The sequence below is a fragment of the Bartonella sp. AP258QHHD genome, assembly GCF_042196145.1.
Taxonomy (GTDB): Bacteria; Pseudomonadota; Alphaproteobacteria; order Rhizobiales; family Rhizobiaceae; genus Bartonella.
This window is the reverse complement of sequence record NZ_JBHIPR010000063.1, coordinates 1-57,671: the sequence shown is the minus strand read 5'-3', so window position 1 is coordinate 57,671 and position 57,671 is coordinate 1. Positions and strand designations below refer to the sequence as shown.

At 36.0% G+C, this 57,671-nt stretch carries 43 protein-coding genes, 2 tRNA genes, 1 other RNA gene and 4 pseudogenes (1 of these 50 running past the window's edge); 19 read left to right on the top strand and 31 right to left on the bottom strand.

The window, feature by feature from the left end; all coding sequences use genetic code 11:
- The 13 genes and pseudogenes from ACFIMM_RS07585 to ettA form a co-directional block, all read right to left on the bottom strand.
- Window positions 1-191 carry the 5' portion of an FtsW/RodA/SpoVE family cell cycle protein gene (locus ACFIMM_RS07585; RefSeq protein ID WP_375621370.1) on the bottom strand. It extends 964 nt beyond the left edge of the window, so 191 of the gene's 1,155 nt are visible here — the first part of the coding sequence; the start codon lies at window positions 189-191; the stop codon falls past the left edge of the window.
- A gap of 143 nt (window positions 192-334) precedes the next feature.
- Window positions 335-1,729: pseudogene (gene murD, locus ACFIMM_RS07580) on the bottom strand (UDP-N-acetylmuramoyl-L-alanine--D-glutamate ligase).
- 4 nt (window positions 1,730-1,733) lie between these two features.
- The gene (mraY, locus tag ACFIMM_RS07575) at window positions 1,734-2,804 is read right to left on the bottom strand and encodes a phospho-N-acetylmuramoyl-pentapeptide-transferase (protein ID WP_375611992.1); all 1,071 of its coding nucleotides are present in this window, start codon (window positions 2,802-2,804) and stop codon (window positions 1,734-1,736) included.
- Window positions 2,805-2,826: 22 nt separating this feature from the next.
- A pseudogene (locus ACFIMM_RS07570) lies at window positions 2,827-4,247 on the bottom strand (UDP-N-acetylmuramoylalanyl-D-glutamyl-2,6-diaminopimelate--D-alanyl-D-alanine ligase).
- The gene (locus ACFIMM_RS07565) at window positions 4,244-5,695 is read right to left on the bottom strand and encodes a UDP-N-acetylmuramoyl-L-alanyl-D-glutamate--2,6-diaminopimelate ligase (RefSeq protein WP_375611990.1); all 1,452 of its coding nucleotides are present in this window, start codon (window positions 5,693-5,695) and stop codon (window positions 4,244-4,246) included. The pseudogene ACFIMM_RS07570 and the gene ACFIMM_RS07565 overlap by 4 nt, the downstream one beginning before the upstream one ends.
- A gap of 23 nt (window positions 5,696-5,718) precedes the next feature.
- Entirely contained in the window at window positions 5,719-7,461 is a 1,743-nt protein-coding gene (locus ACFIMM_RS07560) for a peptidoglycan D,D-transpeptidase FtsI family protein (RefSeq protein ID WP_375682751.1), read from the bottom strand.
- Window positions 7,461-7,865 (bottom strand): hypothetical protein, encoded by a 405-nt coding sequence (locus ACFIMM_RS07555; RefSeq protein WP_375638339.1) that lies wholly within the window; start codon window positions 7,863-7,865, stop codon window positions 7,461-7,463. Before ACFIMM_RS07555 ends, ACFIMM_RS07560 begins: the two co-directional genes overlap by 1 nt.
- Window positions 7,862-8,860, bottom strand: coding sequence for a 16S rRNA (cytosine(1402)-N(4))-methyltransferase RsmH (gene rsmH, locus ACFIMM_RS07550; protein WP_375621372.1), 999 nt, complete (start codon window positions 8,858-8,860; stop codon window positions 7,862-7,864). Before rsmH ends, ACFIMM_RS07555 begins: the two co-directional genes overlap by 4 nt.
- Before the next feature lie 264 nt (window positions 8,861-9,124).
- Window positions 9,125-9,515, bottom strand: an RNA gene (rnpB, locus tag ACFIMM_RS07545) — RNase P RNA component class A.
- 83 nt (window positions 9,516-9,598) lie between these two features.
- On the bottom strand, window positions 9,599-10,108 hold the full coding sequence (locus ACFIMM_RS07540; RefSeq protein WP_375613362.1) for a lytic transglycosylase domain-containing protein: 510 nt from the start codon (window positions 10,106-10,108) through the stop codon (window positions 9,599-9,601).
- Window positions 10,109-11,474: 1,366 nt separating this feature from the next.
- Window positions 11,475-11,852 (bottom strand): hypothetical protein, encoded by a 378-nt coding sequence (locus ACFIMM_RS07535; protein WP_375611985.1) that lies wholly within the window; start codon window positions 11,850-11,852, stop codon window positions 11,475-11,477.
- Window positions 11,853-14,011: 2,159 nt separating this feature from the next.
- The gene (locus tag ACFIMM_RS07530; RefSeq protein WP_375682752.1) at window positions 14,012-14,950 is read right to left on the bottom strand and encodes an ArsR/SmtB family transcription factor; all 939 of its coding nucleotides are present in this window, start codon (window positions 14,948-14,950) and stop codon (window positions 14,012-14,014) included.
- A gap of 666 nt (window positions 14,951-15,616) precedes the next feature.
- Window positions 15,617-17,266 carry an energy-dependent translational throttle protein EttA gene (ettA, locus tag ACFIMM_RS07525; RefSeq protein WP_375611983.1) on the bottom strand — a complete coding sequence of 550 codons (1,650 nt, stop codon included), beginning with the start codon at window positions 17,264-17,266 and terminating at the stop codon, window positions 15,617-15,619.
- 160 nt (window positions 17,267-17,426) lie between these two features.
- Between ettA and ACFIMM_RS07520 the strand changes: the two genes are divergently transcribed.
- Together ACFIMM_RS07520 and pncA are read left to right on the top strand one after the other, a co-directional pair.
- The gene (locus ACFIMM_RS07520; protein ID WP_375611982.1) at window positions 17,427-17,963 is read left to right on the top strand and encodes a hypothetical protein; all 537 of its coding nucleotides are present in this window, start codon (window positions 17,427-17,429) and stop codon (window positions 17,961-17,963) included.
- Between the two features lie 46 nt (window positions 17,964-18,009).
- Complete coding sequence (gene pncA / locus ACFIMM_RS07515; protein ID WP_375628806.1) at window positions 18,010-18,618, top strand: bifunctional nicotinamidase/pyrazinamidase; 609 nt, start codon at window positions 18,010-18,012, stop codon at window positions 18,616-18,618.
- A 471-nt stretch (window positions 18,619-19,089) separates the two neighbouring features.
- Here the strand turns inward: pncA and ACFIMM_RS07510 are convergent, their stop codons facing one another.
- Complete coding sequence (locus ACFIMM_RS07510; protein WP_375682753.1) at window positions 19,090-20,142, bottom strand: DUF475 domain-containing protein; 1,053 nt, start codon at window positions 20,140-20,142, stop codon at window positions 19,090-19,092.
- Between the two features lie 358 nt (window positions 20,143-20,500).
- Between ACFIMM_RS07510 and ACFIMM_RS07505 the strand changes: the two genes are divergently transcribed.
- Together ACFIMM_RS07505 and ACFIMM_RS07500 are read left to right on the top strand one after the other, a co-directional pair.
- A complete protein-coding gene (locus ACFIMM_RS07505; protein WP_375628802.1) occupies window positions 20,501-21,040 on the top strand; it encodes a helix-turn-helix domain-containing protein in 540 nt (179 codons plus the stop codon).
- Between the two features lie 389 nt (window positions 21,041-21,429).
- A complete protein-coding gene (locus tag ACFIMM_RS07500) occupies window positions 21,430-21,609 on the top strand; it encodes a DUF1508 domain-containing protein (protein WP_142416545.1) in 180 nt (59 codons plus the stop codon).
- A 530-nt stretch (window positions 21,610-22,139) separates the two neighbouring features.
- Here the strand turns inward: ACFIMM_RS07500 and ACFIMM_RS07495 are convergent.
- The 4 genes from ACFIMM_RS07495 to ACFIMM_RS07480 all read right to left on the bottom strand — a co-directional run bounded on the left by ACFIMM_RS07495 (window position 22,140) and on the right by ACFIMM_RS07480 (window position 23,388).
- Window positions 22,140-22,310, bottom strand: coding sequence for a hypothetical protein (locus ACFIMM_RS07495; protein ID WP_375613355.1), 171 nt, complete (start codon window positions 22,308-22,310; stop codon window positions 22,140-22,142).
- A gap of 52 nt (window positions 22,311-22,362) precedes the next feature.
- Window positions 22,363-22,674 carry a hypothetical protein gene (locus ACFIMM_RS07490; protein WP_375613354.1) on the bottom strand — a complete coding sequence of 104 codons (312 nt, stop codon included), beginning with the start codon at window positions 22,672-22,674 and terminating at the stop codon, window positions 22,363-22,365.
- A gap of 306 nt (window positions 22,675-22,980) precedes the next feature.
- Window positions 22,981-23,247, bottom strand: coding sequence for a hypothetical protein (locus ACFIMM_RS07485; RefSeq protein WP_375682754.1), 267 nt, complete (start codon window positions 23,245-23,247; stop codon window positions 22,981-22,983).
- Window positions 23,248-23,262: 15 nt separating this feature from the next.
- The gene (locus ACFIMM_RS07480) at window positions 23,263-23,388 is read right to left on the bottom strand and encodes a hypothetical protein (protein ID WP_375613352.1); all 126 of its coding nucleotides are present in this window, start codon (window positions 23,386-23,388) and stop codon (window positions 23,263-23,265) included.
- Window positions 23,389-23,998: 610 nt separating this feature from the next.
- Here ACFIMM_RS07480 and ACFIMM_RS07475 point away from each other — a divergent pair.
- Entirely contained in the window at window positions 23,999-24,313 is a 315-nt protein-coding gene (locus tag ACFIMM_RS07475) for a helix-turn-helix domain-containing protein (RefSeq protein ID WP_007347852.1), read from the top strand.
- Here ACFIMM_RS07475 and ACFIMM_RS07470 read toward each other — a convergent pair.
- Window positions 24,237-24,419, bottom strand: coding sequence for a hypothetical protein (locus tag ACFIMM_RS07470; protein WP_375611974.1), 183 nt, complete (start codon window positions 24,417-24,419; stop codon window positions 24,237-24,239). The two genes, ACFIMM_RS07475 and ACFIMM_RS07470, sit on opposite strands and share 77 nt — an antisense overlap.
- 1,698 nt (window positions 24,420-26,117) lie before the next feature.
- A tRNA-Ile gene (locus ACFIMM_RS07465) sits at window positions 26,118-26,194 on the bottom strand.
- Between the two features lie 169 nt (window positions 26,195-26,363).
- On the opposite strand from ACFIMM_RS07465, the gene ACFIMM_RS07460 reads away from it, so the two are divergent.
- Window positions 26,364-27,107 carry an SIMPL domain-containing protein gene (locus ACFIMM_RS07460; protein WP_375682755.1) on the top strand — a complete coding sequence of 248 codons (744 nt, stop codon included), beginning with the start codon at window positions 26,364-26,366 and terminating at the stop codon, window positions 27,105-27,107.
- 29 nt (window positions 27,108-27,136) lie between these two features.
- Here the strand turns inward: ACFIMM_RS07460 and ACFIMM_RS07455 are convergent, their stop codons facing one another.
- From ACFIMM_RS07455 to dnaG, 3 genes are all read right to left on the bottom strand, one after another.
- Window positions 27,137-27,598, bottom strand: a complete 462-nt coding sequence (locus ACFIMM_RS07455; protein WP_375628795.1) for a YcgN family cysteine cluster protein — start codon at window positions 27,596-27,598, stop codon at window positions 27,137-27,139.
- Between the two features lie 609 nt (window positions 27,599-28,207).
- Window positions 28,208-30,223: an RNA polymerase sigma factor RpoD gene (gene rpoD / locus ACFIMM_RS07450; RefSeq protein WP_375613401.1), complete on the bottom strand. Its 2,016-nt coding sequence runs from the start codon at window positions 30,221-30,223 to the stop codon at window positions 28,208-28,210.
- 389 nt (window positions 30,224-30,612) lie between these two features.
- A complete protein-coding gene (dnaG, locus tag ACFIMM_RS07445) occupies window positions 30,613-32,550 on the bottom strand; it encodes a DNA primase (protein WP_375613349.1) in 1,938 nt (645 codons plus the stop codon).
- Window positions 32,551-32,684: 134 nt separating this feature from the next.
- On the opposite strand from dnaG, the gene ACFIMM_RS07440 reads away from it, so the two are divergent.
- From ACFIMM_RS07440 to ubiC, 4 genes and pseudogenes are all read left to right on the top strand, one after another.
- Window positions 32,685-33,902 carry a mechanosensitive ion channel family protein gene (locus tag ACFIMM_RS07440; RefSeq protein WP_375638344.1) on the top strand — a complete coding sequence of 406 codons (1,218 nt, stop codon included), beginning with the start codon at window positions 32,685-32,687 and terminating at the stop codon, window positions 33,900-33,902.
- 69 nt (window positions 33,903-33,971) lie between these two features.
- Window positions 33,972-35,664: pseudogene (locus tag ACFIMM_RS07435) on the top strand (Na/Pi cotransporter family protein).
- Window positions 35,665-36,519: 855 nt separating this feature from the next.
- Window positions 36,520-36,771, top strand: coding sequence for a GlsB/YeaQ/YmgE family stress response membrane protein (locus ACFIMM_RS07430; RefSeq protein WP_375611967.1), 252 nt, complete (start codon window positions 36,520-36,522; stop codon window positions 36,769-36,771).
- 1,149 nt (window positions 36,772-37,920) lie between these two features.
- Window positions 37,921-38,427 carry a chorismate lyase gene (ubiC, locus tag ACFIMM_RS07425; RefSeq protein WP_375611966.1) on the top strand — a complete coding sequence of 169 codons (507 nt, stop codon included), beginning with the start codon at window positions 37,921-37,923 and terminating at the stop codon, window positions 38,425-38,427.
- A gap of 678 nt (window positions 38,428-39,105) precedes the next feature.
- On the opposite strand, the gene ACFIMM_RS07420 is transcribed toward ubiC, so the two are convergent.
- On the bottom strand, window positions 39,106-39,558 hold the full coding sequence (locus ACFIMM_RS07420) for a GatB/YqeY domain-containing protein (RefSeq protein ID WP_375646197.1): 453 nt from the start codon (window positions 39,556-39,558) through the stop codon (window positions 39,106-39,108).
- Window positions 39,559-39,816: 258 nt separating this feature from the next.
- Between ACFIMM_RS07420 and carA the strand changes: the two genes are divergently transcribed.
- Window positions 39,817-41,013, top strand: coding sequence for a glutamine-hydrolyzing carbamoyl-phosphate synthase small subunit (gene carA, locus ACFIMM_RS07415; RefSeq protein WP_375628787.1), 1,197 nt, complete (start codon window positions 39,817-39,819; stop codon window positions 41,011-41,013).
- Window positions 41,014-41,884: 871 nt separating this feature from the next.
- On the opposite strand, the gene ACFIMM_RS07410 is transcribed toward carA, so the two are convergent.
- On the bottom strand, window positions 41,885-43,105 hold the full coding sequence (locus tag ACFIMM_RS07410) for an MFS transporter (protein WP_375628786.1): 1,221 nt from the start codon (window positions 43,103-43,105) through the stop codon (window positions 41,885-41,887).
- Window positions 43,106-43,863: 758 nt separating this feature from the next.
- Here ACFIMM_RS07410 and ACFIMM_RS07405 point away from each other — a divergent pair.
- Complete coding sequence (locus ACFIMM_RS07405; RefSeq protein WP_375638346.1) at window positions 43,864-44,703, top strand: DUF1460 domain-containing protein; 840 nt, start codon at window positions 43,864-43,866, stop codon at window positions 44,701-44,703.
- 1,292 nt (window positions 44,704-45,995) lie between these two features.
- Here the strand turns inward: ACFIMM_RS07405 and ACFIMM_RS07400 are convergent.
- Window positions 45,996-46,904, bottom strand: coding sequence for a cation diffusion facilitator family transporter (locus ACFIMM_RS07400; RefSeq protein WP_375628783.1), 909 nt, complete (start codon window positions 46,902-46,904; stop codon window positions 45,996-45,998).
- A 765-nt stretch (window positions 46,905-47,669) separates the two neighbouring features.
- Between ACFIMM_RS07400 and ACFIMM_RS07395 the strand changes: the two genes are divergently transcribed.
- The gene (locus tag ACFIMM_RS07395; RefSeq protein WP_375628781.1) at window positions 47,670-48,479 is read left to right on the top strand and encodes a TrmH family RNA methyltransferase; all 810 of its coding nucleotides are present in this window, start codon (window positions 47,670-47,672) and stop codon (window positions 48,477-48,479) included.
- A gap of 280 nt (window positions 48,480-48,759) precedes the next feature.
- Here ACFIMM_RS07395 and mnmA read toward each other — a convergent pair whose 3' ends face one another.
- Complete coding sequence (gene mnmA / locus ACFIMM_RS07390; RefSeq protein ID WP_375628779.1) at window positions 48,760-49,983, bottom strand: tRNA 2-thiouridine(34) synthase MnmA; 1,224 nt, start codon at window positions 49,981-49,983, stop codon at window positions 48,760-48,762.
- A 390-nt stretch (window positions 49,984-50,373) separates the two neighbouring features.
- Between mnmA and ACFIMM_RS07385 the strand changes: the two genes are divergently transcribed.
- The gene (locus ACFIMM_RS07385; protein WP_273790817.1) at window positions 50,374-50,649 is read left to right on the top strand and encodes a DUF1153 domain-containing protein; all 276 of its coding nucleotides are present in this window, start codon (window positions 50,374-50,376) and stop codon (window positions 50,647-50,649) included.
- A gap of 139 nt (window positions 50,650-50,788) precedes the next feature.
- Here ACFIMM_RS07385 and ACFIMM_RS07380 read toward each other — a convergent pair whose 3' ends face one another.
- On the bottom strand, window positions 50,789-51,175 hold the full coding sequence (locus ACFIMM_RS07380; RefSeq protein ID WP_375606932.1) for a flagellar export protein FliJ: 387 nt from the start codon (window positions 51,173-51,175) through the stop codon (window positions 50,789-50,791).
- A 563-nt stretch (window positions 51,176-51,738) separates the two neighbouring features.
- Between ACFIMM_RS07380 and ctrA the strand changes: the two genes are divergently transcribed.
- Complete coding sequence (gene ctrA, locus ACFIMM_RS07375) at window positions 51,739-52,440, top strand: response regulator transcription factor CtrA (protein WP_273790819.1); 702 nt, start codon at window positions 51,739-51,741, stop codon at window positions 52,438-52,440.
- Between the two features lie 223 nt (window positions 52,441-52,663).
- Here ctrA and chpT read toward each other — a convergent pair whose 3' ends face one another.
- Window positions 52,664-53,302: a histidine phosphotransferase ChpT gene (gene chpT, locus ACFIMM_RS07370; RefSeq protein ID WP_273790820.1), complete on the bottom strand. Its 639-nt coding sequence runs from the start codon at window positions 53,300-53,302 to the stop codon at window positions 52,664-52,666.
- A gap of 214 nt (window positions 53,303-53,516) precedes the next feature.
- On the opposite strand from chpT, the pseudogene ACFIMM_RS07365 reads away from it, so the two are divergent.
- The 3 genes and pseudogenes from ACFIMM_RS07365 (at window position 53,517) to ACFIMM_RS07355 (ending at window position 54,783) form a co-directional block, all read left to right on the top strand.
- A pseudogene (locus ACFIMM_RS07365) lies at window positions 53,517-54,114 on the top strand (DUF1134 domain-containing protein).
- Complete coding sequence (locus tag ACFIMM_RS07360) at window positions 54,099-54,527, top strand: hypothetical protein (protein WP_375692689.1); 429 nt, start codon at window positions 54,099-54,101, stop codon at window positions 54,525-54,527. Before ACFIMM_RS07365 ends, ACFIMM_RS07360 begins: the two are co-directional and overlap by 16 nt.
- Window positions 54,517-54,783 carry a hypothetical protein gene (locus ACFIMM_RS07355; RefSeq protein WP_375611955.1) on the top strand — a complete coding sequence of 89 codons (267 nt, stop codon included), beginning with the start codon at window positions 54,517-54,519 and terminating at the stop codon, window positions 54,781-54,783. The genes ACFIMM_RS07360 and ACFIMM_RS07355 overlap by 11 nt, the downstream gene beginning before the upstream one ends.
- A 324-nt stretch (window positions 54,784-55,107) precedes the next feature.
- Here the strand turns inward: ACFIMM_RS07355 and ACFIMM_RS07350 are convergent, their stop codons facing one another.
- Together ACFIMM_RS07350 and ACFIMM_RS07345 are read right to left on the bottom strand one after the other, a co-directional pair.
- Entirely contained in the window at window positions 55,108-56,226 is a 1,119-nt protein-coding gene (locus tag ACFIMM_RS07350; RefSeq protein ID WP_375628772.1) for a DegT/DnrJ/EryC1/StrS family aminotransferase, read from the bottom strand.
- Between the two features lie 49 nt (window positions 56,227-56,275).
- Window positions 56,276-57,232 carry a Gfo/Idh/MocA family protein gene (locus ACFIMM_RS07345; protein WP_375612035.1) on the bottom strand — a complete coding sequence of 319 codons (957 nt, stop codon included), beginning with the start codon at window positions 57,230-57,232 and terminating at the stop codon, window positions 56,276-56,278.
- A gap of 164 nt (window positions 57,233-57,396) precedes the next feature.
- Between ACFIMM_RS07345 and ACFIMM_RS07340 the strand changes: the two genes are divergently transcribed.
- Window positions 57,397-57,473, top strand: a tRNA-Met gene (locus tag ACFIMM_RS07340).
- The last annotated feature ends 198 nt before the right edge of the window (window positions 57,474-57,671 follow it).

Genomic DNA, 57,671 nt, shown 5'->3' with positions numbered 1-57,671 from the left:
ATGCTAAAAATGATATGCCACCGAACAAAATAAAAACTATCAGCAATTCCGATTTTTTTTGCAATAATAGGGCTGGCAGCAAAAGACAGCATAATGCCAATTCCCATTAAAATTAAACAAGCTGCAAAGATAGAGCGATCAATCGTCCACCACCAATTAGCAATTGGATCTCTATCTGCACGCGTCACCATGGTATCCACCTTATCCATTTTATAAATTATCTCAAAGTAATATGGTTCCCCAGCCTGTTTAACAAACACTTTAAAAACTAAATTACACAAAAAAAGATTCTGGAGTCTTAACGCAAAAATATTTTTTTATAACTGATGCTTTTTTATTGTAACTGCATCACAAAAGAGACAAATGCTTCGCCTCGCATTTCATAATTTTTAAATTGGTCATAACTTGCACAAGCAGGTGACAAAAGAACCGTCACCTCTTTTTCCTTACAACCCATTGCGTCAACAGCTGCTTCACGCACCGCATTTTTCAAAGTTAAGCTCATAGAAAAGGGAAAAGCAGATCCAATAGTGCGAGCAAATTCTTCCGCCGCGCTCCCAATCAAATAAGCTTTACGAATTTTAGGAAAAAATTCTCTAAGAGACTCTATCCCTCCCTTTTTTGCCTGTCCTCCAACAATCCAAAAAATATCATTAAAGGTGGAAAGCGCAGGAGCTGTTGCATCTGCATTAGTAGCCTTGCTGTCATTGATAAACAAAACCGCCCCCATTTTACGCACCTGCTGCATACGATGATCCAACCCTTTATAACTTGCCAAATGCTTGTTCACAGAAGGATCGGTTATTTTTAAAGCCTGCAATGTTGCTAATGCCATAAGGGCATTTTGCGCATTATGACTCCCACGTAACCCCGCCATAGGAGCAAGATCTGCAAGCATATGACTCTGTCCTTGACGAACAGAAAAGAGCTTGGTCCCATCTGCATAAAAACCATTTTCAACAAAATGATCCTTGGAAATTGCCTCAATTTGCTTCCCATCATGAAGTAACTGTTGATATAAAACCCGACAAGCTGCATCATCAACTGAAATGAAAGCCTGAGAAGCCTGAGCAATCAGATGCCTTTTGGTTTGCACATAACAGGCAAAACTCCCATGTCGATCAATATGATCAGGTGTTAAATTCAATAAAAGTCCAATGGTCGGCTGAAGAGAGGGAGTAAGATCAATTTGAAATGATGAACATTCAATCACATAGATACGTTTTTTAACAAAGGGCTTAAGCGTCAATATTGCTTTTCCGATATTTCCCCCCATCTGCACATCATAGCCCATTTTTTCCAACAAATGCGCAAGTAAAGCCGTTGTGGTTGACTTGCCATTCGTCCCCGTAATCGCAATGAAAGGAACATCTTGGTCACACAAACCATAATGTTGTAAAAAATGCTGGCGCGCACGAACAAATAATTCAATATCACCGATAATTTCTATATTTTATTTTCGTGCTTTTTCAACAATCCAATGGGGCTGAGGATAACTTAAAGGAACTCCAGGAGCTACAATCAATGCAACAAATTCTGACCAATCTTCATAACGGAGATCTCGTGTTGGAATATTGTGCCGAAAAGCCATTTGCACGCTTGAAGAACTATCATCCCACGCCACCACTTCTGCGCCACCGCACATCAATGCTTGTGCCGTTGCTAGTCCAGACTGTCCCAATCCAAACAGAGCAACTTTTTGACCTTTATAACACGTAACAGAAATCACATTCTCACCGCAATTTAAGTGTTGAAAGACCTATGAGAGCGAGAACAATCGAAATAATCCAAAAGCGTATCACGACTTGGCTTTCAGTCCAGCCTTTTTTCTCAAAATGATGATGTATCGGTGCCATAAGAAACACGCGTTTTCTTGTTAATTTGAAATAACCAACCTGAATAACGACCGAAAAAGCTTCCACAACAAAAAGCCCACCAATAAGAACCAAAACAATTTCGTGTTTCGTAGCAACCGCAACAGTCCCTAAGAGTCCTCCAAGAGCCAATGAACCAGTATCTCCCATAAAAATAGCTGCAGGTGGTGCATTAAACCATAAAAAACCAAGCCCTGCCCCAACAACAGCTCCCAATAAAACAGCCAATTCACCTGTTCCCGATACATAATGGATTTGGAGATAATCAGCAAAATTCATATTACCAGAAAGATAAGCAATCAGAGCAAAAGATAAAGCTGCAACCATCACAGGAACAATAGCAAGCCCATCGAGTCCATCCGTTAAATTAACCGCATTACCCGTCGCAACAATGACGAAAGCAGAAAAAGGAATAAAAAACCAGCCCAAATTGATAAGATAATCTTTTAAAAAAGGCAAAGCTAATCCAGATGAGCCAATTTTCAAGATGGCAAAAGCCGCAATTGCCGCAACAAAAAACTCCAAGCTTAATCGTGCTTTCCCAGAAAATCCTTTGTCTGTTTGTTTTGTGACCTTAAGATAATCGTCATAAAATCCAATTCCCCCAAAAGAAAGCATAACCAATAGCGATACCCAAAAGTAAATATTCGATAAATTACCCCATAAAAATGCCGATACCACAATGCCGATTAAAATCATCAATCCACCCATTGTAGGTGTTCCAGCCTTTTTAAAATGTGTTTGAGGACCATCAGCACGAATCGGTTGCCCCTTACCCTGCCGCAATTTAAGAGAAGCAATGATGCTAGGTCCAAACAAAAAGACGATAAGCCCCGAAGTAAGCATAGCCGCTATCGTGCGAAAAGTAATATAACGAAATACATTCACACCTGGAAGCCAATCACTAAACGAAGAAAAAAATAGCATCATGGAATAAAAAAACCTCTTAAAACTATGAAGAAACCGCTTTATAGCGATCAAACAATGCAGTCACAATATTTGATGAACAAAGGCTATTGGATGATTTAACCATAAGCAGATCCCCAGAAGAAATTTCTGCTAAAAGAAGCGATAAAATTTTCTCAATATTTTCAGCATAATGAACCTTAACACCAGCAGACAAATCACTGACTAAAGATTTCATCGCCTCACCAAATAGAAAAACCGGATTAGCACCAGAAAGACGTATTGGTTTTATTAAATCACGATGAAGCTTTTCACTATACTCCCCTAACTCTAGCATATCTCCTAAAATAGCAATTCGCCGCCCCCCTTTCCCTACAGGCCCTGTAGCAAGAAGCTCAAGTGCAGCACGCATAGAAGCAGGATTTGCATTATAGCTTTCATCAATGAGATAAAATTCACCCCCATTTGATAAAGACAGTCGATAACGAACACCTCGCCCCTTTTGAGAAGAAAAATGGCGAAAAGAAAGCAAAACAGGCTCTAGCTCAACCCCCATAGCATCACAAGCAGCAATAACCCCTAAACTATTTTGCACAATATGGCGCCCAGGAGCACCAATTTGGACCTCCCTATCCCGCCCCCCCATACGCACAATCATAGAAGAACTATCGGTTAGAAGACGTATATCATGCGCTTGATAATCAGCATCTTTAGTCTCACCAAAGCTTAAGATCTTTTTTACACCGCATTTCTTTGCTTTTTGAACGAGATAAGAAAAAAATCACTATCCGCATTTAAAATGGCAATGCCTTCCTCATCCAATCCTTCAAAAATTTCAGCTTTTGCCTTTGCTATTTCTTCAAGATCCTTGAAAAAACCCATATGTCCTGCACAAATATGCGTAATGAGAGCAACATGCGGACAAACCAGTTTGACCAGAGGGCGAATTTCATCTCTGTGATTCATGCCAATTTCAAAGATACCATAATCACTCTCCACAGGCATCCGCGCTAAAGTGAGTGGAACCCCCCAGCAATTGTTTAAAGAAGCGAGATTCGCATGAACATTCCCAGCCGTTGCAAGTGCTTGTTTCAAAGCTTCTTTTGTCGTTGTTTTTCCCACCGATCCTGTTATCGCGATAATCTTAGCTCTTGAACGTTTGCGTGCAGCTTGTGCAAGTTGTTCTAAGGCTTTCAAAACATCAGGAACGACAATGAGTGGAGCCGATATCTTTTTCATATCCCTCAAACGGTGTTCCGCAACGATAAGAACGCCTGCACCTCGTTCATAAGCTTGCGCAGCAAAATCATGACCATCAAGATGATGCCCTTTAATGCAGAAAAAAACATCCCCTTCCGCAAGAGTACGGCTATCAATGGAAACCCCAGAAAAAGTTTCTGGCAGGCTTCCCCTTACAACACCATTAACTGCAGCAACAAGTGCTTGCTTATCCCATAAAGCTGTCATTTTTTTCGGTCCTCTAAAGCTTCTATCGCTTTCAGACGATCTGAAAAAGGATAAGTTGTCTGCCCTATAATTTGGCCATCCTCATGACCTTTTCCAGCAATGATTAATGTATCACCAACTTTCAAAAGCTCCACCGCGTAAGAAATAGCCTCTCCACGATCTGCTATCTCTATTGCTGTTGGCACCGCCTGTAAAATATCCTTGCGTATTTTTTCTGGCATTTCTGTGCGAGGATTATCATCCGTTACAATAACAATGTCCGCTTTATCCGCCGCAATTTTTCCCATCAAAGGTCTTTTCCCTTGATCACGATCTCCTCCACAACCAAAAACAACGATCAAGCGCCCTTGCGTAAAGGGACGAACAGAAAGCAAAACCTGCTCCAAAGCTTCTGGTTTATGGGCATAATCAATGTAAACAAGCGCATTATTTTCTGTCTTTCCCACAAACTCTAACCGCCCAGGTGCTCCCTGCAAAGTTTCAAGCGCAGAAAAAACCTTACGAGGTGAAACGCCCGTTGCAATTGCTAACCCCGCTGCCATAAGCGCATTGGCGACCTGAAAATCTCCAGCTAAAGGCAAATCAAATGTATAAATATTGTTTTCCACACGACACTCAATACACTGTTTTGAGCGTTGATGTTCGACACGATTAATCGTGATAAATTGCCCCTTACGACCAATTGTCAAGACACGGCGGCGCGCTTGTGTAACAACATCAATAACCTTTTGTGAATAAACATCATCAGCAAAAATCAAAGCAGGAGCAGATACAGGCAAAAGTGTATCAAACAACCTCATTTTAGCCCGCAAATAATCCTCTACCCCCGTGTGATAATCCATGTGATCTCGCCCTAAATTGGTAAAGGCACCAGCCGTTAAACGGACTCCATCAAGTCGTCCTTGGTCAAGCCCATGCGAAGAAGCTTCAAGAGCTGCATGAGTCACACCTTCATGAGAAATTTCATAAAGAAGACGGTGCAAGACGACCGGATCAGGTGTTGTGAGAGAACCATAAACATTCCGTTTAGGAGAAACAACACCAACCGTTCCTATACTCGCAGCACAAAATCCAGCATAAGTCCAAATTTGCCGAAGAAAAGAGACAACAGATGTTTTACCACTTGTACCAGTCACAGCAACGACCGTTTCAGGCTGAGAACCGTAAAAACGTGCAGCTGCCAACGCTAAACTATGACGAACATTAGAAACACGTAAAATGGGAACAGATAAATCCTCAAGAACAGCATGATAATCTGTAACGATTGCTCGTGCGCCACGCTTTATCGCATCATCTATATAGTGCCTTCCATCACTTTTTTTTCCTTGAACAGCGACAAAAACATAGCCTGGCAAAACTTGCCGAGAATCCACACTGATTCCTGTTATTTCTATTGAAGAAAGACTTTCATCTTCAACACATTCTGTAAAAACTGTTCCCAACAACATGATAACGCACCTTTATATTCATTTTACCGTTGTTTAACGAAACTTGAATTGCTCTTTTTACTTAAAAGAGGCTCATATTCTTTTTTAAAATCGGGTTTTACACCAAGAAAACTAGCTGTGCGACGAACAATATTAGCAAGCATTGGTCCAGCATTCATTCCCGCTGTTGCTGAACGCTGTCCCTCCTCTGGCTTTGGTTCATCGATAATTGTTAAAACAACATAAGCAGGATCTTCAATAGGAAAAGCAGCAAGAAAACTATTGAAATTTTTTGTTTTAGAATATTTTCCATTTTCAACTTTTTCAGCTGTTCCTGTCTTACCACCTACACGATAGCCTTCTACTTTTGCATTACGTCCAGAACCAATATCACTATTTAATTGATAAAGGTAACGCATATTTTGACTTGTTTTAGCCTGCAAAACCCGTTTTGCATGGTGCAGAGTTTGTTCTTTTGTGCGTTTTAAAAATGTCGGAGCAATTAACCAACCACCATTCATTAAAGCAGCAGCCCCGACAGCTGTTTGCAAGGGTGTTGTTGCCATACCATGCCCAAAAGAAATCGTCATAGAATGTATATCCTTCCAATGATGTGGCACAATAGGGTGGGCAACTTCAGGCAACTCTGTTGTGAGACGATCCAGTAATCCAAGTTTTTGTAAAAAACCACGATGTTTATCAATCCCTATCGCCAATGCCTCTTTAGCAGAACCAATATTAGAAGAATAAATAAAAACCTCCCATAACGTTAAGGGTCGATTTTTTCCATGAAAATCATGAATAGTATACCCACTACTTGCTTTTATTGGCTTTGAAGCATCAATAATACTGTTTAAATGAAAAATATCAGAATCAAGTGCCATGGCGGTCGTAAAACTTTTAATAATTGATCCCATTTCAAAAGCTCCTGCCGTCATCCGATTGAGACGATCACTTTTTAAAGCTTCGATAGGATTTCCAGGATCAAAATCTGGTAGTGATGCCAAAGCCAAAACTTCCCCCGTATGTATATTTAAAATAACAGCTCCTGCAGCAATTGCCTTATAACGCTTCATAGCCTGAATAAGTTCATCATGAATAATTGCCTGAACACGCACATCAATCGAAAGCTGAACTTGTTTTAACGATTCTTCCATGGCAAGACCAGCGGCACGCAAAGCACTCAACCCCGCATCATCAATATATTTTTCCATACCTGCAATGCCCTGATTATCAACATTCACCATACCGAGAATATGGGAAGTTACAGGTCCATCAGGATAAAAACGACGAATTTCAGTCCGAAAACCAATTCCTGGTATACCAAGAGCCATAATTTGCGTCTTCTGCATTGGTGTTAACCCCCGCTGTATCCAAGAAAAACTAGATTTTCTTTTTAAGCGCTTATAGGTTTCCTGCCAATTAAGATCAGGCAAAACTGTTGAGAGCAATTCAATTGTTTCATCCACATCAATAATACGTCGTGGCTCAGCAAAAAGTGAATAAGTTTTAATATCTGTTGCCAATAAACGACCATTACGATCAACGATATCAGGCCGTGCCATCAATTGAAGAACTCCAGGCCCTTTTGCTTCTTCAATCTGTCCACCTTCCAACCCATAAGAAATAAGGCAAGCCCCCATGATGCCATATAAAATTAAAAAGCAGAACAACGAAAAAAGCAAACGTGGACGACTAGAATAGGGACGACGAACAGAAACATTATGATTATTCAACGAATTCTTTAAGCGCTTTTTCTTCTGTGAGAATAAAAAAGTCGATTTCATTACTGCGCGCCTTTTTGGACAACACTATTGATCTGAGAAACCCGATTATTTGTCAAAATATCTTGATTATCTTCCAAGATATTTTGTTTAATCACTTCTTCAATTTGATCATGTACCCGTACCGGAATGTCTTTAAACTCCACGATTTGACGCGGCTGTATAACCTCTAACCCAAGTTCTTTCTGATAACGTTTCGCAAGTTTTTGCATGCGTGAAGGCCTTATCATCACAGCCCACTCAGCATGAAGCAAACTTACCGTATTTTTTGCTGCAGCAATTTCATGCTCAAGATGAAGAACTTCGTTCATTCGCTTTTGAACATCATATTTTACCTTATAAGTAAGTCCTGCCATACAAATCATAATCAACACTAAAATCATATCAAATGTACGAAAAACTGTCATTTTTTGCTGCCTTCAAAACTGGCAATCTCTGCTAAACCAAATAATTTCATATCTGCTGCAAGAGCCTCTGCTTCAGTCCGTACACCAATACGCAACCTCGCAGAACGTGAACGAGGATTTTTCTGTAACTCCTCTTTAGTTGCCGTGATCCCACCTCGAAACAAAGGAAAAAATGTCGCTGGAGCAGCCTTTATTTCTGGCAGATAGCGTGATCTCATACATTCTCCAGAACGAGCCGAAAAAAATCTTTTGACCATACGATCTTCAAGAGAATGAAAACTGACAACCCCCAAACGGCCTCCAGCTTTTAAAACGCGTTCAGCAGCAAATAAACCACATGCCAATTCACCAATTTCATCATTAACATAGATACGAAGAGCCTGAAATACACGTGTTGCCGGATGAATACGATCTCCCAGCTTACGTCCTATCAACGTTTCGATAGCATACGCCAAATCACCTGTACGCAAAAAAGGCTGCACAACACGACGCTTTTCAATCATCCGTGCAATTCGCCCCGCATAACGCTCTTCCCCTAATATCTTAAAAATACGTGCCAAATCCCTTGCTTTTAAATGATTGATAACATCGCTGGCTGTAAAACCAGTCTGAGCCATTCGCATATCCAATGGACCATCTTTTTGAAAAGAAAAACCTCTTTCTGCTTCATCAAGCTGCATTGAAGAGACACCAATATCCAAAATAACTGCATCCACCTTCTCTTCAACGACACGATCAAGCTGTGAAAACGCCATATGGACCAAACGAAGGCGTGGAAAAAATTCTTCAACAAGCGATTGTCCTGCACTGATAGCATGAGGATCACGATCAAGAGCAATCACCTGTGCCCCTGCCTTTAACAAAGCGCGCGTATAACCACCAGCACCAAAGGTGCCATCAATCACTTTTGCTCCAACCAATGGCATAAGCCCAGCCAAAACTGGCTGTAACAACACTGGAATATGGCGTTCAGCTCTTTGATCCTGCTTTATCAAAATAATCCATCTTGAAGTTATGCCGTCTTAAATCAACAGCTCTCTCATGGCAACTGATCTTAGAATAACCTGGCCTTCAACTTTCACATTAATCACAATGAACGAAAAAACTAAAGTTATACCAAAACAGATTCTAACGCATTATACTTAAAGAAATGTTATAATTTTTTAAAACACTCTTTGCTCAAGTGTCTATTTCAAACACATAGACTCCATAAAAGACCGTATATAATTGATCTTATAAAATATCGCCTATCATCATGAAATATCAGTCGGCCTATAAGCCGGGTTCTGTAGAGTAAAGCTTACACTTTACATGGCAACCATTCATCTGGGACGGATGTTACCATCCGCCTCGTGCAACCTACCCGAATGACTCGCCCGGAAATCGGCTGCAAATTAAATTTTGCACGTCATTTCTATTTGGTCTTGCTCCCGGTGGGGTTTACCTTGCCACATTCATTACTGAATGCGCGGTGGGCTCTTACTCCACCCTTTCACCCTTACCTATAAAAATAGGCGGTTTACTTTCTGTGGCACTTTCCCTAGGGTCACCCCTGCCGGGTGTTACCCGGCACCGTCTTTCCATGGAGCCCGGACTTTCCTCACCTGCCGTATTTCAGTATCAGACAAGCGCGGCTGCCCAGCCGACTGACATACTGATTTATAAAACATTTTCTGCTCCGTGAAAATAGCATCTTAAAATATTTTATGACAAACCTCTCTCAACAGATGTTTTTATTTTAATGAAGCCAGATAAGTCTTTACTTTTGCGCAATATTTCGCTGAAATGGAATTCATTTTTTTTGCAGCATGACCTGCGTTATATTTAAGGATTGTACCACACGTACTTCCACCACTGAGTTTATAGGCCCTTGCCAAATAACGCATACCATATTCAAGATTGGTCGCAGGATCGTACAAATCCTGTACAGAACCACTAAAGCCCAACCCTCGTGCCGTAGAGGGTTTAATTTGCATCAAACCTATTTCGCCAGCAGCCCCCTTTATACCTGCCTTATAATTACTTTCAACTTTTACAACAGCATGTGCTAAATTAACGGGAACATTATATTTATTCGCAAGTTTCTGAATAAGAAACTCATAAGGACGAGCAGAAATCTTAGAAGCAACAATCACTGAGGTTTCTCCTGATTCCGCAACATTTAAGACACTATGAGTCCAACTTATATCAAATACAAAAAATACAGCACATGCTGTATTTAACAAGATTTTCAAAAATTGCATTTTCTTTCTCTTCACTCAAACATTCTCAAATTCTAGCCGCAAGTAATTTGCAAATGTATTATACAAAAAAGAAAGCAAAAGAACGTCTTTAAAAAGGAAATAGTAAGACAATTTCAAGCTAAAATTATGAAATAAAAGAATATATCTTTATGCACAAGTCTCAGATTTCTCTATATCATAAAATAAAAAAATAAAAAGACTATAATTAATCTTATAGCGTATCAAATAAAATGATATAATCTATAACTTGCGGCTATCTCTGTTGTATCAATCAATTTTTATATTAAAAAAATAGCATCTGAACTAGATGTAATATTTTTTACATAAGATTATTAATTTTTTTATTGAGATCAATCCCTCAAAGAAAGAGAGACAAGAGCATCTTTTTACCGAAGATGCTCGATATCAAAAAAGGTTCACAAAAAATATAAATCGTTATCAACGCTTCTCTCTGATTAATAAACACCCACTGCACTCTTTATGTCCGATAAAACCTCAAAAAATCACAAAACAAATCCCCCCATCATTGCGCATAAAAAAATTCATAAATATACTAAAACCATCATACTCTTTACCAATTCAAAATATTGGAACAGACTTTTAGCTCTCAAGATGTCTCAAAGAAGCTTTTTAATTCCTTTTTATAAAGAGTTTTTATCCACACAAGCCTCTACTTGTGGTATACAAGAAACTGATTTTAATTTTTTCACCATGGATAAATTTAAAATGAGAGGATTTTACAATTCTTAAGATTCTCATTCAATATAAAATGATAAATTATCATTATAAAACAATATACTAAAAAAGTTATATCCGTTTTTATCCCTACAACAAAGCTTAACAATTACTTGTGTCTATTTTTTTTTGAAAAATGTTAGAAAACTCAATACCCCCAAAGCCTTTTTAAATAAAAATAGACCTCTCATCTTCATTCAAATATTTTTTCTTTGTCACAGACTATCATCTTATCAGTCTTGCACCTCATTTTCAGAAATCATACAAGTGGATAAATATCCTAAAATCCGCAGAACAAAAAAAGCTTAAATCCTTTAAAAAATTTTATTTTCTCATATCAAATAAAAAAATAACCGGCATATAAAATGCAGTTAACGTGTTTTATTATAGTCAATACTGCTTTTGTCATTGTAGCGATTGATAATGCAATTAACTTGGACCAATACCCTTGATAGACTTTCTATCACTCCTGTAATGATTGCAACATTACCCTTATACTCCAATTGCTTACCTTTTGAGAGATAAATTCTGTTAATACCTTACAAATTGATCATCTCCTCGCACTTTTCAAAATTTCAAGAGAAGCTCTTTCTCCTTAAAATAAAACCCAAAAGCGCGATTAAAAAAATAGCTAAAAATAAGCATTAGCAACGGAAGGACGAGAAATCGCTTTCGAGAGAGCCATAGCAACAGTTTCACCAGATTTTTGAGCCTGCTCACGACTCTGACCACTTTTAGAAGCAAGCGCAATTACATCACGACGCAGCTGCGCAATAAACAACTCTTGCTGTTGAGGGGTCATTTTAGAAAGATGCTTGATAATATCTGGAAAAGATACGGATAATCTCTCTAATAACTCCTCCTCTGTTACATCAAGCTGCTGAGAAGAAAAAGAAGAGCGACCGGGAAAAAACTGATAAACAACACCACTTCGAGAAGCAAAAAAGACAGCGCCAAAAATAAAAAATACGAATAAAATAAAAATAATACGATGCGAAAAAGATCCCATTATCTCTTACCTAAAGACCACAGAATACAAACATAGATTCCTTTTATGATTCCCCTTATAGCATTCAACAATGCCTCAATAAAGAAAAATCAAATTATTAAAAATGAATACGCTAACACTATCCGCCCAATAAGACTCGCCCCTCTATGTATTTAGGTACTATAGGCGAAACAATAACAAATTTTACACCTCCCCCTAATAACACCTTACATTTCCTAAAATAATTACAAAAAGCCTGACTGAGGATTTCCTCAGTCAGGCCAGACAATCTAGGGGATCCACGCGGGGGGGGGGGAGGAGGTTCCCCGATTGTCCTCTTACATCAACCACTAAGATAGCTGATGCAATATTCTTGCTATGGAATAAAATTCTTTAAACAACAAGAAATTCTTATCATCTTCTACGCAAAAAAACATAAAAGAATTATAAATTATTTAAAAATGTTTAAATTTAGGCAAAAAAAGTTCAAAATGACCCAATTTGAAGCAATTTTATTTCAAGAAGCATCAATTAGAATCTACGATCATTATAACTTTTAAATAGTTTCTTTCATAACTCTGATGATCATATTAAAAAACAGTAATTTCTACGTATCCACCCTATAAAAATCAAACTACGTAAAAGTAGAATCACTTTTCCAACAGCAATCACCACAAAAAGAAAAACGTAGATTTTTAAAATCTTACACAAATAACCGTAAAAAATGGAAAATATCTTCTTGCAAGAAAGCTATGAATTATTTAAATTAAAACAATAAATTAGAGAAAATAAAATCTTATCTACCTTTATAAAAAATTTCTGTAAATGATCATTAAAATATTGTTACATCCCTCATGTAACAATCAATGAGAAACTTAAACAGCTTAATCTTATGAGAAAATGAGAACTCTGAAGATATTTGTTTCGAATCACGCCCCATCGTCATTCCAAATAACGATAGACCATTTTACAATAACCAACAGTCTCTAACGCATTTTAACATAACAAACCGAAATCAATGCAGACATTTTCTCTTAATCTCTATCATTTAAATGATCCCGTAAAATAATACACACAGTAGTTTCTATGCTCAAAAATTTTTATAATCTGTTCTTCTAACGTAAACAATTCATTGATTTACAATCATAACTCATCATTTTACAATTTACATGAGAAACCTCAAGAACGTAAGATTCCCTTATTTTCAATCTTCGTCTATTGAATTAATGAATAGCCATACTATCGCACATCACAAACAAGAAGAAGCATATGGATAAAAAACATAAAACGATGATGCCGGCTTACAACTTTTACTTAAACTAAAGACGATGGTGCCCTATCAATTTTACGCTATACCCACGGACTGCGTCATAAGATGAGCGGCAAACATAAAAAGAAAGAAAATACTTTTGGCAAAAACAATGAACTTATTTAATAACCTTCATAACTTCTCATGATAAAGAGATACGAAACTTTAGTGTAATATCACACTTTTCTTTCCTACTTTCAGCCACAGACTATCCCTAGATCATCGCCGATCTTATTTTATGAATATAATGCATTGTCTTACCCTTTTACTTTTTCGTCTTTTTAGAGCATCTTTTTGCACCCCTCACTAAAAGTTCCAACGTACTCCTTATCTAAAAACCTGTTTTAAAGAGATATTTTAAGATCTATTGGGCACCACCATCTTTGACATTTATGAAGGTATGAGCCTTCACTATGATTATATTGTGCGGCATTATATCATATTGCAGCCGCCCTCACATTTAGAAGATGTATTTTCTTTTACAAACGGTATCATTAAGATAAATACCTTCTTTTGTAGCAGACAAACAGACTCTTTCGGATTCTGAAACAGGAAATTTGAAATGAAACAACATTCCTGTATTTAAACCTCTTATTGAGTCTAAAAAAATCAATGATCTTTTAAAATCAATATATTGGCTAATAACATAAATATGATATCAAGAACACCTTAAATAATGATCCTCATAGGCTTAACTCTATAGAAGGTGCTTCATTATACAGCCTACACACCGCTATAAAACACCAATACTTCCATATAAAAACATAATACAAATGTAAAAAACAATAGCTCATCAATGATTGAATAAAGTTTTATCTCTACGCTATTCCTTGAGAAAAATCAGAGTATAAAGCACGTTAACAAACGCGATTTATGCAAAATCTACTTGTTTATCTTTGATATCGTCAACCAATAAACGCGGATCATGAGCAAGCCAAAGCGTAGCAATCCCCTCCTCACTGTTTTCATTTTGTATAGGAGTAAGACAAACCGTTTGTTCTAGAACAAGTCCCGCATTTTTAAGCCATTGTTCTATTTGTAAAGCCGAAAATCCAAAACGCATATGCACTTGATCAGAATATGAAGACTCAATTTCATGATAACCAAAATCCACAATCAATAAACGGCCATGAGGACGCAAAACACTTGATATCTCATGAAGGAATATTTCAGGATTTTCAAGAAAATGTAAAACCCAATGAAGAATAACTAAATCAAAAGTTGTATCTCCAACAGACAAGTGAAAAACACTGCTATCAAGCACAACTTGAACCGCATGCGTATAAAGATTAGAAAACAATTTTAAGATAGAGTCTCCACCTCTTCCAATATTCAGCATCGTCTGAAATGGTTTATCGCCAATGATTTCAAGTAAAGAGTTTTCTACACGATGATCTACCATATAGGATGACCGTAATACATCCCGTTGCAACGCATTTTTTAAGAAATGCTTCTTCCTCGTTTTTTGACGCTGCTTTTTAACATCCTTCAAACGTTCTAAATCATGCGCTAACAACACATCATTCTTTGGTAAAGACGAAAGAATACCCATCACAATGTCTTTACCCCAAAAATCATGACAAAGCTTAAAATAAAGGCTATCCCCCTTCTGATAACGCTCAATCAATCGTGCTTCGTACAATAAACGTAAATATCGTGATATACACGCTTGCGACTGATCAAGAATAAAAATAAAATCAGGAATTGTTAAATCTTCATGATGTAAGAGCCTAAGAACACGTAAATGGCTTACTTCTGCGACCGCTTTCAGCAGCACAATCATTGCATCTAAACTTGCACTTTTTTTCATAATTATCCCCTAAACATTCCTATAAACATTTGTTTGTAGGAAAAAAAGTCAAGCATACAACGCATATTCTCATCTATTTTGCTCTCTCTATTTTATCATACTATGAAAAAAATAGGCTAATGTAAAAAACGAACAGATCTTATCTCCCTGCTTCTCGTTATAATGAGAATACATTGATTTATAATAATAATTCATTTTTAACTTGAATAAAAAACCAGAATACCGTAGATTTTTCTCATTTCAAATCTATTCATGATAAATCAATCCAAATCATTCTCTTACAGCTCATAAACGGAGGGGACAGATGGATAAAAATACCTTTTATGCCCACCTAAAAACAAGAACTGCATACTATTGAGAAAAAATAACATGATAATGCCAGCTTGCATTTTTATTAAGTAAAGATGATAATGCTCAATGACCAAGGCATTTGTAGAAGTAATACTATACGCTCCATCCCCTCCTTTTCATTGCAGTTTTACAAAAAATAACCGGTTATATATCATGAGTAAAATAACCCTATTTAGGTCATAATTTCATAAAGTGTCTCTTACTCTTTTCAATGAATAAAAACTCCCACAGAGTACACACACACTTTATTTATGAAATAACAAACGCAATAAAATACACTATTATTCTAACAAAGTTGCGATAAGATAAAAAATTCTAGCGTGTAAGAGGTTTATAATTTGCATGCTTAGGATTAAGAGATTCCGCCCCAAGACGACGAACTTTATCAGCCTCATATTCAGCAAAATTACCTTCAAACCATTCTACATGACCATCACCTTCAAAGGCTAAAATATGTGTTGCCAATCGATCAAGAAACATACGATCATGCGATATGATAACTGCACAACCAGCGAAATTTTCCAATGCATCTTCCAATGCACCCAATGTTTCAGTATCAAGATCATTTGTCGGTTCATCAAGAAGAAGCACATTCCCCCCCTCTTTTAGAAGTTTCGCCAAATGTACGCGATTGCGCTGCCCTCCTGATAAATTTGCCACCTTCTGCTGCTGATCTGCCCCCTTGAAATTAAATGCCCCGCAATAAGCGCGGCTATTCATCTCATATTTGCCTAATTTAATAATGTCATTTCCACCAGAAATTTCCTCCCAAACAGTTTTATCCCCCACCAAGGAATCGCGACTCTGATCCACATAACTCATGTGAACTGTTTCACCGATACGTATCTGACCTGAATCGGGCTTTTCCTGTCCCGTCAACATTTTAAACAAGGTCGACTTTCCCATACCATTGGCCCCAATAACGCCTACAATGCCACCAGCAGGAAGTTTAAAAGAAAGAGAATCAATCAATACACGTTCACCATAAGCTTTAGAGAGATTATCAACCTCAATAACAACTTGTCCTAATCTTTCTCCAATAGGAATAATGATTTGCGCCTCTCCAGGACGGCGCTCACGTGCTGATTGAACCAACTCATCATAAGCCTTAATCCGAGCTTTTGACTTTGCTTGTCGCCCTTTTGGACTAGAAGCAATCCATTCTTGCTCACGTGATAAAGCACGTTGACGCGCTGCCTCTTCACGGCCTTCCTGAGCCAAACGCTTGGCTTTAGCCCCCAAATAAGCAGAATAGTTCCCCTCATAAGGAATACCTCTACCGCGATCTAATTCTAAAATCCAACCCGTTACATTGTCGAGAAAATAACGATCATGGGTTATCAAAAGCACAGCCCCAGGATATTCACGTAGATGCCTCTCAAGCCAAGCCGTCGTTTCAGCATCTAAATGGTTTGTCGGTTCATCCAAAAGTAATAAATCAGGTTTTGACAAAAGCAATTTACAAAGTGCAACACGCCGCTTCTCACCACCCGAAAGTTTTGTTACATCCCCATCGGCTGGCGGACAGCCAAGAGCAGCCATAGCCATTTCCACTTGACTTTCTAAATCCCAAAGATTCTGACTGTCAATAATGTCCTGAAGCTGTGCGCTTTCATCAGCCGTTTCCTCGCTATAATTCATCATCAATTCGTTATAACGCTCAAGAACTTCCTGTTTATCTGCAACACCTTCCATCACATTACCACGTACATCTTTGCTCGCATCAAGCAAAGGTTCTTGTGGTAGATAACCACAGCGTGCTCCTTCAGAAATCCATGCTTCTCCGGTATATTCCTTATCTAGCCCAGCCATAATACGTAAAATAGTTGACTTCCCTGCACCATTCGGCCCTAAAATACCGATCTTCGCATCTGGATAAAAAGACAAATGAATATTTTCTAGAACTTTTTTATTGCCGTAAGACTTGTTAAGCCCAGCCATATGATAGATAAATTGACGTGCCATAAATTTCTCTTTATATTATGCGATATTAAAGATTAGGATTTTGAAAAAACTGCTTTTGCTTTTTGAAACTGTACAGTAAATAGCACTTACGTCGTATCAAAAGCTTTCGCTTTATATTGGTACATTTTTTCTAATCTCACAAGCCCCAGTATGGTCCTGAATGCAAAAAAACATCCCCCTAAAGAGCAAAAAGCAAATCTTTTTAGCTGTACCTGAAACCTGTTATCAAACATTGCCTCTCTTTTCCATACCAGATATAACATTGTATTTTTATCGTATTAAACCGACTTATCAATGTAATATGATACCACAAAGAAAAGCAATTCTCTATGCGCCTTCTTTTCTCGCTTTATGGGCTTTATATTACGCAGTAAAAAATCCTTCTCTTTTTTCATCGATTTTTTGCTACGGAAAGCAATGGACTTCACCCCTTGCCTTGATATGGCTTAAATTACGTTTACAAAACGACCGCCGCCTTATGGGATCTGACGTCCCAAGCCCAATGATCATGAAAGCTTTGCATCAACACGTAGCAACAAATGACTACAGCGCACTTCCCATTGGTACGTGGTTACAATTCGTAAAAAACTATAAAACCAATTGTAAAAACTTATCCATCCCCCTCTTTTGGCTTGATAATTATAAAAATAATATCAATATCCAGCACATCATTTCAAAACTTCAAGACGACATATAGCTTTTTAAAAATACGATAAAAGCTCATCTCGTATAGGAATATATTTATGGAAAAAAAAGCCTTAATCGTCATTGATGTTCAAAATGACTTCTTACTAGGTGGAGCACTTGCCGTACCTCAAGGTGATGCTATTTTACCCGCCGTCAATAATCTCATAAATCATTTTGACCACGTTATCTTAACCCAAGACTGGCATCCCAAAAACCATTGCAGCTTTGCTTCCTGTTATCCTGAAAAAAAGCCCTATGATACAGTCATTCTTGACTATGGTCCTCAAATACTTTGGCCTGATCATTGCATACGAGGAACACAAGGAGCAGAATTCCATCCATCTCTTAGAGTAGAAAAGGCACAACTTATCCTTAGAAAAGGCTATAATCAAAAAATGGATAGCTATTCTGCTTTTCTTGAAAATGATCAAAAAACACCAACAGGTTTACATGTTTATCTCAAAGAACATGGTTTTACCAAGCTCATTATGTGTGGCTTAGCAACTGATTTTTGTGTCGGATTCTCTGCTCTTCACGCCATACAATACGGTTTTAAAGTCAGTGTTTCATTAAATGCTTGTGCTGGTATTGATGTAAACGGATCACTAAACACTATGCTTAAAACTATGAACGAAGCAGGGATAGAACTGTTAATGCTCTCCTAAAATATTCTTTTCTCATCTACCATTATAACATTCTGATTTATAATGAATAAATTTTTTTACCTATTTAAGTAAGGAACGAAAATATCGTAAAATTCTCTCATTTCAACCCTATTTCAACACCATTCTCTTAAAACATCACAAATAGGATTGATGTATGAATAAAAATCTTGCAAAAAAAACAGCCAAAAGGCTTCTTATGAATCATTAAATGCAAGAGCAGTTATGATACTGAAAGCTGGTAAAAAGTATAGCGTAAACTTGCACCTTATATTGAAGTCAAAAAGCCTCTATACGTCAAAAGTTATCCAAAAGATTATACATTATTTCCCTCATGGAGGGGAAATCGTGCAATGATCTCCTCTTTAAAACAAAAACATCAATAAGCAATAACATGGCATTTTTTGCACAAAAGACCTCTTTCTATTCAAAGATATGCGATAAACAAAAGTGTGAAAAAGGAAGAAATCTCCATTACTTAGATACAACATGTTCATCTAATTGACGATGCTTAAAACGAATCGAAGAATATAATGCCATTCCAATAATACAGACTCCCACAAGTCCTGTTAAAACTTCAGGAACCGATATAATCGTTTGCAGATACATAATCACTGCAAGAACTAGAATTGCATAAAAAGCACCATGCTCTAAATAACGATAATGCAATAATGTTCCTGATTCAACCAACATAATTGTCATAGAACGAACGTAAAATGCTCCGATACCAAGACCTATCGCAATAATAAAAAGGTTGTGTGAAAAGGCAAAAGCACCAACCACGCCATCGAAAGAAAAACTAGCATCAAGAACTTCTAAATAAAGAAACGCCCCTACTCCCCCGTGAGCTACTGTTGTTAAAGTCTTTTGAGGAGTATCCAAGAGATGACCGACAACTTCAACACCGATAAAGGTCAAAAGTCCATAAAGTGCTGCTAATAAAAAAGTTATTTTATTTTCTGCGTCAATCTGAGCTGAAACAAATAAGATCAAAATCAAAACAATTGCAATATCAATTCCAACAAGCGCCCCAAACTTTTGAGCAGATCTCTCTATAACATTAAGCCAATGCACTTCTTTTTCAGAATCAAAAAAATATTTTAAGCCAACCATCATAAGGAAAGTTCCTCCAAAAGCAGCAATCCCCATATGCGCATCGGTTAAAACTTCAGCATATCGATGTGGTTCCCATATCGCTAATTTGACTGCCGCAATTGGATTAATCCCAACAGCAACGACAACCACCAATAATGGAAAAACAATTCTCATCCCAAATACAGCTATCAAAATACCCCATATAAGAAAACGACGACGCCACAATGGACTCATTCTACTAAGAACACGCGCATTGATAATAGAATTATCAAAAGATAAAGAAATTTCCAAAATTCCTAAAACAAAGCAAATAAAAAAATATTTAAGAAAACCAGTAATACTTTCCGTTTCAAACCAACCAATAACCCCTCCTAAAAAGACACCAATAATCGTGAAAAAAAAAGCAAACCCAAAATAGCGTAATAGGGACATGATCATTCCTCAAAGTTTATTTTCTACTTCATCTAAGCACACCCAGTACCAATCCAAAGTTTGCATCTCTTTAAAGTTGCATCTATTAATGCAGAGGTGTATAGAATATATATGGTAAAGTTACATGAAAATTCTCTCAAAAAAAGCAAGAGACAAATGTAGCAACAAGGAATTTTGTTTTGAAGTGAATATCAATTGTCAATACAATAAGTGCAAGATTGCTTTCTATCTACACAAATAAAAAAATAACAAGAAATTAAAGCTATAATATTGACATTATATCATAGAATATTAATACATAGTGTGCTTTTATTATTTAATGATTTATACCATGATGATTTACCGAGGGAGATAATTCGTGGCACGTCCTGAAACTGAATCAAAAACCATATTTGGAAAACGTTTACGTTATGTACGTCTTGCTTTAGGCGATCCATCGCGTGAAACCTTAGCTAAAAGTTTTAGCATGACAAAAAATTCCATTGCTTTTTATGAGCGTGGAGAGAGAGAACCCAATCTTAGTGTCTTACAAACATACCGCACGTTATATGGTGTCAATATTAATTGGCTTTTAACTGGACAAGGAAAAATGTTTGACACCGAATATACAAAAGGTGATTTTGACTGGAATTATTTTATTAAAAAAATCGAGGGACTGGAAGAAACACTTGCCGATAGTGATCGTAACGAAAAACTAAATCAAGAAAAAATCGACAGTTCTTATGAAAAGTTGCAGCAATATTTGTCAAGACAAGGTTTATCAAATGGTTTTAACTCTAAAACTACAACCTCTCTTATCGATATGAAAGCTAAAATGGCCAATTCTTATACCCTTAGCTTATTCATTGATTTACTCATTCGAAGCGTATCCCAAAAAGAGGTTATAGCTAATCAATAAACGTCTATTTCAAAAGAAAAAGCAAGAAATGATTAAACACCAGTATGGAAAGAAGTATTTTTTTACTTTATCCGTGCTGGTGAAGTTTTATATAATTTATAAACTTTATTTCTGTAACGACAGAAAAATATTTGCGTTGTAAATGAAAGTATAGTGTCTTTAAATTAAAAAAAATAATTTTATAGTATAAAATTCTCATTCATATCTTATTGACAATAAATTTTTTCTTGTTAAAAGAATAATAGCTCTCATAGAAATTATTTTTTAAGGTCAGAAAATTTAAGGGGAATATATTGACGACTTCCTAGAGAGACATACATTAATGTTTACAAGCGGATTAGTTAAATATTTATCCTGAAAATTATCAGCTATTTTATGAGGTGGGAAGCATGTATTTTGAGGTGTTTCAAGGAGTTCACAATCAATGGTACTGGCGTTTAATCTCAGGAGATGCACAAAAAATTGCTTTTTCTAGTAAAGGTTATCCAACAAAACAAGATATCCTAATCAATATTGAGCAAATAAAAGAAATTACACATAAGGCTCTTATTAGAGAACTACAGTCCTAACGTTCTTTACCATTAAAACAAGCGTTTATTTTGTATAATGGTATGGTAGTTACTTTTGTGATAAATGAAAAGTGATTGATTTGCCCTCAATGAGAGGAAGTTTTTGTATTATTTCTGACACTCACAAAGAACATTCATATTCTTACAGATTATATGTTTATTTTCAATCATACTCAAATCTCTATAGCCTTTATCAAAAAGAAAATCTCTTAAGTTTTGTATTTTTCATAAAAAATAAACGCACATGAAGAGAAGATAAATCATCAATGAGAAATATATTTACTCTAAAAGATATTAATATCTTTTACGTTCATATTCCTCTTCTGTATCTGATAATCATAACTGACTTACCCATTTCATCTTCATAAAAAGCAAATATCTCTTTCTTTCTATTATCATGCAATTTTTTATACCTATTAGCTGAAACTATCGTAGCATTTATACCTTACATCTAAAAAGAACGTGCAAAACTGTTTCCAGCAATAATATAAAATTGCTGGATTGTATAGACGCGCTTTTTAATAACTAGCCTACCTATAAACTGGTTTATCATCATAAACTCTTATTTTATGATCAACGACGCTCTGTCTTATAACCTTAAATGTTGTCATAAAATCAGAGTAAACTTGAATATTCTCTTCCAATACAATCTCTCCATCAGCACCATAATTGGCTTCATTAAAGTTTATCTCTCTCGTCATTCCAATCTTCCTAACACATTTCTAAACCCTTTAATGCAAAATATGAATACAATCACTCTTTATCATCTTCAGATTTAAGCATTTTTTTATATTTCTTTTCATTTTTTTCATATTGCTTAATTTGTTTTTTCAGTTTTTCAATTGCTTGGTCGCGTCTTTTAATCACCATACTTTGCTCTCTAATAGCCCTATCTCGTTCTTCAGTCATCTTCATAGAATCTCTTAAAAACTCATGCTTTATTCTTCTAGATTCCTCTTTTAAAATTTTCACTTGACTGCGATAATATAAAGAAAATCGAAATATAACCCCGCTGCACAACAAAACAACAATCATTGCTCCCAATAAAATTTCGTTTACACTCATTTGGATCTCCCTTAATTGTCGCTCAAGTGATGATCTTGACCAATTTGTTTCATCCTCAATCAAAAAAAGAATGCAATAAATTGCATGTTCCAAGTGTGAACAATCACTCTCGGCGTTCTTATTTTCTCCATTAAAGCATTGATAAATGACGCAAACAAATCTCTGAAAGCGGCTAAATCTACACTCACACCAATTATTTGCGACATATTTATTGACACAAAATACAAAAAATAAGGAACGTCAAATAAAACTAACGACGCAATCCAATCATACAAGCCTTGCCCAAATCGTTCCTATCTTCCTTTTTTACGCCATGTGGAATGCGGCTATATATGAAAGTTTTTCATTATTACAAAAATCTTCAGTGTCACAAAGCACAGCATTTCTGTAAAATTTTGCCTTCCCACAAATCTTTACATCACCACAAACTAAAGCATCATTATAAACTCGAGCCTTTCTAAAATCACGAGTATCACCACAAAATTCAATACATTGAGCATTCAAAACTTGATCAAAAAAGACCGCATTAGCATTAGCATTAGCATAAACATATGCATCTCCACTCATATTCAAATAACGGTAAAGTTCTTATTTTTCATAAACATGCGAACTCTTACGAACAACTAAACAACCATATGTTAATGCATTGTTATCAATAACAATATCATTATAAACACAGACTTCATTATAAACCGCAGCATCATAAAAACACATTCATCCCCATAAGGGCATTGATCGAATGTACAATTCTACCAAACAACCACCTTTGTGGATCAGATTACCTTCCTGTTTAATAAAATATCCAAGATCACTTTTTTGATATTTCCCATTTTTTTACGCATATATACGATATACCATCTGATAGTGATCTAATTTATTACAATAAAGAAGAAATCAGTATTCTTTATCTATGCAATTTACATTTTTTCTACAGCCATTATCCTATCTCTTAAGGCTCTAAAGCTTCGTTATATTCACACACTACCTCAACGCAGAATTTTTTTTTACAAATTCTGATGTTGGGGTATATCTTGATTTATAATGCTGCTACGTATACTATCATAGTGAAATCTCATAAACATACGAGTGTGTATCGCCCTTTCTGGTATACACATTTACTTTTTCACAACCGTGGAACTAAGCAACCATTTTTATTGATTCGAATCTGAAAGTGTATGGGGACATTTTGTTATTAGTTAAAAACAACTCTATATGCTTCCTTAGCGAAGAGCTACACATGGATATTTTCACGCTCCTTGTATCATATATTCTGGATTCGCAACGCAATATTAACGCTATAGCGTAAATATGTAAAGGTCTAAAAATGACAAAGACTGAAAAAGATTGGTTCCAACGCTTAGTTGAATTGATAAAAAGTGACGGACGAACAATGATTGAAATAAGCAGAGCTGCAGGCTGTGGACAAAATTACGTCCAACAAATGATAAATGGAGGCAAGAGACCTTCTGTAGATAAACTCATGGCTATTTTGAATACACTGGGAAATGCTAGTGCCATATATGTAATAACTGGTTTCAACATCTCCGATGAAGACTTAAAACTCATAACTTTGATTTCGTCTGGAGATAAAAAGAAGATTGAAGCCTTAAATGTTCTGTTGAATGAGCAGAATCTGTAGCATTTTCTACTTTATCCAATATCGCTTGCTTTTGAGACGTCGATAAAGACTCCCATTTCACAATAATATCAGATAAAGTTGTTTCAAATTTTTTATCATTCTTCATAGTCATACTCCATGTAGTCACACTATATAACGCTAAAGCGTTTAAAATATATCTCATACCTTAGAAAAAAATATTTGCAATAGGCAGTATGGAAGCAATTGTGTACAAACTTATTTTACAAAATCAGATGAAGTTCTATTAGTCATGTACCATGGTGAAACAGAAAGCATCACACGATCCAGACCTTCTTATGAAAATTGGTATAATCTATCAAAAACGCGAATAATGTTACGCAGATCTTGCGATTCGGACCAATAAAAACTAATGTGAAAATATCCCTGAAGACACTCCTGAACTCTATATAAGAGAACACGAAAAAGCTTTTTTGAAAAAAATACATCACAATTTATTCTACATAGCACCATCTATGTTTTTTTAACAATATTGCAAAGCGAGAATATAACAATGTTATAGGAATAAATTCTTATAAACAGAGCCACACTACCTAAAACTCTGTAACACATTTACAGGTAACCTCCCCTCTAAACGCACCTTGTAAATACTAATATAAGTCTCTATCATAAGCAAAAATGATACTATCAAAAAAATAAAACGAATCACCACGCACAATCTTTGTACGTAAATTTTATACAGATTCACAACAAGAGAGAAATTCCCTTATGCAAATGAAGAATTATATTTTAAAAGTATGGCTTTGAAGAAGAAGTATACTTTTCCAAAAAAACACCCTCCCTGCCAATAATTTTTCATAAGAGAAAAAACTCATAATAAAGATAAAACTCTCTATACGATCAATACGAGAAAAATGTTATCAATACAAAAAAGTGCTAGGGTTACCGCAATATTGCCAATTCCTTATCAGAGTAAAATCAAAAAAGACATCTGCTCTTCAATAATAATTCGGATCACATGAAAACTCTATAATTTAAACATTAAGCAAAAAATACACAAAAACAGAAAATGGCATTTTAACAAATTTTCCAATATCATAGAAAACATTTCTTACAGAATAATAAAATGCTTATTACAATAGAATCTGGATGATGCAAAGCGATAGAAACAATCACTCAATTGACTTTTCAAAGAACAATTAATAAAATTCTTTTCAAAAAACACGCCACCGTCACTATGAACAATATTTCTCAAGATATTAAATAGAATTCCTTTCTTGGGAAAAAGAAAATATCAACAAATGTTATCATCGTTGCCCCCATGATACATATGAATGCCCATAGATCACATTCTCTTATACACTAACCTTTCATCACAATGATGCTATTCGAACGTTTAAAAGACATTAACATCACTTAGAAAAAAGCAAATTTACACTAAATGTTTTTTGAGCCATTTGTTCTGAACAGGTACAATCTTTAAAATTGGTTTTATTGAGGTCTGTTTATTTGCAGAACAAGTATAAATAAACTTATCCAATGAAGCTTTTAGCCTTCTATTTTATGAAGAACACCATATAGAAAAAGTACAAAACAGTATATGAATTAAGAAAGTAAATAGCGACCCATATCAGTTAATCCAAATGCTAAAAGGTTGCAAATGAGAGAACTTCTTTGATGAGACTAAGAAAACATACCATCATATTAAAGCGACTGAGAGAAAAAACAGCAACAAACAACGACCAAAAGCTTCTAAAACAAACAGGAAAATAAATAAAAAACGAAAAAGGTAGAATCTCAAAACTTTTATATAAGCGATCCATTTTTCTATTGTACATTTCCCTATTGGTGGGCCCGGAGGGACTCGAACCCCCAACCAAGCGGTTATGAGCCGCTGGCTCTAACCAATTGAGCTACAGGCCCTAAATAGGTTGTTTCTCTCTAAACTAAAATGCCCTATGATACAAGAGCTGACAAAGATTATAACCTATCTTTTTCTCTTTTCTATTGGTTTTTTTTCAGTGCTCTAATTTCTTTACAAAAACTCTTAAAAATGAGAGAATAATTAACTGACAAATATAAAGGTATAGATATGATAGAAAAGAAAATTCAACCACTGAAGAGTTCTCTGGTTAAAACAGTTATATTAGCATTTACACTCTTAACCACATCGTTGACTGTACGTGCTTATGCTGAAGAAAATAAAATGAAAAATGCAACGATTACAGTGACAGCAATCGGAGAAAGTCAAGCAGCACCGGATATGGCCATTATTAATCTAGCCGTTGTTACCTATGACAAAACTGCCCAAAAGGCATTAGCTTCCAATAATCAATCCATCAATGATATTATAAACGCTTTTAAAAACAATGGCATCCAAGCAAATGATTTGCAAACATCAGGCTTATCCATTTATCAGTCAACCTCTGATAAACACCACGAAAAAAAGAATAATGAAAAACTCTATCATGTTTCAAATTCTTTAACCGTGCGCATTCGTGATCTTACCAATGCTGGTAAAATCTTTGATCAAGCGATGACACTAGGTGTTAATTCAGTTAACGGCATTACTTTTACCAACGCAGATACAAAGCCATTTTATCAAGAAGCACGTAAAAAAGCCATTACTGAAGCCATTGAAAAAGCGCAAACGATAGCGCAAGCAGCCGATTTAAAATTAGGAAAAATTATTGAAATCAATGAAAAGGATGATTACTATCACCCAACACCACGTCTCATGAGTAGAGCAGCAGATGTAAGCTACGCAAATACAAATTTTGCAGGTGGTGAATTAAATTATAACGTGAGCGTCACTGTAGTCTTTGCGATCGATTAAGTCACAAACAAGTTGTATAAAAAATCACATTACTGGCCTTCACGTAGAAGACCAGTAATGTGATAAAGATAATCTTCCTCAGATAATAATTCGTCTTCGTAAATCTCTATTTGTCCGCGTGCAGAAATATGCGCTGTATGTACCGTCTGACAATCCCCTGATACCAATGGATGCCACCAATGAAGATCTTTTCCCTCATAAATTAATCTATAAGCACAACTTTCTGGGAGCCAACGCGCTGTTTTAACTGTCGTAATGTCTAGCGATATACAATCTGGTACAATTGATTTACGATGAGCATAATCTCGACACCTGCAGGTTTCCCCATCTAAAAGACGACAAGCAATACTGGTTGCATAAAGGTCACCCGTATCATCGTCCTCAACTTTATGGAGACAACAACAGCCACAGCCATCACAAAGGCTCTCCCACTCAGAAATGGAAATCTCTTCTAATTTTTTTACTTTCCAAAAGGGAAGTTCTCCACTCATAAACTCAGACACACCTTTTTTAATTAAGACGATCTATAAAAAATGAAACGTTTAATTTCTATAATTTTATCTATTTCTGTCTCTTAAAAAGATTCAACTCAATGTATACTTTAAACCATGTTCTTAAAAGCTATCTGAATAAAAAGAGAATATTCAAAAATAGCGCATATAAATGAACATAACCTATTGAAACATCTCTTTGTAAACTTAACGAAGAATAAAATGCGTCACCTAAAATGATAGAAAAATTCCGCAAAGAACATACATTTTTCATCAAAAAGTCCGTATGTTGCAATATAAGTTTACTCCTAATAGATCTCATTTCTTAAAAACGAGCCGCGCTATCGCAAGGTAATGTTTTTATCGTTCATTTCTTGAAAGCCCCCTACTCTCTACTCCATAACCACCCTTTGCCCTATATCTATTCTTTTGAGAAAGAGAAGTATAAAGCCCCAAAGCTAAGAAAAACATTAAACATCGAAAACTTTCTAGATTGTTCAAATTTTTCCTATGTTTTTCTCAAAAAAGTATCCAAGTACAACATGAAGCACCTCCCCCCTTCATTAGGAAGAAAGAGGGAGTTATTAAAATGCACACGAATTCTTTTATTTAAGAATCGAGAAAACTGCGCAATTTTCGTGAACGGCTAGGATGTTTTAATTTACGAAGTGCCTTTGCTTCAATCTGACGAATACGCTCTCTTGTAACTGAGAACTGCTGTCCCACTTCTTCCAATGTGTGATCGGTATTCATCCCTATTCCAAAACGCATCCGCAAAACACGTTCTTCTCGTGGTGTTAATGAAGCAAGAACGCGTGTTGTCGTATCTCGCAGATTAGCTTGGATAGCTGCATCAATTGGTAATAACGCATTCCTATCCTCAATAAAATCACCCAAATGGGAATCATCTTCATCACCAACAGGCGTTTCGAGAGAAATAGGTTCTTTTGCAATTTTAAGAACTTTTCGTACTTTTTCTAACGGCATAGAAAGCTTGCTAGATAATTCTTCTGGTGTTGGTTCTCGTCCAATTTCATGGAGAATCTGACGCGAGGTACGAACGATTTTATTAATTGTTTCAATCATATGAACAGGAATACGAATTGTACGTGCCTGATCAGCAATTGAACGTGTAATAGCTTGACGAATCCACCATGTTGCATAAGTTGAAAATTTGTAGCCGCGCCGATATTCAAACTTATCCACAGCCTTCATCAAACCGATATTGCCCTCTTGAATAAGATCAAGAAACTGCAAACCACGATTGGTGTATTTTTTTGCAATTGAAATGACAAGACGCAAATTAGATTCTACCATCTCTTTTTTCGCAATTGTTGATTCGCGTTCACCTTTCTGCACCTGCATAACAATCCGACGAAATTCACCAATCGAAATAGCCGTTTCTTGCGCAAGATTTTGTATTTCACTTCGCAGTTTTTGGATTTCTTTTGCTTCACGCACCGAAAACTCTTTCCAACCAGGTGTAGGCAAAGCAGAAATATAATTCATCCAATCCGCGTCCAATTCACGCCCTTGGTATTCTTTTAAAAAGTCCTCATGGCCAATGCCATAGCTATTGGCAATCCGTTTCAGCTTACCTTCATTATGAATCAATCTCTTATTAATGTCATAAAGCTGTTCAACCAAAGCTTCGATACGATTTTGGTTTAAAGAAAGGGATTTTACTGCTTGAATCAACTCACCCTTTAATTGAATATATTTCTTCTTCTGAGAAGATGTAAGAGCCCCCTCTTTACGCTCTGCCAAACTGCTTTCAACATGCTGATCTTGTAATTTTCGTAATTTCACATAGGTTTGAGCAATAAAATCCAATGTTTCCATAACTTGAGGACAAAGTTCATTTTCCATTGCAGCAAGCGATAAGTTAACATCGTCCTCGTCCTCTTCATCATCGTCTTCAATGTTTCTCTCTCCTGCGCTCTCCCCCATATTACGTATACCAGAAGACATTTTTTCTTCTACTGTCTTATCAACTTCACTTCGCTCAATAACAGGAGCCTGCTTTGCTTCTGGACCAGCATAAGTCGTTTCAAGATCAATAATTTCACGAAGAAGAATACGCTGCTCTTTTAACTCGTCACGCCAGATAATAAGAGCCTGAAAAGTCAAAGGACTCTCACAAAGTCCTGCAATCATTGTCTCACGCCCTGCTTCAATACGCTTAGCAATGGCAATTTCGCCTTCCCGCGAAAGAAGCTCAACAGCTCCCATCTCACGCAAATACATACGCACCGGATCATCCGTACGATCTGTTACTTCGCGTTTATTCGTTGTCGTTGCAATTGCGTGGCTAGAGGCTTCTACTAAATCACCCCCCTCTACCGTAACTTCTTCTTCATAATTTTCAGACTCGACTTCATCCTCATCATCCACAACATTAACCCCCATCTCAGAGAACATCGCCAAGATATCTTCAATTTGTTCGGATGTAACCTCGTCAGAAGGAAGAACAGCATTGAGTTCATCCATTGTTACGTAACCATTTTTTTTGGCAAGTTTAATCATTTTCTTGATGGCATCATCAGAAAAATCAAGAAGAGGACTATCCAAACTCGCTTGGTTTGTTACTTCTGCATTATCTTTCTGTTTAACCTTTGTTGCCATACCATAACTCCACTCGATCACTTCATAGTTTCCATGTAACCATAGTTTCCATGTGACCAGTTTTTTGTTCTCACTAAAATCTACCAATAGTTACTCATATATACTTCCTGTTAAGAGATTACCATTGGAAAGAATACATTTTGTATACGCCCTGACATCCAGACAAGCTTGACATCCAGACAAAAACGCGGGAAAACTCCAGAAGTTTCCCCGACACCTCTCAGCCCTTCTGAGATAATCTCTGCACCCTATCGTAAGAACCAATTTCCCGCTTTTCCTAAAATTTACCCGCTTTTCCTAAAATTTAATTGTCATCTTTATAAAAATGTCACTCCACATAAACTTCCTCATCTAAAATTTAAGTGACTGATTCGCATTAAAAAAGCGAATCATTTTATCGTATCTTGTGTATTCCCGTCTATTTTTTCATCCAACCAACTTCCAAATCCTTCAATTAACGCTTCTGTTGCCTGCATCTGCTCCAGCTCATTTTTTACCTCACGAAGCAGATCAAAAACCTCACTCTTAGGATTTTCTACAAGTTGCTCTTCAATATCCTGTAACCTCTTATGTAGGTGGTGTTCTTGAAGATGCAAGTAGACAGCTTGTTTTAATATAGCACGCGCATCTTCTATAGGGGCTCCACCAGGAATAATACGCATACCAATATTTTGCACAAGATGTTTCATACGCTCTAACAGAGCCTTTTGCCCTCTTTTTTCTAAGAACGCAACCATCGTCTCTTTATCATGAAGCTGTTGGTCCCCAAGAATTTCCAACATAGCTTGATGAAAAATTATCAATTGAGTATTTTTTAATTCTAACTCAGAAAGAATTTCAAAATTTTCATACCACAACTCAGGATAGTAAGCTAAAGTAAGTAAAATCACTGCTTCACGCAAAGGGATAGATTGCGAAGAATTTCGTACTATTTCAGAATTTGCTAACAGAGAAAAGGTTTGATCTTTAAAGGTCCTATTTGGTGAAGATTGACCATATCGCCCTTCCCCCCTTTTTTTCGAAAAAGAGGGACGAAAAAAATCAAAAAGGCGTTTTTTTACATCTTGCAAATAATAACGACGGACATCTTCATCCTTAATCGTAAAAATTTGTTGTTTTAGTTGTTTTTCTAGCGCTGCTCGTGCCTCTGGAATTTCAAAATGCTTTCCATAGGTAGCACGCCACCATAAAAGCTCACTCAAAGGAATAGCTTTTTGCAAAAAAGAAGAAAAAAGCTGTGCTCCACCAGCACAAACAATTTCATCAGGATCTTTCCCTTGTGGCAACAAAACAAAGCGTACACAAACCCCAGCCTTTAAAAGAGGCAACACACGATCAGCAACACGAAAAGCAGCTTTTAAACCAGCATCATCACCATCAAAACACAAAATAGGCTCCTTCCCCATCTGCCATAAAAGCTCAATTTGCGCTTCCGTTAATGCTGTCCCTAAGGGCGCTACAACTCCTTCAAAACCAGCTTTAGTCAATGCAATGACATCCATATACCCCTCAACAACAAGGAGTGAATGAATTTTTTCATCGCCAACAAAGCGACTATTTTTGCGAGCTGCTGCCGCGTTATAAAGTATATTTCCTTTATGAAACAGCACTGTTTCAGGGCTATTGAGATATTTTGCTCGTGTCTCTTTCTCTAATGCACGCCCTCCGAAAGCCACCACACGTCCGCGCAAATCTTCGATAGGAAACATAATGCGATTTCTAAATCGGTCATAAGAATCTGCGCTCTCCTCATGCACTGAGAGAAGCCCACATTCTTCCATTTGCTTTATTGAAATGCCCCGTGCACTCAAAGCTTCTTTCAAAGCTGTACGCCTTACCGGTGCAAAACCAATGCGGAAACGCTCTACAAGCTCTGGTGTAACACCACGTGCATCCAGATAACGACGTGCTTGCGTACCTTCTTTATCGCGTAAATTATATTGAAAAAAATCTGTAGCAATTTTCATCACATCATAAAGGTCAGCTTTTTCCAGTTGACGTTTATGACTTTGTGAATCCAAAATAGGGAGTTTTATTCCCGCAAAATCAGCCAAACGCTCTACACTTTCTGAAAAGTGCAATCCATCAAGCTCACACAAAAAGGTAAAAATATCTCCACTTACACCACAACCAAAACAATAATAGCGCCCTTTATGATCATCACAATGAAAACTTGGCGTTTTTTCACCATGAAATGGACAACAACACCAAAAGTCTCCCCGTGAAGGCTTACTTTTTCGAGGATCAAAATCCACCCGTTGCCCAATCACTGTTGAAATTGGGAGTCTCGTACGCAATTCATTAAGGAAATCGGGCGGAAAACGCATTATCTCTCACAGAGTTTGAAAATTCTTTTTTGCATATTTAACGACTTTAGAGCATAATTCCAATACTTCCTCTTAAGCAGTTGTAAAATTTTAAACCCTCAACTGCATATATTTTTAGAAATGGAGAATAAAAAGTGATCGAATTTATTGCTCAATATCCGTGGTTAGAGGCTATTTCTTGGCTTGTTATTCTTACTATAGCTGCCCTTTTAGTGAACTTTCTAGGACGAAAATTACTTATTCACGGAGCAAAAAAACTCTCTTCTTTTCTCCCCAAAAATACAACGATCGATATTAATAATGCTATTCAATACATAGCGGATATCATTTCAGCTTTTATTCTTTCAATTGGTGTTAATTTTATCTCAACATTGCCCGATGCATTTAGCACTGTCATCAGTAATGTTGCCAACGCCTTCATTATCTTCTTTGTCGTCCTGACAATTTCTTCCTGTCTCAATGTCATTAACATCCTTTACGAACAACGACCAACAGCACGACTAAAACCAATAAAAGGTTATATTCAAATTGCTAAAATTGCACTTTTTGCTGTTGCAACAATTTTAATGGTCGCTACATTGATTGACCGTTCCCCTCTTATTCTCTTCTCCGGTCTTGGTGCAATGGCCGCGGTTCTCATGTTAATTTTTCAAGATACGCTTCTTTCTCTCGTTGCCGGTATTCAAATTTCATCCACTGATATGGTTCGTGTTGGGGATTGGATTGAAATCCCCAATCTCGGTGCCGATGGTGATGTTATTGAAATTGCCTTGCATACTGTTAAAGTTCAAAATTTCGACAACACCATCACCTCAGTTCCTATCCGTAAACTTGTGACCGACCCTTTTAAAAATTGGCGTGGAATGCAAGAATCGGGTGGCAGACGCATCAAACGCTCCCTTTTTATTGATCAATCAAGTATCCATTTTCTCACAAAAGAAGAACAAAAATATCTTTCCCGATTTAATTTATTAGAAAGTTATTTCACGCAAAAAGTAGAAGAAATCGAACAATGGAACGCTCAATTAGATAAAAATCATGATGTCTTAGCCAATACGCGCCGTTTAACCAACATTGGAACTTTTCGTGCTTATGTTTTTGCTTATCTACAACAGCATCTAAACATCAACCCTAATATGACCCTCATGGCACGGCAATTACCTCCTACAGAAAATGGTTTACCCTTAGAAATCTATTGCTTTACGAACACCACCGTTTGGATCGACTATGAACAAATTCAAGGCGATATCTTTGATCACCTTTATTCCATTCTGCCCTGTTTCGGTCTAAAGGTTTTTCAAAATCCAAGCGGTTATGATTTTAATCAAGTATTAAAAGCAAAAGTGAAATAAAAACAATAAACTTCAATTTATTAATTTGAGGCAACCACATTCACAACAACAAAGAAAGAATAAAGTATCATGAATGGTTCATTGGTACTCCTTCATCTTGCCGGCGCTATTTCTTTACTTCTCTGGGCCACACGCATGGTGCGCACAGGAGTTGAACGCGCCTATGGTGACAGACTTAAATATAAAATGTGCCACGTCGTTTCAAAACCATTGTTTGCCGTAAGTTTTGGGCTTTTTACAGCAATGATTTTACAAAGCTCTACAGCAATAACACTCCTCGTTGGCTCTTTCGTTGAATCTGGTTTTGTCTCTGGAGTAGCAGGACTTATGGCTGTACGTGGAGGAGAATTAGGATCAGCAATCGTTGTAAAAATTCTCACCTATGACCTCACTCTTGTTGTACCCTTGTGTCTTTTAATTGGCACTTGTATCTTCATGACAACAGAAAAACGTGAATGGCGTCAAATAGGACGTATTGTCATCGGTATTGGTCTTTTGATTTTATCTTTAGAGATGATAAGTACCGCGACAGAACCTTTACGTGAAAGCGAAATTTTGCCTAGCATCATTCGTTATCTTTCAACCGATCCTATTTCCACTTTTTTGTTGGCTGCTGGCTTAACCTACCTCTTACATTCATCCATTGCAGGAATCATTTTGCTGGTCAATTTTGCCAACTACGATCTTATCCATACGCAACTCTGTGTTGTCATGGTTCTTGGTGTCAACTTTGGCTCTTCTCTTATAGCACCACTTTTAACGCGCAACGCCTCTCCTAATACCCGCCTCGTTCCCTTAGGAAATTTACTCATGCGTGGGGCAGGGTCAATCCTTATACTTATCTTATTTCTCTCCTTTCACCCTCCCATCACATGGCTTGGCAATAACGCCCCTACTCAAGTAATCAACGCCCATATCATTTTTAATGTTTTCATTCTCCTTGCTGGAATACCGCTTTCAAAATGGGTTTTAAAATTAACCACTCAGATCGTGAATATAAGTGCAAAAAAAAATGCAAGCCGACAAAACGCTCAATTTATCCGATCAAACAGCTCTTGATGACAGTGTTCTTGATCGCCCAACTCTCGCCCTCTCGAATGTCATGCGTGAAGTCATTCATATTTGTGATCTTGTAGACATCATGCTAGAAAAAATTATGGGACTTTATGAAAAGCCTGATCCCAATATTATTCGTGAACTCAACCAACTCAACACCATATTGGACAAAAAACATATCGCCATCAAACTTTATCTTGCACGATTAGCGGGACAAAAATTATCTGACGAAGAAGCTCTTCAAACGCAAGAACTTCTAGGTGCCTGTATAAAATTAGACCAAGCAGGCGATATCATTATTCATAATATGTTGATGCTGGTTAAAAAGAAACAACAAAAAGGTTTACAGTTCAGCAGCGAGGGCTGGAGTGACCTCCTTCGTTTCCACGCCATTGTACTAGCCAACGCGCATATAGCATTTAACGTTCTCGTCTCACGTGATACACACACTGCACACCTATTGGTACAAAAAAAAGATCAACTACGAAACTTAGAAAAAGAGATGAGTTTAAAACATTTTAAACGTCTGCGTGAAGGGGATCTCAAAAATGTAGAATCATCCAGTCTTCATCTCGACACTGTGCGCGACCTCAAACAAATCAACTCTCTTTTGACCTCAATGATCTACCCCATTTTAGAAGAACAGGGACTTCTTCAAAGTTCTCGTCTACGCAACCCTGCTGAAGAACAAACAGAAAAAACTTAAACCTTTCAAATAACTTGAATAAAACACACATCACATCGATTATTCAATTTTGAATATGGTCAAGATATTGATTTAATCAAAATATCTTATTATTCGACAATTTAAATGAGCTTTCTGCATCGTAAGTTTCTTTCATTTAAAATCTATACATGATGAATTGCTCAAAGTCATCTGCTTGCACATTACAAACAAAGCAGCATGTAGAATAGAACTCTTGAAGAAAGACGTAAAAATGCCTAACCATCTCAAAGCCAAGACTGTTAAACACATAAAGAGTAGGTCAAGAGTATGATAGTTCCAACCTAAACCCGCCTTGTAAAAAGGGAACCGCTTCACAGTAGCAGCGAAACAGAAATACTCTATAAGAAATACAAAACCCCACAAAAATGCAACATTTATATCAAGATTGGTAGAGGTTCAACCTATACAGCCATGCTATAACGTATCAACGAAACAGTTTTCATTTCAAACATCATTGATATCAATTGGCAAGCTCCAAACTTTTAAATATCCATTTTACTTATTGCTTTAATCACAATTGTTTTTTAATGTAAGAGAGAGATTTAAAAAGCTTATAAATACACTTTATGAGTTCTTAGAACATTTCTACTAATATTTTCTTCTTTTATTCATATTTATCAATTAATTAATTTATTTATAAATTAAAATATGTTGTATATTTATACTTATTAAGTATTATTATGATATAAATGTGAATATTATTTTTATATAAAGGAAAGTAATAAGTAAAATATCTAAAAGAAATATCCTTTCCACTGGTTAAAAAAGGAATAAACCTTGATTTTTACAAAGTTTACTCTAGTTACAATTTAAATTCAGGCAAAGGAGGGTATCATGGAAAATGCAAACATCGGTTGGATTGCTGCTATTATTATCGGCGGGATTGCAGGTTGGGCAGCACAGTATATTATGAAAAGCCAAACAGGAATATTGTTAAATATTATCTTAGGAATTATTGGCGCTGCGCTAGCAAGCTTTCTTTTTAGTCTTTTAGGTGTAAGTTTTGCTGGTTGGCTTGGCTATCTTATTTCAGGTTTTATAGGAGCCTGTATTCTTATATGGATAGGACAAAAAATTCGATCATAGAGTATTTATTTTTTACACCTTTTGGAATTCAATACAAAACTAGGAAACAACTAGCAGAGTTTGAAATATTTTCTTGTAACTTGGTGTTACCAATTTTGATATGATGGTGAGATGCTTAAGCTGCGATTTTAGGCATACACCATCACCGTATTATAAAACGAAATGCAGTAAAGAACTTTATAACGCACCATTTCATACCTATATAAACTTACGCATATCAGGAGAGATATGTTGCGTTATTTTAACGAAATACGAACTGATTTATGTACCACGTGCGCAAATCCAGCATATCTCACTGTAATAACAATTCATAAGGTTACAAAAATCACTAACGATGATTAAAAATTCTACCGTATAATGCTTAACACCTATACACTCTATCAACAATACCCTTTTTACCGAAAAACTCGAAGCGCTCTTTTACATTCTTAAGAAATAAAGAGAGACGGCAAGAATAAAATGATAAATATTTTTTCTAATCTATGAAATAAAATAGTATCTAAAATAAATATGAAAATTAAATTATAATGTGTTTTTTTAAATTTATTTTTAATAATAAAAATATATAAGTAAAAATTAATAATATTAATGCAAATTTATTATAAAATTAATACACATTATGTGATGTAATATTTCAAAATTTTAATAATATAATATATTTTGCAAAAATATATGCATTACTATAAACTTCTTGATTATAAAGAATACGATCTCCTTTACATCTCAATTCAAAAGATTTGAATATCTCTTCTCTTTCTAAAGTATAAAATAAAGTTTTGTTCCTCTTAAAATTTCCTCTTTATATCATCTTGCATAGATGAATTTTTAGCTCTTCTTTATATGCGTTACAAACGAATTTTAAAGCACGAAACATTTTTCCCATTGCTCTCATGCGATAAAGAAATTTCCGTAATGCATTGTGAAAGCGCCTTGAACAAAACATAATACTTTATTTTGCTTTTTTAAATGAAAATAATCCTATAATATATACTTCCTGCATATCTTCTTTTAAAGACCTTTGCTTTCGATTTTCCCTTTGATATCTTCCTGTTAAAATCTTGCTGCTTTTATACTCCTTGTATTACAATAGAGCTATCTATTTAACCCAACATAACATATGGAATAAGACTTTAGCTGTGGAGTAAAACGATGTCTGATCTTGAAGATTCCATCTTACCACCTCTAAAGTGGTTCTCTGATCAAAATCCTCCAATACCAGAAAATGTTCGCGATTGGCTCATGGAATCGGGCTCAATGACGCTTCGATTAAAGAAATATTGTACCTGCCTCCAAGTTCAACCACAACGCGAATGTTTTATTACGCGAGATAAATTAACAGAAGAAGCAGAGCATCTCCCCGAAAATGCGCGTTATTGGCTACGCGAAGTCATATTAATGGGAGATAATAAACCTTGGCTCCTTGGACGCACTGTAATTCCACAAGAAACCCTCCTACACAATCAAGCCTTGATGCATTTGGGAACTGTACCTCTAGGACATTATTTATTTAACAATGACAAATTAACCCGCGATTACATTCATATTGGTCAACAAGGTGCGCTATGGGCACGCCGTTCCCGTTTGCGGTTAACGGGTAAGCCATTGTTGCTAACTGAACTATTTTTAACAGATTCACCACTGTATCCCCACAAATAGAGGTTACTCATTTTATTCTGCATAACTTATAGATTTCATATAGCTTATAAGGGATTTAATCAGAGAAAAGAATTTCAAAATTATCTCAAGAACACATTAAAAACAAAGATTTCTTTTCAAAATATCCTTTTATTTCATCAACTCAGCTTAAAAAATCTCTTCCCTAGAAAAAACGTTCTAAAATTCTGATTTTCTTATCATTAAAACCAGCACTTGAATTAAAAAGATACACACCATATTGATAAAACCATCTATATTTAAATTTCTTGCTGAATAATCACTACTCTAAAATACGGTAACTCTTTATCAAACAAATGCTTTGAAACAGCAAAAAAGACAATAATACACTCCCCAAAATTGGAAATCTGTATCAATTAGCTTAATCATTCTGTTTTAAAATTTTTAACAGTGCTGACAATAGATCTTTTTAAAAAAGTAAAAACTCTATAATCTTTTTGTTTTTTAATGGTCTAACAGCTTTGAAGAACAGAAAAATATAATACTTAAAAGAATGTTTATTGCTCTATAAGAGCCAAAAAAATTTCGTTGATATCAAAAAAATATTTTTTTGATAATAGTATGTATATAAAAAATAAATGATATTTATCAACATCCTACTGACTTACAAAGGCGACGCACAATAAAAAATATTTTCCAATCCCCTTGAATTAACAAGATCTATTGCAATTTTTGACGAAGACTATTGCACACTTTAGAAAAATTCATTTGCCCCGCATACCGTTCCTTAAGCCATGCCATCACCTTACCGATATCGCGTAATTTTTCTGCCTTTGTTTGTGCCAAAGCTTCACAAAGAACCTGTTCTACTTCCATCTCCTTAAGTTGATAGGGAAGAAATTCACGAATAACTTCTATTTCTGCTTGTCCTCTCTCTGCCAATTCCAAGCAACCAGACTCTTTATAGGCTCGCATCAATTCTTCACGCTGTTGAAGCATTTTAGTGAAAACAGACTGTATCTGCTGATCATCCACTTCTAGCTTCCCTTCATCATAATAAAGAATATCACGATCCCTAACTGCAGCATTCATTAAACGAAGTGTAGCAAGACGCGCACTATCTTGCGCTTTCAAAGCAGCCCTAAGAGCCCCATCAATCTGGTTACGCAACATAAATTTATCCAATTTTTGTTCAAGAAGAAGATGCCTTTTAACCAATCTTTATCCATCTTGCAATGGAGAATAAAAAATAATTAAGGACTCGATCTTCGAAAAGCTAAAACAAGACTTTACCTCTTCATGGAATGTACTTATACTGCCTACTTCAAGCGAAACGTTACCAGAATAATATACACAGCATCTGCTAAAGGTATGATTTTTGTGTAAAGTTGATCATTATACCTTTCAGAGAATAAATTGTGGATACATACTATGATACAAGCGACTTCACCCAGCCACCCTTGGAGTATCAAAAAACCGACAGCCCTCTTAGTCTTAGCAGATGGAACCGTTATTGAAGGCAAAGGAGCAGGTGCTACAGGTATAGCTGAAGCTGAAGTGTGTTTTAACACCGCCATCACAGGCTATGAAGAAATCCTCACAGACCCGTCATACACACAACAAATCGTTAATTTTACTTTTCCTCATATAGGAAATGTAGGGGCAAATAGCGAAGATATTGAAGATCTCTCTCCTCTCAATTGTCATGGTGCTGTTGGCGCTATTTTCAAAGCAGACATTACACATCCCTCAAATTATCGATCCAATGAAAATCTTCATCAATGGCTTAAAACGCGTAAAATTATTGCACTTTGTGGTATTGATACACGTGCACTCACAATTCTTATTCGTGAAAAAGGTGCACAAAATGCTGTCATTGCACACGATGCTAATGGAAACTTTGATATTCCTTCTTTAAAGAAACGTGCGCAAAAATGGCAAGGTCTCGTCAATCTTGACCTTACGAAAGACGTGACATCTCAATCATCAATGCAATGGAATGAAAAACCATGGAGTTGGAATAAAGGATACGGTACAAACAATGTGCACAATCTTCATATCATTGCAATTGACTACGGTATTAAACGTAATATTCTTCGCCTTATGGCAACACAAAAAGCACGCATTACTGTTGTGCCTGCTCACACAACTGCAAAAGAAATTCTGGCAATAAACCCTGATGGCGTTTTTCTTTCTAATGGACCAGGAGACCCCGCAGCTACGGCTCAATATGCCATTCCAACAATCAAAACATTAATTGATCATAATTTACCAATTTTTGGAATATGTCTTGGTCATCAACTTCTCGCTCTTACGGTTGGTGCAAAGACCGTGAAAATGCACCAAGGACATCATGGTGCCAACCACCCAGTTAAAGACCTTAACACTGGAAAAGTTGAGATTGTATCGATGAATCACGGTTTTGCCGTAGATTCTTCCTCTTTACCACAACATGTTCAAGAAACACATATTTCTCTCTTTGATGGTTCAAACTGTGGTATTCGAATCATTGGAAAACCTGTTTTTTCTGTTCAATATCACCCCGAAGCTTCTCCTGGACCACAAGATAGCCACTACCTCTTTCAGCATTTTAGTGATCTCATTATGAATTATAAAAAAATATCTTAAAATAAAAAGCCTCACCTTTTAACTTCTCTCCTTTAAATTATATCATCTTCCTACGCACAATTATATTATTTTTATACCTACAACTTATTGAATAAATATTCTTATTGATCATTCTAAAACTAAAAAGAGCGCTCTGAATAGCTTAAATTTTTCTCATTCCTCTCCTCTTAAGGTCGTATCCATCAAAATCATTGGTTTCTCCCCCCAAGCAAGATAAGTGGGTCGATAAAAACCATTTTTAAAAAGAGTAAAGTGCCTAATATTCAAATAAGCATTTGATTCACAATACAATTTTAAGCATTCTATTGTGCATGAGAAACATAATCCCTCCTAAAGAATAAAAAAATTAAAGTGTGAGACAGTGCAACAAATCTCTACTTTTTAAAAGATATTGCCGTAGATGGTTTTGAAAACTGTAAAGTCGAATAAAAAAGTAATCGCAAAACAGAAAACATCTTTTCAATTTTACAACGTTATATTCTTCCAAAATGAGGTTGTCTTTCGATTCCAGAAATGATGCCAACAAATATAAGCAATATTTTACTTCCAATTTGCCATATAAAATTTGGAATTGTTCATACAATACTGATACATCTAACTCAGATACGTTTTAATCTTTTTTTTTTCAATATGCTGCTACATTAGCACTGGATATTAATTTGCAAGCAATAGAAAAAATACGGTCTCCCCTATACAAACAATATCACAAAATAAAAAAATTATTTTCACTAAATGAGAAGGATATATCGATATTCTATACAACACTTTGTGAAACAAATATCACAAAAAACTTTCTGCCTATAAAATGATACATTTTGTTTATCTTGTGCATTCTCTAGCAAAATAGTACGTACCAGCCCCTCTCAACAAATTAACGTACCCGCAAGACAAAAATAACTGTCGCAACAACAAGAAGAAAAAAGCCTCCAACAAAAGGAGCACCAGAAAAATAAAACAGTGCATTTTTATCTGTAAAACATTCAAAAAGAAACACATAAAAAACAGAACCAAATGTTAAACTCAACGAAATAACAGATGTCATCGCTCCTTGCAGTTCTCCTTGTACATTTGTCGGTACCTGCGCTGAAGCAATAGCACGTATAGGTGCATGAACAAGATACTCAAGCATAGTACACACACAAACCATATAAACCATCCACCCCTGCGTCGCAAATGTATAACCCAGCATAGCAACAGAGGCAAACAAAAGCCCTACTATAACAATATGCCAATCACTCCATCGTTTAGAAAAATAAGGCAAAATGAGAGCGACTACAATAAATTGGCCTATCCCAAAAACACTATAGGAGAGTCCAATAGAAAAAGAACTCCAATCATAGCGTTCTTTTGCAATGAAAGCCCAAATGCTTAACCATACAGATTCCGCAAACCAATAAAGAAAAAAGACCAATAACACCCAAAGAACCATCGGGTATTGTTTCAGATGCCAAAAAGCACCTAAGGGATTTGCCCGCTTAATATCAAAAAAGCGCCTATTCCATAAAGAAAGGGTTTCTGGAAGCATAACCCAAGAAAAAATAAAATTAATGAGTGAAAAACCAACAGCAAAATAAAACGGAATACGCGGACCAAACTGACCTAAAAAACCACCAATAAACGATCCTAAAATAAACCCCAATGCGGATGCAATGCCTAACAGACCAAAATTGCGTGTACGGGTTTTATCATCAGATATATCCGCAAGATAAGCTGTACAAGTTGCAAAACTAGCGCCACTTATCCCTGACAAAAGACGCCCGATAAATAACATAGAATAGCTCCATGCTATAGCACATATGAGATTATCAAGAGCAAAGCAAATAATAGAGAGAAGCAAAATAGGACGACGACCATAACGATCAGAGAGATTGCCAATAACAGGAGCAAACAAAAACTGCATCACTGAATAAGCTGCAAGTAATTTTCCTCTTTCTACAAAAGATGTACTGACCTCTTTTCCAGTTAATTGAGAAAAATATTCAGGCAAAACAGGACAAATGATCGCAATACAAAGAATATCTAACAATAAAGTGATGAACACTAAAACGAGCCCACGCTGAACAAATTTCGGATTGAGCATTTGGTCTGGCATAACATACACACTATTTTACGCATACAATGACTCCCCCGCTCTCTTTTAACTCCCGTTTCCTTTTAAAAGTATTCTATACCGTATACTTTTCACATACAAAATAATAACAAAGTAAAAATTTAAGTAAGAGTCAAGATAAAACTATAAAATTACGTTTTAATTGGTATATATTTAATTGCTATCTCATTGTCAAAGAATAAAAATTTTTTTGCATTATACGAACAAAATATTTGTGCGACAAACTCATGAACAAAATTTCATGAAACACAAAGTATTTCCAATAGTTTTAGAGACATTATGATGAATTTTATCAGACATCGTTTCCCCCTCTCATCCCACCGTTTTCAGGAATCTCAATTCCATCAGATACGTTAGATATACTATAGTAATTGAAACCTTTTAAAAGATAAGCTCTTAAAAAATTTTCTTACCCTCAGAATATGCTATAAGGTTAAAGCAGCATCACCAGAATAGCTTAACAACGTAAAAAGCTCATCATATTTTTAAAAGTATTTATTTGACAATAATTTTGATTAAAAAATAAGTATATTATAGAGAAAGTTCTTTAATTCTATAATCTTAGAAAATATTCATATCGCTTGCAATTTGTGGAACTTTATTTTATCTTTATATTCATTGATACTCTTAATGATTGTATGCTACCATTAAATCTAACGATGATCATGATAAGCATTTAAAAAAATAGCACTTTTAGAAATAGTTCGTCATGAATTTTTAATTCAAAAATGGTGTATAAAATGCGAAAAATATCCCTATTAATTCTCATATTAATGTTGGTAACAGGATGTGATGTTCAGGATTCTGATTCACAAGAGAGTATTTTAGAAAATAAAATAAAAACACAACAAACAACCAACGTAAACCTAGATCCCTATACTCTAAATAAATTAAATACTCTTCTCAAAAAACGTTCAGAAACAAATTATCAGGAAAAAGGGGCACTAATTGACTTTCTTTCTGAAGCTTTTTTAGGGACACCTTACCAAGCAAATATGTTACATGGCTCAGAAAATACACCAGAAAAACTGATTATTGACTTTAGAGGCTTAGATTGCTTCACTTATCTGGATTATGTTGAAGCATTGCGCAAATCAACATCCCAAACAGAATTCATAAATAACGTCATAAAAACGCGTTATATTAACGGTAATGTTGATTTTTTAAATCGGAAACATTTTTTTACGGATTGGGCTTATAGAGAATATAAACTCGCCACTGATATTACCGCTGAAATAAGTCCCCATGCGGTAAAAATAGAAAAATATCTCAACAAAAAAGCTGATGGTGAAAGCTATCTACCTGGGTTGCCAGTTGTGAAACGCACGATAACGTATATTCCAAGTAACTTTATTAATGAGGAGGTTATAGGTCGTTTACAGTCTGGTGATTTCATTGGTATTTATACGAAACTTGCTGGATTGGATGTAACACATGTGGGCTTCTTTATCATGACAGATAAAGGGCCAATGTTAAGAAATGCTTCTTCACGAAAAGAAAACGAAAAAGTCGTTGATTCTCCTTTTATGAATTATGTTGAAAAAACACCAGGAATCATTGTTTTAAGAGCTCTTGAATAACATCATAGCGATATGAAATATCTTCTCTATTCTTAAAATATATACTGTCGTTATTCAGGTAAACATCTAACTTCGTTCAAGCTATACGGATACAATATATTTGTTTACAGTTTTAAGAGAAAAAAGTCGTTTTGATCTAACTTTGTTTATAGGTATGACAAAATCATTTTTGGAGAAATCACGGATTTGTAATCACTTTTACTGGTTGAAAGATTAAAGACAGAAAAGACTCTATTATAGTATCACGCTTTCCTTTCATATTCTCAACCAAGAGTTATCTTTAGATTACCGCTAATCTGATCTTTACGAATATAACGCAAAAAACACAAACGAACGTTTGTAAAAATAAGTAAAAGTAAAGCCAGATATGTTTGGTGTTGTTTCATAAAGTATTTTATAAAAATTCAATCTACCTCTCTAATTTATTGCATATAAATTTTTGACTGTATAGCATTGTTTTCCTTATAAAGTCTTTGCTTTTTGTTATTGTCTATCAATTAAAATAGCTCTAATGTAGAAGCATATTTATGATTAGGATGCACCAATACTGTACGAGTCCTTGTAAAATTTTGATGCCAGATTGGAATGAAAATATGAAAGCATCAATTAAAACCAGTTTCTATCTTTAGCATCATTCTTTAGTTCAGCTTTGCGATTTTCTACAGCAACGACAATAATATCCTTCAAAGAGTAGAGACATGAGCATTATTTTTTTTCATTCTTTAATGAGTCCCCATCCTTCATGCAATAAAGAACACTCTAAACAGAATCCATTGTATCGATAAAACAATACATTTATTAGCAACAATAATGATGATTAATCTATGATCACAAACTTTAAAACCCTATTCATAACTTTTATATAAAATTTATAATTAAATCTCATTAAACTTATTACGAAGGCTTCACTCCTCTTCGCCCTAAGAGACGAAACATCTACTCCTGAAAGTCTGTAAACAATCCGTTCTCTTAAGTGGATTTAAGCTGCTAACCATTTCATGAGATTCACTTACAAAAGAATACAGCGGTAAGTCCTATTTTGAATATTTACTCCATACTCTAAAAACACTTAATAGATCAATTTTATATGCCTTATCTCACCACACCTTAAATGACAGTGTTTTAACGAAATAGAATAAATCTTGCCTTAAATACTCTGTTTAACCTTGTATACTTGATTGATGCAAAAATAAAATGAACAAAAGAGCATCATCGTATTTTCGAAAGGTATGAATCGCTCCATCATAAAAAAACAGTCCTTATAACATAACAGACAATTTGAAAAAATCTTTTTATATAAAAGGGATCACCGTTGTACCAGGAGGCAATTTTGCCTCATCTTCAGGCTCGACATGAATAGAAATACGCACATTATCAAATTCTTTTTGAAGAACAGCTTCGATTTTATCACAAATTTTATGTGCTTCTCCTACCTGCATTATAGCAGGCACAACCAAATGAAACTCTATAAAAGTAACCCTCCCAGCAACACGCGTCCGTAAATCATGGACCTCAAGCGCACCCGATGCATTTGCAGAAATCAGCTCCCGAATCCGCATGCTTTCATTCAATTCAACGCCAACATCCATTAATCCCTGAACAGCACTTCTAATCACCTTCCAGCCCTGTAAGAGAATATTAACGGCAACGATTATCGCTAAAATTGGATCTAAAGCTCCCCATCCTCCGACAAAACCAGCAATCAAACCAATTAAAATTGCAAGCGACGTAAAAACATCAGTTATAAAATGTACTCCATCAGCTTTAAGAGCCGGTGAGCGATGGAGTTTTCCCTGCCCAATAAGAACCATTCCCCACATACAGTTTATGACAGTTGCAATAAGATGAATAGCAAGCCATATTCCAGGCTTCTGCAACAATTTAACGGTAGAAAGAGCTATCCATGCTTCTCTTAAAATAACAATTGCCGCAATAATAATGAGTACCCCTTCAAGAATTGCGGAAAAATATTCCGCTTTATGATGCCCAAAGGGATGATCATGATCTGCTGGCTTCATACTCACTTTAACAGCCCACCATGCTGCTAATGACGCAAGAATATTAACGATTGATTCCAATGCATCAGAATAAAGTGCAACCGAACCTGTGATGTGATATGCCCAATATTTCAAAGCAAAAACAATACACGCAATAAAAATAGAGTATAAAGTTAAGCTTTGTATATTGATTTTTACATCCATGAACCTCATCCTTTTCTTCACGAAATAGGGAATTAATATTTTCAACCATATCATGATACTTTTGGCATAACGACGATCTTTCCTCAATATTACAGAAGCTTCATCATACAATAAACGCCTCAGCTCACCATTATTATCGTAAAAACTGCTCAGTTACACGAACAGCACCAATAAATAAAGAAGAGAGAAAATAATAGAAAGAAGAGTTTTCCCAAGAGCAATCAAACACATAACCTTCATTATTAATCGTTTTCTGAATAACTTAAAGCCATCTCACTTCTCATAAACGAAAAACTTGTTTTTGCTCAAATCTATCATGATCATGCATTATTTTTCAGTCTTATGATGTGCATTATAACCCATCTATAAGCCATCTTTGCACCTTAGAAAAAATATCTTAGCACTCTACGGTAATCTTACAGGTCAATAGGATTTTAAAATATGATTTACTAAAAAATTTAGATATAAAAAGAAGAACAATGATTACCCTCAAAAAAAAGAATCTGGGCATTGGGGACCCAGATTCTTTTCCCTTAGAAATTAAGGGCATACAGAACTTGGGAAATAGCGGGGACCCAAGACACTGCACCCGATACAAGAAAAATATATGATTCCGTATCAGTATTTTTACATTATACCTATGGTTGTATATTGTCAACATAAATTCTACCATAAGTTTTAAGAAATATTTTTTTATCTCTTCTTTTTAAATAAAACAAATTCTAACATCTGGAAATCATAAGAAAAAAGCACTAAAAATCTCGCATGCATTTGAATATCATAACAATCAATGAAACAGATGATCCACGCCTAAAAGCCTATCATAATATCCGTGAAAAAGATCTTGTTGGACGGCAACATCAATTTATTGCTGAAGGCAAAGTAACATTGTCCGCATTACTACATTCGAAAGAGTTTTCTGCCATCTCACTGCTCATCGTAGCAAACCGTCTCTCTGGACTTCTACCGCTTTTAGAAAAAACACAGCCTCTATGTCCCATTTATTGCGTTCCACAAAAAGTTATGGATAATATCACCGGCTTCCATGTTCATCGTGGTGTTCTGGGTATTGGTAAACGCAAAATACTGCCACCCTTACAAAGTTTTTTACAACATCTTCCAGAAAAAGCTTTGATTCTTGTTTTATGTGGTATCTCGAATCACGATAATATGGGATCAATTTTTCGTAATGCAGCAGCCTTTGCCAGTAATGGCATTATTGTCGACAAAACCTCATGCGATCCACTTTATCGCAAATCAATAAGAGTGTCTGCCGGCGCTGCTTTAAAAGTACCCTATACGCAAAACGCTGATATAGATGACATTATAGCTGCTCTAAACGATGAAAACTTTCATCTTTATGCACTCTCCCCTTCTGCCTCACACACTCTCAAGCAAGCCAACAAAACCAAAAGAATGGCACTTATTTTTGGAACAGAAGGCGATGGCTTACCACCCCATATACTACAACAATCAAACACCTTACGTATTCCCATGACTGACGGTTTTGACAGCCTTAATGTTGCCACAGCCTCAGGTATTGCACTTGCTCATTTTACCAACTTTGACCACTAAAGATGATAACACTTCAAGTTATAAAACATACCCAATGTTGTATGTTATCTATCAGTCTCCAATAATATTGCCGTTCCCTAGCCTTTGAAAGCATTGATAAAAAACATTTTTACATTTTCTTTATCATCACTTTCCACACCCTAACCCCGCTTATGACGTGTAAAAGATATAATTTTGATGGATTCAATCATAAAACAAACTTTCAATGAGAAAATCTTCCGGAAGTCTCTCATTCAAGTTTAAGATTAAAAAATATCATTATAAATCAATTTACTATGCTTTATAAAGCTGTTGTTTTTAGTTCTGAGGAAACAGAATCTTTTGTTTCGAGATTACATAAAACGCGCTTCAACATCATTTCAGTATCGGCTGCACGTTCTGAATGTGTTACAAATCCTCCCCCAAGAATACGCGCCTCATGACCATTTCCATCATAAAGAACGCAAGCTTGCCCTGGTGCCACACCATTTTCACATTCCAATAAATCAACGGAAAAAATACCTTCTTTATAATGTAAGCGCGCAAGGTGAGGAGGACGCGTTGAACGCACCTTTACAGCCACCTCAATACCTTGAGAAGGGAAATTATCTAACGACTCATCACCAAGCCAATTCACATCACGTAAAAAAAGCTTATGCGTTTCTAACATTTCACGCGGTCCAACAATAACACGTGCATTTTCCACATCGAGATAAACCACATAAAGCGCTTCACCCGTTGATACCCCAATACCACGACGTTGACCAACCGTATAATTAACAATTCCCGAATGTTTACCTAAAATCTTTCCATCAATATGGACAATAACGCCAGGATTAGCTGCTTCTGGACGCAGTTTTGCGATAACATCTGAATATTTTCCTTGTGGAACAAAACAAATATCCTGACTATCATGCTTATTGGCAACCACAAAGCCCATTTCTGCTGCCATTTCACGAACGCGGGCTTTTGGAAGGTCACCAAGTGGAAAACGCAAATAATCAATCTGTTCTTGTGTCGTTGCAAAGAGAAAATAACTCTGATCACGATCATTATCGAGAGGACGAAAGAGTGCTCGATGCGCTCCGTGGGAACGCGAACGAATATAATGTCCCGTAGCCAAAGCATCTGCTCCCAATTCGCGTGCCGTTGTTAATAAATCAGCAAACTTAACCGTTTGATTACATGCAATACATGGTACTGGGGTCTCTCCATGAGCATAACTTTCTGCAAAAGGATCAATAACAGCTTCGCGAAAGCGCTTTTCATAATCAAGAACATAATGCGGTATTCCTAGTGTTTCTGCAACGCGGCGTGCATCCTCAATATCTTGTCCTGCGCAACACGCCCCCACCCGATGCGTTGCTTCCCCATGATCATAAAGCTGCAACGTAATGCCAATAACATTATACCCTTCCTTTTTCAAAAGACCTGCAACAACCGATGAATCAACCCCACCCGACATTGCAACAACAATGCGAGAATCCTCAGGTTGTCCTGGTAAATCAAGACTGTTTAAAAACATGTATTCATTCTCTATTTAATGCTCTGTTTAATGGCTAGCCATATGTTGACATTCTGATGCACGCTCTTTAGCACTTTTACACGATTGATTGCCTTTATATTATTTTTTTATCCTTTCCACAACCATAGGCATTACTTTCTTAAAAGCTGCTGCAAACAAAAAAAGAATGATAGAAATAAGGCATAATGGTAATCGTTTAGGAGAAAACCTTTTTTCTCTTTTGAAAAATCCGGTAAAATATTGCAAGAATCTCTTCTACACACTTCAACTTGAGCTTCTTTTTACATACCCAATCACTTTATTAATTTTTTCTTTCAGCGCTTTTAGCTCTTTTTTAAATTTCATGCTCTATAAACGAATCAAGTCCTTGACTAAAGGTAGAGGATACGAATGAGCAACTTGATAAAAACACAAATGAAATATGTTATTGGGCCAGATGGAAGTCCGCTTACAATTGCCGACCTACCGCCGCAAACAACACGGCGCTGGGTGATTCGTCGCAAAGCTGAAGTTGTTGCGGCTGTCAGAGGTGGATTGTTAAGTCTTGACGAAGCGTGCCACCGTTATACTTTGACCGTAGAAGAATTTCTTTCATGGCAAAGTTTAATCGATGAACACGGTTTAGCGGGATTACGAACGACCAAGATTCAACACTACAGGCATTAAGTTGCCATTGATTAATAACATAAAGCAATCTATAAAACAGCCAAACTTGATAAAAGTTTGGCTGTTTTATACTATATCCAAAAGATAAACCTGAAAGAATGGATTTTTCAATAATTGCTTTTATCATCCAGCCATTAAATTAGCCAACCATTGAATTAGATTGAATCAAAATATCCTTATCATCCGCAGCAATCTTCTTTTCTCGTGCTTCCAAAAGCTGTGCACGTTGCAGCTCTGTATTAGCTTCATGGAGAGCAATTTCAGCATTTGTTTTTTGAAGTTCTAAATCACGAATTGAATTGATCAGATTATCACGTCTTTGCCGCGCTGCACGCGCAAAAGCAGAATAAGCAAAATGGTGAACATCATTGTTTCCAGATTTACGTTCTTCATGAGTAATCTGTGCTTCCAACTCTAACACCATTCGTTCAAATTCTGCGATCATCATCTCAAGCTGTGCAATTTCACGGCGCTTTCCACGCACTTGAAACATCCTCAATCGCACCATATTTTCTCGTGGCTTCATACTCACTACTCCTTGATTGCGCCAACTCAAAACTCGCATTCACACCCAATAAATATCTTTTAGTTATATATCTATCCGACAAAAACAGTCTATTAACTTGAAATTATAATAATTTTTGCCTTGCATTAAAGCATCTGAAAATACAATCTGCTTTAAAGAGCAATAACTATTTCTTTAACTTTTCCCCCATTATAAACTGAAGAGGTTTAAAGCTCAGTAAATAAACACTGAAATTGTAAAAAAGTAATTTATAAAGCTCTTTTACAAATTTTTTTAAGTTAAAGTTTATAGAAAAAGCCCTCCTTTTTTATTATGTTAAAAAATATAGGATTTTTCTAAAATAATTTTGTAGCCTCTTTCAAAAATAAAAATATTTTGTTAACCACTATCATGGATAGTGGGGAATTTAGTAGTGATTGTTACGCGTACTACTGAAATGTTCATAAACGCTTTGTTATAAGTGTTTGATTTAATGAATTGTTTTTATAACAGTGGTTTTGCTAACTGATATAAAATAGAAATGCTCCTTATGATTCGTGAAGGAGCAAAGTGAGGGATCTAAAATGCGCGTATTATTAATTGAAGATGATAGAGCAGTTACTCAAAGCATTGAGTTGATGTTAAAGTCGGCTAACTTTAATGTTTATATCACTGATCTGGGTGAAGAAGGTATCGATTTAGGAAAACTCTATGATTATGATATCATTTTGCTTGATCTGAATTTGCCTGACATGTCAGGGTATGATGTCTTGCGGACTCTAAGGTTAGCAAAAATAAAAACTCCTGTCTTAATCCTTTCTGGTATGAATGCCATTGAAGACAAGGTTCGTGGTTTTGGCTTTGGAGCAGACGACTATATGACGAAGCCTTTTCATAAAGATGAGCTCATTGCACGTATCCATGCAGTTGTTCGTCGTTCAAAAGGACATGCACAATCGGTTATTGTTACCGGAGATCTCACCGTTAACCTTGACACAAAAACTGTCGAAGTTGCAGGGCGCCCTGTTCATTTAACCGGTAAAGAGTACCAAATGTTAGAGCTTCTCTCTTTACGCAAAGGTACCACCCTTACCAAGGAAATGTTTCTCAATCATCTCTATGGTGGAATGGATGAACCAGAACTAAAGATTATCGATGTTTTTATCTGTAAATTGCGGAAAAAATTGGAAGCAGTCTCTTCTAGTGTAAATTACATTGATACAGTTTGGGGACGTGGTTATGTATTACGTGATCCAGTTGAAGAGAACGTACGAAAAACCGCTTAAGCAGTGAACATGCACATTGTAAAATCTCGGAGTGTAGCGGGCCGAGATTTTTTCCCGAGATCTTTTCTCTGTTAAAAATAGAAAACTCGCACACCAAAAATCTCATATAGAAAGCGCTTAAAGCTTAAGAAGTAACCACACCAAATTTACACATATAACCTTATCGCTCATAAATTCAATCGAAGCCACTTTTCCCAACACAGCTTAAGCGCTTCTCTCTTATTCAAAGCTTTTTTATACTTTCTAAAACAATACAACCATCACTTTCATCAATATTTATTTTCATCTCTGTCATCTGAGCAAGTAACATTGTGTAATAAAATTGGATGACATGTGCATCAACAAGCTCTTCTTGAACTTCTCCACGGAATAACGCAAGAAAATGAGGGGGTATACGGAGAGTTCTACCGAAAACCTCAAATCGAAAAGAACGTTTATTTTCTTCTTGCAAAATCATAACAACAATTTCACCACCACGAGAAACTGTTGCATTTGCAATCAATAATAAATTAAGCAAAAGTTTAACTTCATCTTTTTCTAACAATAAAGAAGAAGCTTGCCATTTTAAAGTTGCTTTTTCTTCTTTCATATATTGTTGAGCAACCTGCTCTGCAGCCCGTGTATCTATTTGTCCTCCACTTGCACCAGCAAAACCAAAAGCCAATCGCGCAAATTGTAGACGTGCAGCAGCACTTGCAACGGATAAACGCACCAATTGTAAAGCATCTTCTTCAGCTCCTCCTTCATCATAAAGCTCCATTGCATTTTGAATAGCCCCCACAGGTGAAATCAAATCATGGCAAATACGACTACAAAGCAAAGCAGCAAGATCCATAGGCTTCAAAGAAATATCTAACGTCATAATGATTGAAAACTCCTAGATTCAAAAAAACAAACTTTATTTTAAAGAAAAACTCTTAACATCTGATGCATAATAGGAAATATTAACAATCATGCTAAAAAAATCAGAAATAATTTCAAGAATTTAAATAACCTTATATCTTATTTTTTATTTGAATAGAATGAAAATTCTAATATTATCTTTTTGTTTATCACTAATAAAAGGAGAAAACTCCATGGCTCTCTCTCTGCTCAAATACTGGTACAAAAATATTATATCTTTAATCTTCCTTTTATTCATCACCATAAACACTACACAAGCTCGACTAAAACCAATAGAGCAAAACGAACCTCATTATTCACTCCAAGAAATTATTGATTCTGGTCATATTTTTTTTTGGAAAAACAGCCAGTGGTCTGGCTGTTGCAATTCAAAATATTTTTTCAAAATACGGTTATCCCAATGCCTATATTTTAGGAGAAGAAGCTTCTGGTGCCTTTTTTGCTGGATTAACCTATGGCGAAGGAATGGTTTTTACCAAAAGCTATGGTCAACATAAAGTTTTTTGGCAAGGTCCCTCAGTAGGATGGGATTTTGGCGGCCAAGGCTCCCGTTTAATGATCTTAGTTTACAATCTTAATGGCATAAATAATTTATGGAGACGCTATGGTGGTATTTCAGGTTCGGCCTATTTAATTGCAGGTGTTGGTTTTCATGTCCTAAAATACCACAATACCTTGTTAATCCCAATACGTACAGGAGTCGGCGCACGCCTTGGTATCAATATAGGATATTTAAAATTAACACATAGACCGACATGGAATCCGTTTTAAACGGTTTCTTATTTGAAAAGGGGTATTATGCTTATTCAATCATTTCTTTTTTTATACTTGGAGTTGCTTTCACTTCCTGGTTACTGGTGCTTTTATCTCCTTTTATTTGGCGTAAAGCCGTTCATTTTGCGTATAAAGATGTTTGTGCGAAAATGCCATTATCACTCGCGGAAATAGAAGCAAATCACGATTTTCTTCGTGCACAACATGCTGTAGAATTAGCAAACAACCAACAAAAGTACGAATTTTTGCAAAAAAAATATGTCCAACAAAAAATACAACTGAGCCAAGTAACAGAACAATTTTATCGGCTATGCCTCCCCACAAAAGATACTCTCACCAAAGAAGCGATAGCAATCAAACAAAATATCGCCACACTATACACTTCCAAAGGAAAGACAAATGATGCGTGAAAAAGTCGCACACTATCAGCAACGCTTACAAAAAATCCAAACTCATGAGCTGGACACGACCGCCAACCACCAATTGCTAGAAGAACTCCGAGAAGAAACAAAAGAACTTGCAGCAACATTGGCAGCTCAAATAGCGCTACAAGAGGGGAATACATCACCCATCAACACATTGATTCAAAAATCCAAAAGCAAAAATGACCTAGCATCACGTATTCGCCAAAAAATAACTTTTCTCTCCAAAAGCCCTGTTAAATAAGTTATCTTTTAAAACACCTTAAATGAAGAGTAAAATCAACAAAGGTTCATTGTAACTTTCATAACCCAAATCCTTTTTACTAAACGTGACTTTTTTGCTAAGCTAAAGGACAAAGTTTCTTAGCCCATACCGTTCTGTTAAAAAATATCTTCTTGTCTAGAAGCTTCACTTTCTAATCATATCACCGCTCTAAAGGACAACATTTCATAGGTCCTAGAAAGGAAATAATACCAAAACATTGGCCACACACTCTAACAAAAAATACCTTCTAAGATGGATCACCAATAAAGCTTTGACCATAATTTTAAGGATAAAAACACGCTCTCAAGAGTGATAAAAATCTCTTATTTTTTTGATAATCATATCCTGATCCGTTTGTGTCAAGTAAGGATGCATTGGTAAACTTAAAACACACTCTCCTAAAGACTCTGAAACAGAAAGGGAATCTTTTACATAAGGGAAGTGTTTATAAGCTGGCTGTTGATGTAAAGGAGTTTTATAATAAATCATTGTAGGGATAGAATTTTTTTGTAAAAAATCTTTTAATTTATCCCGTTCTTTTACCTTAATCGTATATTGTGCATAAGCAGAACGAATATTTTCTCCTATTTCTGGAACTGTAACAATATCTCTTAAGCCATTGGAATAGCGTTGAGCAATTTCTACACGCTTTTCCATTTCATCTTCAAAAATCGCAAACTTTTCTAGTAAAATTGCAGCCTGAATGCTATCTAGGCGCGAATTCATACCAATACGTACATTGTCATATTGCGTTTCACCTTTACCATGAAACAAAATAGAGCGTAAAAGTTCTGCAAAATGATCATCATTGGTCATCATAGCGCCTCCATCACCATAACATCCTAATGGTTTTGCAGGATAAAAACTTGTAGCAGCCACATCACCAAAAGCACCACACATAGTATTATCGCTTCTCCCCCCCATAGATTGAGCAGCATCTTCAATTACAAAAAGATTTTCCTTTGCAGCCACTTGAGCAATTTGCACATAGTCAGCAGAAAGCCCAAATAAATCAACGGCAATAATAGCCTTTGGCTTTAGACGTCCCTCTTTTTTTACCATTTCGATAGCGTGAGAAAGTTTTTCAACATCAATATTGAATGTATCAGGTAAAACATCGACAAAAACAGGTTCAGCCCCCACCAAAGCAACCACTTCAGCCGTTGCTGAAAATGTAAAACTAGGACAAAAAACAGCATCCCCTAGACCAATATTTTTAGCCATAAGAGGCATCTTCAAAGCATCTGTTCCATTAGCACATGCAATCACATGTTTAACGCCAAGATATTCTGCCAATTTCTCTTCAAATTCTGTTACTTTTGGCCCCAAAATATACTTACCACTAGCGACTACATGCGCAATTGCAGAATTAATTTTATCTTCAATACGCGCACGCTGCGCCCCAAGGTCGATGAATTGCATATTAACTCCATTGATCATCACAAGAATGCAAAAGCGCTACCTATCTCTTTTATCTATCATAATTGACATCAGCAGCTGTTAAAATCCGTAAAACAGCAACAGCATCATCACCATTTGTACGAGGTGATTGACGCGTTTCAATACAATGAAGGAAATGCCGTAATTCGCAAGTAAGCGGCAAATCTTCACAAACATCAATGTAATTCAGCTCATCCATGCTAAAAGCCCACTCTTGATTTTCTTTCCAAACGGCAAAATGGTGCATTGCCAATTTACGACTCCACGGTTCCATATCATCAAAAACGAGTATAGCCTTTGTTCCAACAACAGTTAAACGCCTCTCACGATAAGAACTCAAGCGTGAAGTAAAAAGATGACTACGCACACCATTTGGAAAAATCATATGAATATGAGAAAAATCAGAAATCTGATCAACGACAGCAGCCCCCTCACCGCGAATTTCGGAAGGTTCACATCCTGTCAACGCCAAAATCATTGAAAGATCATGAGGGGCAAGATCCCATAAAGCATCACTGTGTGTGTGAAATTTTCCAAAGCCTAATCTATGAGAATAAATATATCGCACATCTCCCACATCTCCGTTTTTCACCAATTCACACATTTTTTCAAAAGCTGGATGAAAACGCAAAATATGGCCCACCATAAAAACTCGCTCATAGGCCTCAGCCTCCTGAACTTGGCGTTTAGCATCAGAAACATTCAAGGCTATTGGTTTTTCCACCAAAACATCTTTACCATTTTTAACAGCACGGAGCACATTTTGCGTATGCAATTGTGGCGGCAACGCTAATACCAGCGCATCAATATCTCGATGAGTAAAAAGATCATCTGGTGTAACAACCTCTACACCATACAGTGTTGCAAAACTAGCAGCACGATCATTATCAATATCAGAAACTGCTGCTAAAGCCCCGAGAGAGTGGAGTGTCCGTATATGATTTTCACCCCAATGACCGCATCCTAAAACCGCTACACGTGGCACCATTTTCATGCCTTACCTTACTTTATCATATGAAAATTACACTTTTACATATCGAGGATAAAATAGAATGACAAGAGAAAAGCTTAAAAACGATGCTTGACATCTTACTATTCTACCCCTTATATCCGCAAAAGATGTAATTATTGACAATTATGATTGCTTATTTTGGCGGAGTAGCTCAGTAGGTTAGAGCAGAGGAATCATAATCCTTGTGTCGGGGGTTCAAATCCCTCCTCCGCTACCATTACTTTTTTATTGTGTGTGTAGTTTGCCAGCAGTGTAGCTGTAGCTTGCCAGCAGGTTTTGTGTAGCTTGCCAGCAGGTTTTGTATAATTTGCCACTAGGTTTTGTACCAATTTATTTTTTTTCAAAGAGTTTTTAAGGTGTTCTCAAAGGGTCTTCAAAGACCTTTCAAAGATCATTTAAAGCCTCTTTTTCTTTT

Coding starts and splice junctions, on each gene's coding strand:
- ACFIMM_RS07405 (WP_375638346.1), top strand. CDS start 43,864: ATGCGAAAAATATCCCTATTAATTCTCATATTAATGTTGGTAACAGGA.
- ACFIMM_RS07380 (WP_375606932.1), bottom strand. CDS start 51,175: ATGAAGCCACGAGAAAATATGGTGCGATTGAGGATGTTTCAAGTGCGT.
- ACFIMM_RS07530 (WP_375682752.1), bottom strand. CDS start 14,950: ATGAAAAAAAGTGCAAGTTTAGATGCAATGATTGTGCTGCTGAAAGCG.
- ettA (WP_375611983.1), bottom strand. CDS start 17,266: ATGGCACGTCAATTTATCTATCATATGGCTGGGCTTAACAAGTCTTAC.
- ctrA (WP_273790819.1), top strand. CDS start 51,739: ATGCGCGTATTATTAATTGAAGATGATAGAGCAGTTACTCAAAGCATT.
- ACFIMM_RS07475 (WP_007347852.1), top strand. CDS start 23,999: ATGACAAAGACTGAAAAAGATTGGTTCCAACGCTTAGTTGAATTGATA.
- ACFIMM_RS07395 (WP_375628781.1), top strand. CDS start 47,670: ATGCATTTGAATATCATAACAATCAATGAAACAGATGATCCACGCCTA.
- ACFIMM_RS07520 (WP_375611982.1), top strand. CDS start 17,427: ATGCAAAAAAACATCCCCCTAAAGAGCAAAAAGCAAATCTTTTTAGCT.
- ACFIMM_RS07385 (WP_273790817.1), top strand. CDS start 50,374: ATGAGCAACTTGATAAAAACACAAATGAAATATGTTATTGGGCCAGAT.
- dnaG (WP_375613349.1), bottom strand. CDS start 32,550: ATGCGTTTTCCGCCCGATTTCCTTAATGAATTGCGTACGAGACTCCCA.
- ACFIMM_RS07480 (WP_375613352.1), bottom strand. CDS start 23,388: ATGTGTTTTTATGATGCTGCGGTTTATAATGAAGTCTGTGTTTATAAT.
- carA (WP_375628787.1), top strand. CDS start 39,817: ATGATACAAGCGACTTCACCCAGCCACCCTTGGAGTATCAAAAAACCG.
- ACFIMM_RS07510 (WP_375682753.1), bottom strand. CDS start 20,142: ATGTCCCTATTACGCTATTTTGGGTTTGCTTTTTTTTTCACGATTATT.
- chpT (WP_273790820.1), bottom strand. CDS start 53,302: ATGACGTTAGATATTTCTTTGAAGCCTATGGATCTTGCTGCTTTGCTT.
- ACFIMM_RS07560 (WP_375682751.1), bottom strand. CDS start 7,461: ATGAAATCGACTTTTTTATTCTCACAGAAGAAAAAGCGCTTAAAGAAT.
- ACFIMM_RS07460 (WP_375682755.1), top strand. CDS start 26,364: ATGATAGAAAAGAAAATTCAACCACTGAAGAGTTCTCTGGTTAAAACA.
- ACFIMM_RS07490 (WP_375613354.1), bottom strand. CDS start 22,674: ATGAGTGTAAACGAAATTTTATTGGGAGCAATGATTGTTGTTTTGTTG.
- pncA (WP_375628806.1), top strand. CDS start 18,010: ATGGAAAAAAAAGCCTTAATCGTCATTGATGTTCAAAATGACTTCTTA.
- ACFIMM_RS07410 (WP_375628786.1), bottom strand. CDS start 43,105: ATGCCAGACCAAATGCTCAATCCGAAATTTGTTCAGCGTGGGCTCGTT.
- mnmA (WP_375628779.1), bottom strand. CDS start 49,983: ATGTTTTTAAACAGTCTTGATTTACCAGGACAACCTGAGGATTCTCGC.
- ACFIMM_RS07535 (WP_375611985.1), bottom strand. CDS start 11,852: ATGGGATCTTTTTCGCATCGTATTATTTTTATTTTATTCGTATTTTTT.
- ACFIMM_RS07400 (WP_375628783.1), bottom strand. CDS start 46,904: ATGGATGTAAAAATCAATATACAAAGCTTAACTTTATACTCTATTTTT.
- ACFIMM_RS07565 (WP_375611990.1), bottom strand. CDS start 5,695: ATGTTGTTGGGAACAGTTTTTACAGAATGTGTTGAAGATGAAAGTCTT.
- ACFIMM_RS07540 (WP_375613362.1), bottom strand. CDS start 10,108: ATGCAATTTTTGAAAATCTTGTTAAATACAGCATGTGCTGTATTTTTT.
- ACFIMM_RS07345 (WP_375612035.1), bottom strand. CDS start 57,232: ATGGTGCCACGTGTAGCGGTTTTAGGATGCGGTCATTGGGGTGAAAAT.
- ACFIMM_RS07355 (WP_375611955.1), top strand. CDS start 54,517: ATGATGCGTGAAAAAGTCGCACACTATCAGCAACGCTTACAAAAAATC.
- ACFIMM_RS07420 (WP_375646197.1), bottom strand. CDS start 39,558: ATGTTGCGTAACCAGATTGATGGGGCTCTTAGGGCTGCTTTGAAAGCG.
- ACFIMM_RS07555 (WP_375638339.1), bottom strand. CDS start 7,865: ATGACAGTTTTTCGTACATTTGATATGATTTTAGTGTTGATTATGATT.
- ACFIMM_RS07495 (WP_375613355.1), bottom strand. CDS start 22,310: ATGACGAGAGAGATAAACTTTAATGAAGCCAATTATGGTGCTGATGGA.
- ACFIMM_RS07350 (WP_375628772.1), bottom strand. CDS start 56,226: ATGCAATTCATCGACCTTGGGGCGCAGCGTGCGCGTATTGAAGATAAA.
- ACFIMM_RS07430 (WP_375611967.1), top strand. CDS start 36,520: ATGGAAAATGCAAACATCGGTTGGATTGCTGCTATTATTATCGGCGGG.
- ACFIMM_RS07500 (WP_142416545.1), top strand. CDS start 21,430: ATGTATTTTGAGGTGTTTCAAGGAGTTCACAATCAATGGTACTGGCGT.
- ACFIMM_RS07360 (WP_375692689.1), top strand. CDS start 54,099: ATGGAATCCGTTTTAAACGGTTTCTTATTTGAAAAGGGGTATTATGCT.
- ACFIMM_RS07455 (WP_375628795.1), bottom strand. CDS start 27,598: ATGAGTGGAGAACTTCCCTTTTGGAAAGTAAAAAAATTAGAAGAGATT.
- rpoD (WP_375613401.1), bottom strand. CDS start 30,223: ATGGCAACAAAGGTTAAACAGAAAGATAATGCAGAAGTAACAAACCAA.
- ACFIMM_RS07470 (WP_375611974.1), bottom strand. CDS start 24,419: ATGAAGAATGATAAAAAATTTGAAACAACTTTATCTGATATTATTGTG.
- mraY (WP_375611992.1), bottom strand. CDS start 2,804: ATGATGCTATTTTTTTCTTCGTTTAGTGATTGGCTTCCAGGTGTGAAT.
- ubiC (WP_375611966.1), top strand. CDS start 37,921: ATGTCTGATCTTGAAGATTCCATCTTACCACCTCTAAAGTGGTTCTCT.